This is a genomic window from Streptomyces sp. NPDC048516 (assembly GCF_043199875.1).
Lineage (GTDB): Bacteria > Actinomycetota > Actinomycetes > Streptomycetales > Streptomycetaceae > Streptomyces.
The window spans coordinates 1-56397 of record NZ_JBICWS010000016.1; the positions used below are offsets into that span (position 1 = coordinate 1).

General features: G+C 69.7%; 56 protein-coding genes, 1 pseudogene and 1 riboswitch (1 of these 58 only partly in view). Of the genes and pseudogenes, 28 read left to right on the forward strand and 29 right to left on the reverse strand.

Annotated elements, in window-relative coordinates:
• Both ACGFR7_RS27755 and ACGFR7_RS27760 read left to right on the forward strand, forming a co-directional pair.
• Positions 1 to 2054, forward strand: a 2054-nt coding sequence (locus ACGFR7_RS27755) for a KR domain-containing protein (RefSeq protein WP_393324570.1), incomplete at its 5' end; no start/stop codon positions are given.
• A gap of 49 nt (positions 2055 to 2103) precedes the next feature.
• Positions 2104 to 3612, forward strand: a complete 1509-nt coding sequence (locus tag ACGFR7_RS27760; RefSeq protein ID WP_393324573.1) for an FAD-dependent monooxygenase — start codon at positions 2104 to 2106, stop codon at positions 3610 to 3612.
• Positions 3613 to 3879: 267 nt separating this feature from the next.
• Here ACGFR7_RS27760 and ACGFR7_RS27765 read toward each other — a convergent pair.
• Positions 3880 to 3993, reverse strand: a pseudogene (locus ACGFR7_RS27765) (IS5/IS1182 family transposase); the annotation flags it as partial.
• A gap of 195 nt (positions 3994 to 4188) precedes the next feature.
• On the opposite strand from ACGFR7_RS27765, the gene ACGFR7_RS27770 reads away from it, so the two are divergent.
• Together ACGFR7_RS27770 and ACGFR7_RS27775 are read left to right on the forward strand one after the other, a co-directional pair.
• Complete coding sequence (locus tag ACGFR7_RS27770) at positions 4189 to 4980, forward strand: thioesterase II family protein (protein WP_393324576.1); 792 nt, start codon at positions 4189 to 4191, stop codon at positions 4978 to 4980.
• The gene (locus ACGFR7_RS27775; RefSeq protein WP_393324579.1) at positions 4977 to 5747 is read left to right on the forward strand and encodes a BTAD domain-containing putative transcriptional regulator; all 771 of its coding nucleotides are present in this window, start codon (positions 4977 to 4979) and stop codon (positions 5745 to 5747) included. Before ACGFR7_RS27770 ends, ACGFR7_RS27775 begins: the two co-directional genes overlap by 4 nt.
• 94 nt (positions 5748 to 5841) lie before the next feature.
• On the opposite strand, the gene ACGFR7_RS27780 is transcribed toward ACGFR7_RS27775, so the two are convergent.
• Both ACGFR7_RS27780 and ACGFR7_RS27785 read right to left on the reverse strand, forming a co-directional pair.
• Positions 5842 to 6924, reverse strand: coding sequence for an alpha/beta hydrolase (locus tag ACGFR7_RS27780; RefSeq protein ID WP_393324582.1), 1083 nt, complete (start codon positions 6922 to 6924; stop codon positions 5842 to 5844).
• Positions 6921 to 7700, reverse strand: coding sequence for a 2-oxo acid dehydrogenase subunit E2 (locus ACGFR7_RS27785; protein ID WP_393324585.1), 780 nt, complete (start codon positions 7698 to 7700; stop codon positions 6921 to 6923). Before ACGFR7_RS27785 ends, ACGFR7_RS27780 begins: the two co-directional genes overlap by 4 nt.
• Positions 7701 to 7948: 248 nt before the next feature.
• Between ACGFR7_RS27785 and ACGFR7_RS27790 the strand changes: the two genes are divergently transcribed.
• From ACGFR7_RS27790 to ACGFR7_RS27830, 9 genes are all read left to right on the forward strand, one after another.
• A complete protein-coding gene (locus tag ACGFR7_RS27790; RefSeq protein WP_393324587.1) occupies positions 7949 to 8527 on the forward strand; it encodes a hypothetical protein in 579 nt (192 codons plus the stop codon).
• A 651-nt stretch (positions 8528 to 9178) separates the two neighbouring features.
• Positions 9179 to 9871 carry a hypothetical protein gene (locus ACGFR7_RS27795; protein WP_393324590.1) on the forward strand — a complete coding sequence of 231 codons (693 nt, stop codon included), beginning with the start codon at positions 9179 to 9181 and terminating at the stop codon, positions 9869 to 9871.
• Positions 9872 to 9928: 57 nt separating this feature from the next.
• Positions 9929 to 11557, forward strand: a complete 1629-nt coding sequence (locus tag ACGFR7_RS27800) for a GH3 auxin-responsive promoter family protein (protein WP_393324593.1) — start codon at positions 9929 to 9931, stop codon at positions 11555 to 11557.
• Positions 11554 to 12411, forward strand: coding sequence for a class I SAM-dependent methyltransferase (locus ACGFR7_RS27805; RefSeq protein ID WP_393324596.1), 858 nt, complete (start codon positions 11554 to 11556; stop codon positions 12409 to 12411). The genes ACGFR7_RS27800 and ACGFR7_RS27805 overlap by 4 nt, the downstream gene beginning before the upstream one ends.
• Position 12412: 1 nt before the next feature.
• Complete coding sequence (locus tag ACGFR7_RS27810; RefSeq protein ID WP_393324599.1) at positions 12413 to 12598, forward strand: NAD(P)-binding protein; 186 nt, start codon at positions 12413 to 12415, stop codon at positions 12596 to 12598.
• On the forward strand, positions 12568 to 13857 hold the full coding sequence (locus tag ACGFR7_RS27815) for an NAD(P)/FAD-dependent oxidoreductase (protein ID WP_393324602.1): 1290 nt from the start codon (positions 12568 to 12570) through the stop codon (positions 13855 to 13857). The genes ACGFR7_RS27810 and ACGFR7_RS27815 overlap by 31 nt, the downstream gene beginning before the upstream one ends.
• An 89-nt stretch (positions 13858 to 13946) precedes the next feature.
• Positions 13947 to 15044, forward strand: coding sequence for a hypothetical protein (locus ACGFR7_RS27820; protein WP_393324605.1), 1098 nt, complete (start codon positions 13947 to 13949; stop codon positions 15042 to 15044).
• Positions 15041 to 15784: a DUF6182 family protein gene (locus ACGFR7_RS27825; protein WP_393324608.1), complete on the forward strand. Its 744-nt coding sequence runs from the start codon at positions 15041 to 15043 to the stop codon at positions 15782 to 15784. Before ACGFR7_RS27820 ends, ACGFR7_RS27825 begins: the two co-directional genes overlap by 4 nt.
• A complete protein-coding gene (locus ACGFR7_RS27830) occupies positions 15777 to 16424 on the forward strand; it encodes a LysR substrate-binding domain-containing protein (RefSeq protein WP_393324611.1) in 648 nt (215 codons plus the stop codon). Before ACGFR7_RS27825 ends, ACGFR7_RS27830 begins: the two co-directional genes overlap by 8 nt.
• Here ACGFR7_RS27830 and ACGFR7_RS27835 read toward each other — a convergent pair.
• Positions 16378 to 17448 (reverse strand): alpha/beta hydrolase, encoded by a 1071-nt coding sequence (locus ACGFR7_RS27835; protein WP_393324614.1) that lies wholly within the window; start codon positions 17446 to 17448, stop codon positions 16378 to 16380. The two genes, ACGFR7_RS27830 and ACGFR7_RS27835, sit on opposite strands and share 47 nt — an antisense overlap.
• A gap of 100 nt (positions 17449 to 17548) precedes the next feature.
• A complete protein-coding gene (locus tag ACGFR7_RS27840; protein ID WP_393324617.1) occupies positions 17549 to 17692 on the reverse strand; it encodes a hypothetical protein in 144 nt (47 codons plus the stop codon).
• A 315-nt stretch (positions 17693 to 18007) separates the two neighbouring features.
• Here ACGFR7_RS27840 and ACGFR7_RS27845 point away from each other — a divergent pair, with 315 nt between their 5' ends.
• Entirely contained in the window at positions 18008 to 18220 is a 213-nt protein-coding gene (locus ACGFR7_RS27845; RefSeq protein WP_393324619.1) for a hypothetical protein, read from the forward strand.
• A gap of 198 nt (positions 18221 to 18418) precedes the next feature.
• Here the strand turns inward: ACGFR7_RS27845 and ACGFR7_RS27850 are convergent, their stop codons facing one another.
• From ACGFR7_RS27850 to ACGFR7_RS27860, 3 genes are all read right to left on the reverse strand, one after another.
• A complete protein-coding gene (locus ACGFR7_RS27850; protein WP_393324622.1) occupies positions 18419 to 18889 on the reverse strand; it encodes a Clp protease N-terminal domain-containing protein in 471 nt (156 codons plus the stop codon).
• A gap of 7 nt (positions 18890 to 18896) precedes the next feature.
• Positions 18897 to 19100, reverse strand: coding sequence for a helix-turn-helix domain-containing protein (locus tag ACGFR7_RS27855; protein WP_393324624.1), 204 nt, complete (start codon positions 19098 to 19100; stop codon positions 18897 to 18899).
• 123 nt (positions 19101 to 19223) lie between these two features.
• Entirely contained in the window at positions 19224 to 19622 is a 399-nt protein-coding gene (locus ACGFR7_RS27860) for a hypothetical protein (protein WP_393324626.1), read from the reverse strand.
• Positions 19623 to 19870: 248 nt separating this feature from the next.
• Here ACGFR7_RS27860 and ACGFR7_RS27865 point away from each other — a divergent pair, with 248 nt between their 5' ends.
• The 7 genes from ACGFR7_RS27865 to ACGFR7_RS27895 all read left to right on the forward strand — a co-directional run bounded on the left by ACGFR7_RS27865 (position 19871) and on the right by ACGFR7_RS27895 (position 27057).
• Complete coding sequence (locus ACGFR7_RS27865; protein ID WP_393324627.1) at positions 19871 to 20677, forward strand: thiopeptide-type bacteriocin biosynthesis protein; 807 nt, start codon at positions 19871 to 19873, stop codon at positions 20675 to 20677.
• Positions 20674 to 21891 carry a lanthionine synthetase C family protein gene (locus ACGFR7_RS27870; RefSeq protein ID WP_393324628.1) on the forward strand — a complete coding sequence of 406 codons (1218 nt, stop codon included), beginning with the start codon at positions 20674 to 20676 and terminating at the stop codon, positions 21889 to 21891. The genes ACGFR7_RS27865 and ACGFR7_RS27870 overlap by 4 nt, the downstream gene beginning before the upstream one ends.
• Positions 21873 to 22520: a hypothetical protein gene (locus ACGFR7_RS27875; RefSeq protein ID WP_393324630.1), complete on the forward strand. Its 648-nt coding sequence runs from the start codon at positions 21873 to 21875 to the stop codon at positions 22518 to 22520. Before ACGFR7_RS27870 ends, ACGFR7_RS27875 begins: the two co-directional genes overlap by 19 nt.
• 223 nt (positions 22521 to 22743) lie before the next feature.
• Positions 22744 to 24678 carry an ABC transporter ATP-binding protein gene (locus ACGFR7_RS27880; protein WP_393324632.1) on the forward strand — a complete coding sequence of 645 codons (1935 nt, stop codon included), beginning with the start codon at positions 22744 to 22746 and terminating at the stop codon, positions 24676 to 24678.
• Positions 24679 to 24706: 28 nt separating this feature from the next.
• The gene (locus ACGFR7_RS27885; RefSeq protein WP_393324633.1) at positions 24707 to 25522 is read left to right on the forward strand and encodes an NUDIX domain-containing protein; all 816 of its coding nucleotides are present in this window, start codon (positions 24707 to 24709) and stop codon (positions 25520 to 25522) included.
• Between the two features lie 524 nt (positions 25523 to 26046).
• On the forward strand, positions 26047 to 26508 hold the full coding sequence (locus ACGFR7_RS27890; RefSeq protein WP_393324635.1) for a hypothetical protein: 462 nt from the start codon (positions 26047 to 26049) through the stop codon (positions 26506 to 26508).
• A gap of 18 nt (positions 26509 to 26526) precedes the next feature.
• Positions 26527 to 27057: a site-specific integrase gene (locus ACGFR7_RS27895; RefSeq protein ID WP_393324636.1), complete on the forward strand. Its 531-nt coding sequence runs from the start codon at positions 26527 to 26529 to the stop codon at positions 27055 to 27057.
• On the opposite strand, the gene ACGFR7_RS27900 is transcribed toward ACGFR7_RS27895, so the two are convergent.
• On the reverse strand, positions 27005 to 28405 hold the full coding sequence (locus ACGFR7_RS27900; RefSeq protein WP_393324638.1) for a peptidase C39 family protein: 1401 nt from the start codon (positions 28403 to 28405) through the stop codon (positions 27005 to 27007). The genes ACGFR7_RS27895 and ACGFR7_RS27900 overlap by 53 nt on opposite strands.
• Positions 28406 to 28610: 205 nt before the next feature.
• Here ACGFR7_RS27900 and ACGFR7_RS27905 point away from each other — a divergent pair, with 205 nt between their 5' ends.
• The 3 genes from ACGFR7_RS27905 to ACGFR7_RS27915 all read left to right on the forward strand — a co-directional run bounded on the left by ACGFR7_RS27905 (position 28611) and on the right by ACGFR7_RS27915 (position 32035).
• Positions 28611 to 29195 (forward strand): uridine kinase, encoded by a 585-nt coding sequence (locus ACGFR7_RS27905; protein WP_393324640.1) that lies wholly within the window; start codon positions 28611 to 28613, stop codon positions 29193 to 29195.
• Between the two features lie 476 nt (positions 29196 to 29671).
• The gene (locus tag ACGFR7_RS27910; RefSeq protein WP_393324642.1) at positions 29672 to 31567 is read left to right on the forward strand and encodes an AAA family ATPase; all 1896 of its coding nucleotides are present in this window, start codon (positions 29672 to 29674) and stop codon (positions 31565 to 31567) included.
• A gap of 180 nt (positions 31568 to 31747) precedes the next feature.
• A complete protein-coding gene (locus ACGFR7_RS27915; protein WP_393324643.1) occupies positions 31748 to 32035 on the forward strand; it encodes a hypothetical protein in 288 nt (95 codons plus the stop codon).
• A gap of 80 nt (positions 32036 to 32115) precedes the next feature.
• Here ACGFR7_RS27915 and ACGFR7_RS27920 read toward each other — a convergent pair whose 3' ends face one another.
• The 10 genes from ACGFR7_RS27920 to ribD form a co-directional block, all read right to left on the reverse strand.
• The gene (locus tag ACGFR7_RS27920) at positions 32116 to 33306 is read right to left on the reverse strand and encodes a hemolysin family protein (RefSeq protein ID WP_393324645.1); all 1191 of its coding nucleotides are present in this window, start codon (positions 33304 to 33306) and stop codon (positions 32116 to 32118) included.
• Positions 33303 to 34676, reverse strand: a complete 1374-nt coding sequence (locus ACGFR7_RS27925) for a hemolysin family protein (protein WP_393324647.1) — start codon at positions 34674 to 34676, stop codon at positions 33303 to 33305. Before ACGFR7_RS27925 ends, ACGFR7_RS27920 begins: the two co-directional genes overlap by 4 nt.
• A 174-nt stretch (positions 34677 to 34850) precedes the next feature.
• Positions 34851 to 35303, reverse strand: coding sequence for a PH domain-containing protein (locus ACGFR7_RS27930; protein ID WP_393324648.1), 453 nt, complete (start codon positions 35301 to 35303; stop codon positions 34851 to 34853).
• Between the two features lie 81 nt (positions 35304 to 35384).
• Positions 35385 to 36233 carry an ATP phosphoribosyltransferase gene (gene hisG / locus ACGFR7_RS27935; RefSeq protein WP_393324650.1) on the reverse strand — a complete coding sequence of 283 codons (849 nt, stop codon included), beginning with the start codon at positions 36231 to 36233 and terminating at the stop codon, positions 35385 to 35387.
• 51 nt (positions 36234 to 36284) lie between these two features.
• Positions 36285 to 36557 (reverse strand): phosphoribosyl-ATP diphosphatase, encoded by a 273-nt coding sequence (locus tag ACGFR7_RS27940; RefSeq protein ID WP_046929067.1) that lies wholly within the window; start codon positions 36555 to 36557, stop codon positions 36285 to 36287.
• A gap of 126 nt (positions 36558 to 36683) precedes the next feature.
• Positions 36684 to 37169 carry a 6,7-dimethyl-8-ribityllumazine synthase gene (gene ribH / locus ACGFR7_RS27945; RefSeq protein WP_086720683.1) on the reverse strand — a complete coding sequence of 162 codons (486 nt, stop codon included), beginning with the start codon at positions 37167 to 37169 and terminating at the stop codon, positions 36684 to 36686.
• Between the two features lie 113 nt (positions 37170 to 37282).
• A complete protein-coding gene (locus ACGFR7_RS27950; RefSeq protein ID WP_393324652.1) occupies positions 37283 to 38623 on the reverse strand; it encodes a bifunctional 3,4-dihydroxy-2-butanone-4-phosphate synthase/GTP cyclohydrolase II in 1341 nt (446 codons plus the stop codon).
• Positions 38620 to 39273 carry a nicotinamide riboside transporter PnuC gene (locus ACGFR7_RS27955; protein WP_393324654.1) on the reverse strand — a complete coding sequence of 218 codons (654 nt, stop codon included), beginning with the start codon at positions 39271 to 39273 and terminating at the stop codon, positions 38620 to 38622. Before ACGFR7_RS27955 ends, ACGFR7_RS27950 begins: the two co-directional genes overlap by 4 nt.
• Positions 39270 to 39905 carry a riboflavin synthase gene (locus tag ACGFR7_RS27960; RefSeq protein WP_393324656.1) on the reverse strand — a complete coding sequence of 212 codons (636 nt, stop codon included), beginning with the start codon at positions 39903 to 39905 and terminating at the stop codon, positions 39270 to 39272. Before ACGFR7_RS27960 ends, ACGFR7_RS27955 begins: the two co-directional genes overlap by 4 nt.
• A gap of 1 nt (position 39906) precedes the next feature.
• Positions 39907 to 41034 carry a bifunctional diaminohydroxyphosphoribosylaminopyrimidine deaminase/5-amino-6-(5-phosphoribosylamino)uracil reductase RibD gene (gene ribD, locus ACGFR7_RS27965; protein WP_393324658.1) on the reverse strand — a complete coding sequence of 376 codons (1128 nt, stop codon included), beginning with the start codon at positions 41032 to 41034 and terminating at the stop codon, positions 39907 to 39909.
• Positions 41035 to 41182: 148 nt separating this feature from the next.
• Positions 41183 to 41313: riboswitch (FMN riboswitch) on the reverse strand.
• Positions 41314 to 41484: 171 nt separating this feature from the next.
• Here ribD and ACGFR7_RS27970 point away from each other — a divergent pair.
• The gene (locus tag ACGFR7_RS27970) at positions 41485 to 42264 is read left to right on the forward strand and encodes an SDR family oxidoreductase (RefSeq protein ID WP_393324660.1); all 780 of its coding nucleotides are present in this window, start codon (positions 41485 to 41487) and stop codon (positions 42262 to 42264) included.
• 81 nt (positions 42265 to 42345) lie between these two features.
• Here the strand turns inward: ACGFR7_RS27970 and ACGFR7_RS27975 are convergent, their stop codons facing one another.
• On the reverse strand, positions 42346 to 43674 hold the full coding sequence (locus ACGFR7_RS27975; protein ID WP_393324661.1) for an ROK family transcriptional regulator: 1329 nt from the start codon (positions 43672 to 43674) through the stop codon (positions 42346 to 42348).
• 69 nt (positions 43675 to 43743) lie between these two features.
• Here ACGFR7_RS27975 and ACGFR7_RS27980 point away from each other — a divergent pair, with 69 nt between their 5' ends.
• Positions 43744 to 44973, forward strand: coding sequence for an MFS transporter (locus tag ACGFR7_RS27980; RefSeq protein WP_393324663.1), 1230 nt, complete (start codon positions 43744 to 43746; stop codon positions 44971 to 44973).
• A 65-nt stretch (positions 44974 to 45038) separates the two neighbouring features.
• Here ACGFR7_RS27980 and ACGFR7_RS27985 read toward each other — a convergent pair whose 3' ends face one another.
• The 3 genes from ACGFR7_RS27985 to ACGFR7_RS27995 all read right to left on the reverse strand — a co-directional run bounded on the left by ACGFR7_RS27985 (position 45039) and on the right by ACGFR7_RS27995 (position 47992).
• Positions 45039 to 45527, reverse strand: a complete 489-nt coding sequence (locus tag ACGFR7_RS27985) for an acyl-CoA thioesterase (RefSeq protein ID WP_393324834.1) — start codon at positions 45525 to 45527, stop codon at positions 45039 to 45041.
• Positions 45528 to 45774: 247 nt separating this feature from the next.
• Complete coding sequence (locus tag ACGFR7_RS27990) at positions 45775 to 46398, reverse strand: DNA polymerase ligase N-terminal domain-containing protein (protein ID WP_393324665.1); 624 nt, start codon at positions 46396 to 46398, stop codon at positions 45775 to 45777.
• A gap of 208 nt (positions 46399 to 46606) precedes the next feature.
• Positions 46607 to 47992 (reverse strand): uracil-xanthine permease family protein, encoded by a 1386-nt coding sequence (locus tag ACGFR7_RS27995; RefSeq protein ID WP_393324667.1) that lies wholly within the window; start codon positions 47990 to 47992, stop codon positions 46607 to 46609.
• A gap of 232 nt (positions 47993 to 48224) precedes the next feature.
• On the opposite strand from ACGFR7_RS27995, the gene ACGFR7_RS28000 reads away from it, so the two are divergent.
• Positions 48225 to 48983: a DUF5995 family protein gene (locus tag ACGFR7_RS28000; protein WP_393324668.1), complete on the forward strand. Its 759-nt coding sequence runs from the start codon at positions 48225 to 48227 to the stop codon at positions 48981 to 48983.
• A 218-nt stretch (positions 48984 to 49201) separates the two neighbouring features.
• Here the strand turns inward: ACGFR7_RS28000 and ACGFR7_RS28005 are convergent, their stop codons facing one another.
• From ACGFR7_RS28005 to ACGFR7_RS28020, 4 genes are all read right to left on the reverse strand, one after another.
• Entirely contained in the window at positions 49202 to 49528 is a 327-nt protein-coding gene (locus ACGFR7_RS28005) for a hypothetical protein (protein WP_393324670.1), read from the reverse strand.
• Between the two features lie 135 nt (positions 49529 to 49663).
• On the reverse strand, positions 49664 to 51364 hold the full coding sequence (locus ACGFR7_RS28010) for a flavin monoamine oxidase family protein (RefSeq protein ID WP_393324672.1): 1701 nt from the start codon (positions 51362 to 51364) through the stop codon (positions 49664 to 49666).
• A 118-nt stretch (positions 51365 to 51482) separates the two neighbouring features.
• Entirely contained in the window at positions 51483 to 52298 is an 816-nt protein-coding gene (locus tag ACGFR7_RS28015; protein ID WP_393324674.1) for a carbon-nitrogen hydrolase family protein, read from the reverse strand.
• Between the two features lie 247 nt (positions 52299 to 52545).
• Complete coding sequence (locus ACGFR7_RS28020; RefSeq protein ID WP_393324676.1) at positions 52546 to 53511, reverse strand: LysR family transcriptional regulator; 966 nt, start codon at positions 53509 to 53511, stop codon at positions 52546 to 52548.
• A 54-nt stretch (positions 53512 to 53565) separates the two neighbouring features.
• Here ACGFR7_RS28020 and ACGFR7_RS28025 point away from each other — a divergent pair, with 54 nt between their 5' ends.
• A complete protein-coding gene (locus tag ACGFR7_RS28025) occupies positions 53566 to 55050 on the forward strand; it encodes an MFS transporter (RefSeq protein ID WP_393324677.1) in 1485 nt (494 codons plus the stop codon).
• A 75-nt stretch (positions 55051 to 55125) separates the two neighbouring features.
• Here ACGFR7_RS28025 and ACGFR7_RS28030 read toward each other — a convergent pair whose 3' ends face one another.
• Both ACGFR7_RS28030 and ACGFR7_RS28035 read right to left on the reverse strand, forming a co-directional pair.
• A complete protein-coding gene (locus tag ACGFR7_RS28030; RefSeq protein ID WP_362602384.1) occupies positions 55126 to 55581 on the reverse strand; it encodes an Lrp/AsnC family transcriptional regulator in 456 nt (151 codons plus the stop codon).
• 10 nt (positions 55582 to 55591) lie between these two features.
• A protein-coding gene (locus ACGFR7_RS28035; protein ID WP_393324680.1) for an amino acid permease crosses the window boundary here: on the reverse strand, positions 55592 to 56397 show its 3' portion. Its footprint extends 658 nt past the window's final position; 806 of the gene's 1464 nt are visible here — the last part of the coding sequence; the start codon falls outside the window, past its right edge; it ends in the stop codon at positions 55592 to 55594.

Below are 56397 nucleotides of genomic sequence, written 5' to 3' on the forward strand. Positions count from 1 at the left end.
AAGACACCCTCGACACAGCAACCACCATCCCCCTCCTCCGCCAAGGACACCCAGACGCAGAAACACTCACCACCGGAGTCACCCAACTCCACACCCACGGCACCCACATCAACTGGACCGAATTCTTCAAAGGCACCAACGCCCACCACACCGAACTCCCCACCTACCCCTTCCAACACAAGCGATACTGGATCGCCACCGATGCGCCCGGTACCGGCAACGACGCGAAGGGTTCGTCGGAAGAGCGGTTCTGGGATGCCGTTGAGCGGGCGGACCTGGACGCACTGGCCACCACCTTGCGGCTGCCTGTTGACCAGCGGGAGTCATTGGCCACGCTGCTGCCGGCCATGTCCACCTGGCGGCGTCAGCGCCACTGGACGTACCACGTGATCTGGGAGCCCGTCCCGGAACCCGCGCGATCCAGCACGCCGAAAACCTGGCTCCTCGTCCGCCCGCTGGAGGGACGCGCGACGGGTCTCTCCGAGTCGCTCACTGCGCTCGGCGACCGTGTGATCGACATCGCCACGAAGGTCACCGTCCAGGACGGCTCCGGACTCGCGGACCTGCTGCGCGAAGCCCTCGCCGGCGAGCAGGCGGTGGACTGTGTCCTCTCGCTGCTGGCCCTGGACGACGGTCCGGAAGCACCGGCCGCCGGCCTGTCCGCGACGGTCGCCCTCACCCGTACTCTCGACGAGCTGGGCGTGACGGCACCGCTGTGGCTCGCGACCAGTGCGGGGCTGTCGGTGACTCCGTCGGACTCACCCGACGACCCCCGGCAGGCGGCGTTCTGGGGGCTCGGCCAGGCCCTGGCAGCCGAGCGGCCCGATTTCCCGTACGGCCTCGTCGATCTGCCGGCGGCTGTCGATGTGCCGATGGCCGGAAGGCTGAGCGGACTGCTCGCGGCGGACGGCGAGCACCAGTTGGCGCTGCGGCCCTCGGGGGCGTTCGCGCGACGGCTGGCGGCGGCGGATGTCGCGGGTGACGGAGCCGAGCCCTGGCAGCCGAGTGGCACGCTACTGCTCGCCGGGGCGGCGAACCCGCTCGGTGCGCGGCTCGTCCGCTGGGCAGCCGGACACCATGGTGCCCACGTGCTGTTCCTTCTCGGCCCGGGGGATGCCGAAAGCCCAGTCGTCGCCGAGCTGCGGTCAGACCTCGGGGAGCGGATCACGGTGGTGTCGTGCGACCTGGCCGACGCCGCGGCCCGTGCGGAGCTGCTCAGGACCGCGAGGGCCGGGCAGCGGGTCTCGGCGGTCGTGCACGTCGCCACGTATGCGGGAGCTCCGGCCGTGGAGGCGAGGGCCGGCACGTCGGTCGAATGGGCGCTGAACGAGGCGGACATCGCCGCGCAGCTCGACGTCCTGGCCAGGGAGGCCGACGCAGAGGTGTTTGTACTGCTCTCCTCGGTCACGGGAATGTTCGGCGTGCCCGGGCTCGGGGACACTGCCCTCGCCCACGCCTCGATCGACGCCACCGCCGGCGTCCGCCGTGCCGCCGGGCTGCCGGTGCTCCAACTGAGCGTGGTGCCGGAGCAGGAGGCCAATCCGGGCATCGGCCCGTTGGGCATCCGGCCGGTGCCGCCCGAGACAGTGCCGTCGCTCGTCGAACGGGCGCGAGAATTGGACGGCGAGTCGCTCGTCATAGCCGATGTCGACTGGGAGCAGCAGGCCACGAGAGTCGGCGCACTGCACCGCGGACTATTCCGCGGCATTCCGGCCACGCATACGGAGCCTGTGCCGGCGTCCGTTCCGGACCGGTCCCTCGCGGCCCAGCTGGGCGAAGTGCCCGAGGACGAGCGGTTCGAGTTCCTGCTCGCGCTGGTGCGGCGGCAGTCGGCCGCCCTGCTGGGGCATTGCACACCAGACGGGGTGGACGCCGATGCCGATTTCCTCAGCCTCGGGTTTTCGTCGATCACAGCGCTGGAACTGAGCACCCGGCTGCGCGATGCGGGCGTGGCGCTCTCCCCCACCGACCTGTACGACTATCCGACTCCCACGGAGCTCGCAGAGCACCTTCTTGCCGTACTGGGTGGCGGCGAACCGGAAACGGCACATTAGCGGTTCGGCAGATCCGTTCGAATTGACAGACACGACAGAGGAGCCCCTCTTGACGTACCCCATTGTCATCGCCGGCGGCGGCCCGGTGGGCCTGATGCTCGCCTGCGAGCTTGGTCTCGCCGGTGTGGAGACCCTTGTCCTGGAGCGGCAGCCAGAGCCGAACGAACAGTCGCGGGGCGGTGCCATCAACGCCGCGGTGGTCGAACTCCTCACGCAGCGCGGCCTGATGGAAGCCTTGAGGGGGGACGGCTTCGAGTTCACCCAGGCCCACTTCGCCCATCTTCCGCTCGACGCTCCCCGAGTCCCTGAGCGGCACGCGTTCTCCTTCGCCGTGCCGCATGCACGGCTGGAACAGCGGTTGGCGGAGCGCGCGGTCAAGCTCGGCGTCGACATACGACGCGACGCCGAGGTCGTGGGTCTCGCCCAGGATCCGGACGGCGTGGTGCTGACGGTACGGACCGGCGGCACCGACGTCACGGTCCGCGGGAGTCATCTGGTGGGCTGCGACGGCGCGCAGAGCACCGTACGTGGCTTGGCCGGGATCGGCTTCCCCGGGACCACGCCCCGGTTCTACGGCATGCTCGGGGATCTGGTGGTCGAGCCGGGCAATCCTCTCCTCGCACGGATCGGCAAGAACCAATACGAGACCGGTCTGTGCACGGTCGTCCCGACGAGTCCGACCACGCTCCGGGTGATGACCGGCGAGTTCGGCATCGAGCCGGAAGACCGCACGGCACCGGTGACGTTCGAAGAGCTGAGTGCTGCGTATACGCGGCTCACCGGTGCCGAACTGCAGGGTGTGCCACAGTGGTTGAGCCGGTGGGATGCCACGTCCCGACAGGCGGAGCGGTACCGTGTCGGCCGGGTCTTCCTCGCTGGCGACGCCGCGCATGTCCATTTCCCGCTGGGGGGACAGGCGTTGAGCACGGGCATCGAGGACGCGGTGAACCTGGGCTGGAAACTGGCCGCCGAAGTCGCCGGGTGGGCGGCGCCGGACCTCCTCGACACGTACGAGAGCGAGCGGTACCCGGTGGGCGCCCGTGCCTGTCTGACGACCCGGGCGCAGACGGCACTCATGCACGGCCTCACGGAGATCGCCCCGCTGAGGGAGGTACTCGGGGACCTGCTCGCGCTGGACGAGGTGAACACGTACCTGGTGAAGATGGTGGGCGGGATCGACATCCACTATCCCATGGGTGAAAAGAGTTCCGAATCCCACGCAGTAGCCCAGGGTTTGAAAGGTAGTCGGCTCGCCGACATCCCGCTCATCGCGTCGGGCGGCAGCACCTCCGTGGCTCAGCTCCTCGCGTCCGGTCGGGGTCTGCTCCTGGACCTCTCGGGGCAGGGCCAGGCGTCCGACCTGGCCGGATGGACGGACCGCGTCGACCACGTCCGCGCTGAGCCGACGGCGGAAATCGACGCGGCGGCCGTGCTCCTGCGGCCGGACGGCCGTGTCGCATGGGCAACGGATGTGATGTCGGGGGAGCGTGACGAGACGCTGTCCGCGGCACTCCGGAAGTGGTTCGGCGCGGCCGACACCGCCCGGTCGGCGAACTGACCGGACGAGAGGTGCAGGGGCAGCCCCCTACCCCTGCCCTCCGTCGTCCTCGGCATCCTCGTAGGGGTTGAGGACGACGGCCTCCGTCACTTCTTGTCCAGCTGCACCCAGATCTGCCGTTCCACCTCGGGCAGGGCGCGGAGTTGCGTCGCCCCCTCTGTTCACGGGCATTCCGCGCACGTGGCGCCACGCCCCTTCCCCGGCCCGCCGAAGCGGGCTCTCCCACGATGGTCAGGTACGGCGTCAAGGCGAATCTACGGATTCATTTCATTGGGCGAGTCGGCGGTAGCTGATGAGGTTCGCTGCGATGGCGGTGGAGGCCAGGAAGTGCACTGGTTGCCGCTCGTATCTGCGGGGCAGTCTGCGGCAGCCGGCGAACCAGGCGGTGAAGCGATCAACAACGCAAGGTCGCACTCTCAGGCGCAACCCCTGCCCGCCTGGACACCCCCTGTATCAGCGCCCGGTCCGGGAGATTAGGGGTACAAGGCATACCCACGTCTCCCTAGGCTCTCACCAAAGCCCACATGATTTCGATTCTCCAAGAGAGTCTTACAGCCTTCGACAGGGGACACGAGCATGCCATTGCCCACCCGCGATGAGGACGTTTGGATACGACGATTCCCTACGAATCCGCGAGGCCGAATTCCGCTGGTCTGTTTTCCGCACGCAGGAGGATCCGCAAGCTACTTCGTCCCGTTTTCCCACTCCCTGGCCGGGGACGTCGATGTGCTGGCCGTCCAATACCCGGGCAGGCAGGACCGCAGACGCGAACCCCTGATCGACAACATTCCCGAGCTGGCCGACCGGATCTTCGACATACTCAAGGACCTGCCCATAGGCCCGCTCGCGTTCTTCGGCCACAGCATGGGGGCAACCGTGGCCTTCGAGGTGGCACAGCGGTTCATGCAACGGACCGGCACCTGTCCGCTCTGGCTGTTCGTCTCGGGGAGACGGGCACCCTCCCGCCACCGTCAGGGCAGCGTCCACCTCTGTGACGACTCTGTCCTGGTCGCCGAGTTACGCAAGGTCGGCGGGACGGATCCGCGACTTCTGGCCGACGAGGAACTGCTCAGTACGTTCCTGCCGGTGACGCGCAACGACTACAAGGCGATCGAGACGTACGCCTGGACGCCGGCCCCGAAACTCGACTGCCCCATCACCGCGTTCGTCGGTGACCAGGATCCCCAGGCCACGGCCGAAGAAGCCGCCGCGTGGGCCGGGCACACGACCGGGGCGTTCGACCTACGGGTCTTCCCCGGCGGCCACTTCTATCTGGACGAGCACCGGAACTCCGTGACCGATGCGATCGCCTCCACGATCGGCGGCTCGTCCCTCATCACCAGCGCCATCGAGGAGCCTGCTCTGTGAGATACGAGATCCTGGGGCCTCTTCGCGTCGCCGACGGTGCCACCTATACCTCCATCAGCGCGCGGAAGATCGAGACCGTACTCGCCGTCCTGCTGATCCGGTCGGATCAGACCGTCACGCCGCACCAGCTCATGGATGAGATCTGGGGGGTCAACCTGCCGCTCCGGGCCACCGCCGGTCTGCACGTCTACATTTCACAGCTCCGGAAGTTCCTGCACCGTCCGGGCCGTTCGGAGAACCCCATCCTCACGCGGCCACCCGGTTACGTCCTGCTGAAGGGTACCGACGAGGTCGACTTCCACGAGTTCCTGCAGCTGATCGCCCAGGGCCGCGCCCAGATGAAGCAGCGCCGGCACGAGGAGGCATCCTCGTGCTTCGAGCAGGCACTGGGACTGTGGCGCGGGCCGGCGCTGGGGGACCTCAGCAGCGGGCCCATCGGCGACGGCTTCGTGACCCGCATGATGGAATCGCGCCTGGAGTGTCTGGAGATGCTGGCGGACGCCCATCTTGAGCTCGGTCGGCACCGCGAGCTCGTCGGCAGGCTGTACGCGCTCATCGCCGAGAACCCGCTGTGCGAAGCGTTCTACCGCCAGCTCATGCTGGCGCTGTATCGATCCGAGCGCCAGGCCGATGCCCTGAAGGTCTATCAGACCGCCCGCCGGACCCTCGACGAGGAGCTGGGGCTGGAGCCGTGCCAGGCTCTCCGTGACCTGCAGCGCGCGATCCTGGCGGCCGACAGCCAGCTCACCGCACGCGCCGCCTCGTGAAGACCGCGGGTGGGCGCGGGCCGGGTGGACCGGGCGGCCGCGACAGAGCGGTCCACCCGGTCCGTAGAGCTGCGTTCGCAGCCGTCGGTACCGTTCAGCCGCGCAGGAACGGTATGCGACGGCGGGCCCGTACGGCGCGCAGGAGAAGCCCGAGGACCATGGTCTGTGAGGTGCGGAGACCACGCGAGCGCAGCAGCTGTGCCGTGGTCCACAACTGCGTCTCCAGCACGTGGTTGGGCGATGCGTGGACGTCGTCGTGCTCGATGAGACTGAGCCGGCGCACATGGTTCTTCAGCAGGCGTATGTCATCAGCCGGAATGATCTCGTCCCGAAGGCTGGCGACGTAGGAGACGGGGATGCGCAGCGACGCCAGCTGCTCGTCGCTCAGCGCCCAGCCGCCGAGACCGCCGACGACGGTCTCGGCACCGGTCATGTGAGCCAGCGCGTCCGTGGTAATCCGGGGCAGTCCGCGCTGCCAGTCGGCGTTGGTGAAGAATTCCTGGATCGGGGCGCCCACCGTGATAACGCCCTTGATCCGCGCGTCGTCCACAGCGCAGCGCAGCGCCATCTGGCCGCTGAAACTCAGGGCCATGGCATACGTCCGCGTCACGTCCGCGCGATCGGCCACCTGGTCAAGGATTCCCGAGAGCATGCGCCAGCTTTCCGGTTCGTAGCGCAGGGTGTTCTCGCCGGTGGAGGGCATCTCCGTGACGACGGCCGCCATCCCGAGCCGCCCCGCATGAGCCAGCATGGGTGCCCACTGCTCCTTGATAGTCACGTTACCGCCCATGACGATCAAGAGGGGTTTGCGTTCGGTCATGCTCAGGCCGCTGGCCCAGCAGCCCACCTGGCCTTCCTTGAAGTCCAGGGTCAGGCGTTCGATGCCCGGATGGTCGGACCGCCAGCGGTCGAGCGCGCCGATGCACCGGCCCAGCGCCTCCTGACGGGCGGGGCCGTCGATGTAGGGGAACCGGGCCATGGCGTAGTGCCGACTCGCTTCGAGGTGCTGCCCCTGTTTCTCCAGCGTCTCACCGGCACGGCACCACTCCCTGACCCAGGACCCCCGCGCGGAGCCGTCGTCGGAGTGAATGCGGTCCAGCACGTCCCGATAGCCGCGAATCCGCTGACCCCGGGCGTGCGCCTCGATGTATCCCTTGAGTTCCGCGACGTCGTTCACACTCGCCCCTCCTTCCAGTTCTCCAGCCCGTCCTTGATTTCCGCGAGTACGTCCGCGGCCTCCGCGCCATCGATGACACGGTGGTCGAAAGTGAGGCTCAGCCGCATGAGCGGGACGACGGCCACTCTGCCGTCACGCACCGCGGGACGGTCGGCGATGCGGCCGATCCCCAAGGTGATCGTGGTCCCTCCGACGGAGTAAAAGCCGTCGACTGGACGGTGCCCCAGTGAGGTGACGGCAAAGGTTCCCATGGTCCTGGCACGACCGGCGAGCGGCCTGACACCGAGCCGGAAGGCCAGTCGCGAGAGCGGTCGGGGAAGGCGCTGCAGCGTTCGCATGGGAGCAAACTCGGGCATGGTGGCCGGGTCGCCCTCCCGGAAGTGCTCCACCCGCTCCTGGATCTCGTCAATGCTCATCCGGTGAACATCGTTCAGAACCGTCGAGACGACCACCCGGTGCCCGTTGAGGTTCTTGTCCAGCGTGACCTTCCCGTTGACCGAGTCGTACCACGCCACCTGCGGCCACAAATGGCCGCGCATGGCGGCGTTGGCATCCGGATGTACGGCCAACACGCGCGATGCCACATGGAGTACGTGGGAGACCACGGAATAGCGGAGCCCGGCACGCTCCGCAGACCGGTACGCCTGAACCGCAGTCATGTCTATGTCCGTGTCCAGGAACACCGGCTTGATGGCCCGGATTTCGTCCAGGAACAGCAGGGTATGGCCACGTTCACGCGCGACGCGCGCTCTTCTGAATCCGCCACCGCTCTTCATCGCGTCATCTCCAGGGCGTCGTCAAAGGTGCGCACGGAACAATTTCTCCCGATCTGCTGGGCCGGACGCAGAGCAGAGAGCTACCCAAACCACAAGCTCCTCCGATACCGGCCCGTAGGAGTTGCCCATTGTTGGTGCTGCGACTAAAGCCAGCCTTGACCCATATCAACTTAGAGCGCCTTTAGCCACACTCTCTACAATTCGGGTCAAGAATTAACATTAGCCACCTATTGATTTCTGGAGTTCACATGACAGCGGCCGGAAATAAATCAGGGGATCTGATCGACGAGCGGGCCCTCGAGGTCGGAACCGAGTCCCTCAAGGAAATGCACCCCGATCCGGGCCCGCTGAGCATCCCGGCACTTGCAGTGGCCGCAGCCACCGCAGCCGGCCTGCACACACCGGGCGTCCACTCCGAGGACGACGCAGTGAGCAGGTGCGTCATTCGTAGCGTGACCGAAATGGCGGAAAATCTCACGGTCAGCCACTCGAAGGAAGAGGCAGGCCCGGGAACCACCGTCGAGTACCGTGAGGCCTTGGTCGATGCCGACGGCAAGCGGGTGGGCACGATGACCGGCAATTCCGTCGTTCTGATGATGACTCCGCACATGTGGCAATTCCATCAGAGCAGGACGGAATTCGAGGACGGCGTTATCGAGCACAGTGCGGTCATCGACTGCACCGCCTTGATGCGCCGTATGTCCCAGGTCCACCGTGCCACCGGAATAAGCGGCGCCTACGAGGGAAAGTCGGGCTACATGGCATTCGAGATCAGCGACCCCACCCAGAAACCGCCCCACTTCACCACGACATTCGTGATGTGCTGACGACGACGCCCTCAACGGATAGCGCGTAAGGCCCTGGGCCGGCACGTCAGTTGGGGCCGGTGGGGTGCGTTCGGGCCCCCGGGCTACTGCCGGTTGGCCGCGCAACCACCGCACGACCAGCGCAGGCCCTTCGTGCATACATGACCCTGTGGCCCGACATGCCGTAGATAGAATCACACGCCCGACAAGAGACGTCCGCTCGGACGCCATTACCCCCGTTACTTTCGTTGGAATCGGATCCGATGGCGCATCGAATGGGGGGAATGCAGTCCACACGCGGCTGACAGGCCAAAAACGGCCCACAAATCATGTGCCCTACAAACCGCGAGACGCCTGCGGAACGATGGGACCACACTTCCCACGGGGGGAAAGAATCATGCCGACTTCGGCAGAATCGGGCTCCACAAAGTTATCGTCGACTGGACCTGTCCCGGTGAGTTCTTCGGCGCGGCGAGGGTATCGACGACCCATACACCCGCCCGCGCCACTATCAGCGCTTGAAGACCACCGCGTACGCCGCCATTTACGTGGCACGAAGGACCGTGGCATGTCGGCACCCTCGACCATGCGCCTTACGCCTCGCCCCACCGGCGGCCGCCCCATCGCTTCCCGCACGGTCGGTGGCCACCATCTCGGCAAGGGAAGCCGCCGATGAACCAGGACGTAACAGGCCCCTTATCCTGCCGCGCGGCGTCCAGCGCGCTCCGCGCCACACCCCCGTTCACCGTGCTGCTCGGCCCCGACTACGCCGGCAAGTCATCCGCCCTGCTGGAACTCGCCGACCGCGCGCCAGCCTGGCCGATCGTCTCCGTCGACGACGAGTTCCTGGGGCCCGAACACTCCTTGATCGGCCAATTACGCCGCAACCTGGTCGCCGATGTCCTGCCAGGTCTGCACCACGGTTACTCCACTGACTTCATGATCAGCCTGCTGCAGACGGCGGCGCTCCACCTGCGTGACAGCATCGAGCGCAGCCCGGGCGGGGCACCGGTCCTGGTGGACTCCTATTACTACAAGATCCTCGCCAAGTGCCGGCTGTCCGGAGTGGACAACCACCCGATGTTCGACTGGTGGCGCACCTTTCCCCAGCCACGCAGGGAGATCTTCCTGGAGGTGTCGGCAGCGACGGCTTGGCGACGTTGCCGGCAGGGAGCCGAGACCAACTCCTTGGAGTACTACGGCGAACGGCCCGAGCAGGCGTCGTTCGAGAAGTTCCAGTCCGATCTACGCAAGGTCATGTGGGAAGAGGTACGGCAACTTCCGGTCACCGTCATCGAGGAACAGGAACATATATCGCGGACTGCACAGAAGATACGAGAGGCGATAGCCCATGACCATTGGTGACACCTGGAACGTCCAGGCCGCCTGCAGCACTACCGGGACCGGGTCTTCGGCGAACGCGTGAACCTGAGGGCCGCGCTCGCAGACGCCAACGGCCACCAACACCGGGTCCTGATCGAATTACTGGAGCACAACGCCAACACCGAGTACGGCCGTGCCCACTCATTCGGTTCGATCCGTTCCATGGCCGACTTCCGCAAAGCGGTGCCGATCAACGACTATGCGGCGCTGGCACCTTGGATCGATCGGATGACGGCGGGCGAGAGCAACCTGCTGACGGCGGACGACCCGACGGTGTACTTCACCAGCAGCGGCACCACCGGCGACCACAAGAAGATCCCGGTCACCGCCCGCTTCATGCACCGGACCTTCTTCCCGTTCTACTACGCGGCCTGGGCTCCGCTGCTCGAGCACTTCCCCGATGTGCTCGACCGGCCGAACAGGGTGCTGAACCTCAAGCACGACCCGCGGCCCGTTCCCCCGACCACCGCCTCGGGCCGTCCCCATGTCGGCGCCAGCCAGGTCGACTTCGGCACTAAGTTCGGTGAGCCGCTCTCCGCCGAGCCCGGCACAGCGGCGCTGTGGGGCACCCTTCCGGTGCCCGTCGAGGAGAACGACCACCTGGAGAAGACTTACTTACGCCTGCGCCTCGCCGTCGAGAGCGATGTGCGCTGCGTCATCGGCATCAACCCAGCAATGGTCGCCGCCGTGCCCTACCAGCTGAACCTGTGGTGGCCCCGGCTGGTGAAGGAGATCCGCGACGGCACGCTCGGCGGAGTGCCGTACGGCGATCCCAACCCGGAGCGAGCCACCGCGCTGGAGCGGCTGGCCGACCACTTCGGAACGGTACGTCCGGCTCATGTCTGGCCCCATATGCGGGCACTGTTCTGCTGGACGACGGGCCTGGCTTCGCTCTACATGCGGCGGCTGCGTGCGGAGTTCGGTCCTGGCGTGGCCGGCCTGCCCGCGCCTGTCGCCGCGTCAGAGGGGCCCGTCGGCGTGGCCTTGGACCGGCACGGTTCCGCCGGCTCCCTGGTGGTCACCGCCTCGACGTACGAGTTCGTGGAGGCCGAGTCGGACCTCCGGCCCGACGCGCCGACCCTGACGCTCGACGAGCTGGAACCGGGCCGCGACTACCACGTGATCTTCAGCCACATCGGCGGTTTGTACCGCTACGCGGTGGGCGACGTAGTGCGGGTCGTCGACCGGGTCGACGGAGTGCCGAGGGTGGAATACGCGGGCCGCAGCACCCGTTCGGACGCCGCGGGCGAGCGTCTGCGCGACGCTCACGTCATCCGCGCACTCGCCTCGGCCGCCCAGGCCACAGGGCTCGACGTCCGCAACGCCTCCTGCCGGGTGAACCAAGCGGACGGTGCCGCCGCACACTACGAGTTCGCTCTCTCGGCGCCCGGCGAGTGGAGTGAGCGGGAGACAGATCGCTTCGCCACCCTGCTGGACAGCTCCATCGGCCGCGAGGCCCCGGCCTACGCGACGGCACGCTCGACCGGCCGACTGGGCCCCGTGACCCTGCAGCGCCTCGACGGTGAGGCCTTCTTGCGTGACTGGCACACCCGCGTCGCCTCCGGTATCCGGCCGACCCAGGTCAAGGACCGGCTGTTCAGACAGGATCCCGCACTCTGGGAAATGCTGACCGGCTCTGCGCGGGCCGACAAGGGAGGACAGGCATGACCGAGACATTGGATGCCGTCGAGCGCACCGCGCTGCTGACGGCGGCGCTCCGCGCGGCGGAGAGCAGCCGGCAAGACCGGCTCTACGACGACCCCTATGCAGCTCGCCTGGCCGGCGACGCGGGCCCTGAACTGCTCGCCGAGATCCGCGAGGCCACGTTCCCCAAGAACGCGGCGCGCACCCTGCCGAGCACACCGGACTACAACGCCATCCGCACCCGGTTCTTCGACGACTTCCTCCAGCAGGCGGCGCAGGATCCGGACATGCATCAGATCGTGCTGGCGCCCGCCGGGATGGACTCGCGCGCTTACCGGCTCGCCTGGCCCTCCGACATCCGCTACTTCGAGGTGGACCGGCCCGCGGTGCTGGCCTACAAGGAAGAGCGACTGCGCGGAGTACCTCCACGGGTCGACCATCACTCGGTCGCCGTCGACCTGACCTCGCCGGACTGGGAAAACAAGCTGGTGGCGGCCGGCTACGACCCCGGGCTTCCGTCCACCTGGCTGCTGGAAGGGCTGCTCTACTACATCCCCGGTGACGACGCGCACCGCATCATCGAACGCGTGGCGGCGATCACGAAGCCGGGCAGCAGGATCGCCGCGGACATCGTCAACGAGGCTGCGCTGACCCTGCCGAACATGCGCGGCTTGCTGGACGTGTTCGCCGGTTGGGGCTGCCCATGGCTGTTCGGCTCCGACAATCCGGAAGCACTGTTCGACGAGCACGGCTTCACCGTGGAGGCCGCGCAGCCGGGCGATCCGGCGGCCGCGTACGACAGGTGGCCCGACCCGGTGCCGGATCGCGCCGAGACCGGGGTGCGCCGGGTGTTCTTCGTCCACGGGAGCAAGAACTGAGATGGCGGACGCAATAGTCGTCGGCGGGAGTATCGCCGGTCTGGCCACCGCCCTCGCCCTCAGTAGCGCCGGGTACCACGTTCGGGTGCTGGAGCGCGCCGCCCCCCTCCCGACGGGCCAATTGGACAGGCTGTGCGGGACTGGCACCGGCCGACCGTGTCACAGGCAATTCACTCCCACACTCTGACCTCGCTCGGCGTGCGGGTGCTGCGCCGCCGGGCCCCGCAGCTGCTGACCGCGGCTCTGGACGCCGGCGCGGAACTGCTGGATCTCATCAAGGCGTTGCCCGCGCTGATCGAGGACCGTACCCGGGAGGTCGGCGACGATGACCTGGTAACCCTGGCCTGCCGGCGCACCGTCCTTGAGATGCTCATGTACCGGACCGTACGTGACCTGCCGCAGGTCCGGATCGACCACGGAACGGCGGTCCGCGGGCTGGTACTCGACTCGTCGTCCGAGCAAGTGCGTGGGGTGCGTACCAACACCGGCGAGGTGGTATCGGCCGCGGTCGTGATCGACGCGACTGGCCGCCGCGCCGAGTCCCGCGGTTGGTTGGCCGCGGCGGGGGTCCCGGTCGTCGAGGACCTGGTCCAGCCATGCGCCATCACCGGTTTCAGCCGCCAGTACCGGCTACGCGGCACCGGCCGTCCCGGACCGCTCAACCGCGGTGGAGCGGCTGGAGGGGTGTGGGACCACTACGCTGCAGCGCTGCACCCGGGGGACAGCCGCACCTTTGCCATCGCTGTCATGGTGCTCACCGGCGACCGAGCGACGGCCGGCCTACGCGCGACGGACGCGTTCACCGCCGCCGCCCGGGCCACCCCCGACATCGGTGCCTGGCTCGCGCCCGGTGTCAGCGAGCCGCTCACACCGGTCAATGTGATCACCTGTCCGCCTAACGTGCTGCGCGGCACGGCGACAACCCGGCAGCGGCCGGTGGCGGGCCTGTTCACGGTCGGCGACGCGGCCTGTGTCACCAATCCGCTGTACGGGCGCGGCATGTCGCTGGCTGTGGAACACGCCTTCCAACTGGCCGACCTGCTGGCCGACGCCTCGACGGACCAAGCGCTGAGCCAAGCCGCCGCCCGGCTCACCGAGCGGTTGTTCACGCCCTGGTACGAGTTCCAGGCCCAGGAGGACAGAGAGCGGACCGCCCGATGGAAAGCGGCGGCGACCGGCGGCGACCGGTCCGCGACACCGCGGCCGGAACCGCCCGGTGACCGGACGAGCACCGGACAGGTGCAGGCCGCGGCGCTGACCGACGGGCTGGTCTGGCGTTCACTCACCCGCGTATTCATGGGATTGAGTACCCCCGCCACAGCCTTCGGCGACGAGAAGTTCCTGGCCCGGGTGGCACAGGCGCCCCCGATCGATCCGGCAGGGCTGCCTCCGGTGCCCGGCCGGGACGAATTCGTCCGCGTTATCGCGGCGGCGAAAGGAGAGTAGCGGTGTTAACCCTCCAGGCGAACTCGGCGCGTGGCAGTAGCCGGCCCGGGAAGCCCGAAGTCGGGTCTCCCGGGACCTTCCGGCGGAGGGTGTTGCTGGCCCCGATCACGATCAGCCCCTCCAAACCCCTTACCCCGAGCCATCTCAAGGGACTGCTGTGGACCGATGTGATGTACCGGGCCACCTCACAGCTGGCTGACGTGACCTACCTGTACAGCCCCACCACGTACCACCTCACCGAGCAGACGCTCGGCGTTTGGGCGTACCTCGACCGCACCATCGGGGACGCCGACTACTCGGGTCTTTCCGAGGAGCAGATCGGGGAGATGTACGTCGGCTACCGGGCCGAAGGTCGAAGGGTCGGCGCCGCCGCGCTACGGCCGTACGCCGAGGCGGTCGAGCACCACGGCTGGGTCCATCCAGCGAGCGTCCGGGTACTGGGGATGTGGGCGGCGCACTATCAGCGGCTCGGTATGCACGGCCCCGGACTCCTCATCCACCAGCCGCCCGGTCTGGGCCTGGAGGAGGTCATCGACCACCTCGGCGCCGTGGGCATGTGCCTTGATCTGCGCGCCTACGGCAGCCCGGTCTTCCTGGACGCCACCCAGTACGGGTTGCCGCTACGCCAGATCGTCGACGCACAGGGCCAGCCCAACTATCTGGCCTGCATGCTCAGGGAACTGGTTCCGCTGGCACCCCAGTTCGACGAGATGGTGCTGCTCTACGACCGCGAGCTGGAGCCCGACTACCTGTTGCTGGAGCGCACCTTGTCCGCGTTCGGCGCGACCGTCCGCCGGGTCACCCTCGGCCGGGTGCCGATCGACGGGCAGATCCGCTCCGCGCGCCACGGTGACTGGCACGATCACACCGCCGACGCCCTGCTGGGCAGGGCTACGGCGGAGTACGACGATGCGGTGCTGCGGCTGGGTATGCGGCTGTACTTCATCGCTGTGCTGGGCCCCGGCCAGCAGCAATCGTTCCGCCACGAGACACTGCGGCAGAGTTTGGCTCGCGCCGCCCGGCTGATGTCTGGCGGCCGGGACACCGACCCGGCACCACTTCCGGATGTCATGGCCCGCCACCGCGGCGACCACCTGTACGTCAATCCGTACCGGCTGACGTCCAGCCTGCTCGCCAAACACCGACCGGCACCGACTCATGGCCTGCTTACGGCGGTTTACCTGTGACCATCTCCCAGGAAATGCTCCGTGAAGTGGTGGCACAGCGTATCCGCGCCGCACGGCCGGAGCTGGCCGGACGGCTCGACTTGCTTACCCCCGGCGGACTGCTGGCCGCGCAGCGGGAGATCTCCCAAGCGGCGCAGGACGCCAAAGTGCTGGCGATCTGCGTGCTGCGCGGTTTCGACCTGCCGACGTGGGTGCGTGCCACGTGCGCGTTCGCCGGCCGCGTCGAGCAGGTGGCGGCCGCTGACTGGCGCCGCGACTTCACCCGTACCGTCTTTCTGGCCGGGAACCCGGACAATCTCAGGAACCGGTTCGTCTTCGGACATGTCGCCGACGACGGGTCAGCGGCCTGGCAGGACCCGGCACCCGTCGAGAACAGCGCCACCCTGCGCCGTCTGCTCAAGCTCTTCGAGGGGGCGGCACAACTGCCGACCCGTCCCCCGGCGGTGGTGCGGGTGCTGGCTGACCAGAACCCGGGAGGACGAACCCCGGTCCGACGTGCGCTGTATGTGGCCACCGCCGAGGTGGCCATCGCCGACTGCCTGGTCCACCTCAACCACCTCCTGGTCGAAGCCGTACTGGACGGAATCATCGGCCCCGGCGACCAGCTCACCATCCGCCAGGCCCCCTGGCTGCCGGGCCTGGCCGGTCCCTTCGCAGCTCTGCGTATCGCCAACCCTCCGGGCAAGCCAGACCAGTTGCGTGCCTACGCCGCTCTCACCGAGGAAACCCACGATGCCTGACCCGACCATCCACTCCGCGGACAGCCTGATCCGGTTGGGCTACCCCAGCTCCCCCCAGTCGGCCCACGACGTCCTCACCAGCGCAGGGCTGAGCGAAGACCAGGCCGCGCTCGTCCCCTACGATCTCGCCGACCCGTTCTCGGCCCTGCGCAGCGGTGAACTCGACGTCCTCGTCGTCAAGTTCGCTTTGCGAGAGGCCGACCTTGTCACGAGCAAAGTACTGCACTTCGAATCACGGGCCGCCGTGGTGAGCTCGAGTCATCCACTCGCCGACCGTGACACAGTCTCCGTCGAGGAGGTCGCCGACTACGACGCCTTCGGACGCCCCGGTGCCTTCCCCGAGTACCTTTGGGACGAGATGGTGCCGCGCCGCACCCCCCAGGGTCGCGAAATCCGCCGCCGACACCGGGTGAACACCATCCCGGAGATGATGGCACTGGTGGTGAACTCGGACGCGCTGCACCTCTCGGTGGCATCAGTGGCCGACATGGCACCGCCGGCCATCCGGATCATCCCCATCCACGACCTTCCACCCACCCCGGTCCGCCTGGCCTGGTACCGCGGCTCGGAACTGCCGGCGCGGGTGGCGCGGTTCATCGCCGCAGCGGAGGCCGCGAGCTCGGTGGCGCACCGACGGTGACACCGGTGCCCGGGCCTCCGCAGGCTTTCCGCCAGCCGTGCAGGCCCCGGCGGATCGCGTCGATCTGGTCGCGCACCATCCGCTCCGATACCGCGACGTCGGTGATCCCTGTGCATGCGTGGAAGGTGCCGGGGTAGTGGTGCAGTTCGGTTGGCACACCTGCCTCGATGAGACGGCGGGCGAACCCGAGGTCGTCATCGCGCAACGGGTCGAACTCGCAGGACGAGATGAACGTAGCAGGGAGCCCCGTCAGATCCTCGGCTCGGCCCGGAGCCGCGTAGGGTGAGACGTCGGTGCGCTCCGACGCGTCCTTACCACCGAGATAGTGGTGCCAGCTCATCAGCGCGCTGGCCCGGTCCAGCATCGGTGTGTCGACAAAGGCGAGAGCGGACTGGGTGTCCATCCGGTCGTCCAATTCCGGGAAGCTCAAGCACTGCATCCGCAAACGTAGACCGCGGTCGCGGGCCAGCAAGGCCAGCCCGGCGGCCAGCGCGCCGCCCGCACTGTCCCCACCCACGCCGAGCCGGTCGGTGTCCACACCCAGTTCCGAGCTGTGCCCGACAACCCATTCGAGCACCGCACAGCAGTCGTGGAGGCCATCCGGGAACGGGTGTTCCGGGGCTAACCGGTAGTCCATCGAGAACACCATGACCCGGGCCTGCTCGGCAATGCGCAGCACAGCCGAATGGTTGGTGTCCAAATCGCCGCTGATCAATCCGCCCCAGTGCATGTACAGCAGGCCGGGCATCGGTTCGGTGACACCGTGCGGCCGGTAGACGCGCACGGGCACCTCGGGGGCGCCGGGCGGCCCGGCAACCATGTGGTCCGCCACCTCCACCGGCTCGTCCGGCTGATACACAGGTAACTGTGCCATTATCGCCGCCAACTCGGCCCGTGCCCCGGCCACATCGGCGTAGTCCGAGGGCTGCAACTGCGCTGCCCAGGGGACGAGTTCAGGATCGAACGAGTACGTCATCAAATTCCTCTCGCAAAGCACGGCCAAGGGCACCTTCGCTCGATCCATTCTCGCATTCTCAGTTACAGCCCAGAGGGTTTTCTGGAATTTCGGTACGCGGCGGGACAGGTTAAGCGCCATCACCCCGAGTTGACCCGAGGTCCGACGATCAGTCGGCGAGCGTTCCCGACGCCGAAAGCAGCACGCCGGCAAGCGCTTCGCGCAGCGACTGCCCGACGTCGGGAACGGAAATGCCGAATCGGAAGAGCCAGGTGACGGATTGGACCAAGGGGACGTTCAGTTCGTCCTGCACGGTCGAGGAGGTCCTGCAATGACACCTGGGCCCCCTTCGAATCGCTGAAGGATAGCCCTTCCGAAGATCGGGACAGAACGTCGGAATTTCTACTCCTGAAGGCGGCGTATGCGATTTGGAAGCAACCGCTCCGGATTACTGCGTCGAACATCAGCCGATACGGGAAAGCCCCCGGGGAATGCAGCCCGGAGTATCCCCACCCAACCGTTATCGAAGGGAGCAAGACCGCCAACTACCGTGTTGTCGGCGTAAGAAACCGGTGCTGAAACCGCCTTCCCGTCCCAGGCCACGTAAACCTGGGCCACCAGCACATGTGTGCCCGGATGCAGCATCGGCGGCTGCACCGAGGCGCAGCAACACCCGTTTGACGAGCATGTCCTGGCCTTCCACGAACAGCTCGAAGGGCAGCCAATCGGCGCCCGCACCCGCCACACCTCCGTGCACTCACTGGAGCGGTACGCCCGCCCTGGCGTCGACACCGTCGCCCAGCACTTCGCTGCCCGCGCCCCTGCCGTTCGCCGACGCTGACCGGCTTGACCGGCGGACTGCGCCCCCTGCGCAAGCCGGACACCGTGAGCAATGAGGGGGCACCGACTCACGCGGGTCTCGGAAAACGCACCGGGCGTGAGCGGGGCGGTCTCGCCGGACAGCGGGACCGGCGCCTGCGGGAGACGCCCCAATACAGCGCCTCCCGTCCCGACGCCCTGTCTGTGGCCACCGGGGATCTCAGGCGCCCGTCTGCCTGATGCGTTCACGGACGGCCGCGCGGTCGATGCCCAGCTGCTCCATCAGCTCTGCCGCGGGATCCGGCCGCTCACAGTCAAGAATCGCGAGCAGTAGGTGCTCCGACGTGATGCGCCGACCGCCGGCCTTCTTCACCTCGGCGAGGGCGCGCGGAAGGACCGAACGGGCACCGGAGGTGAAGGGGGTGTGCTTACGTGAGGCGGGGATCGGCGGCCACTCGACGCCTTGGGCGTCGATGCCGATCGCGGCCAGTGCAGTCCGGTCGAGGGCGTCGAGGGCTGTACGTGCGGCCTCCAGGTCGGTGCCGAGGGATTGGACCGCGAACGAGCCGGTCTCGTGGAGGACTCCCAGGAGGAGGTGCTCCGTACTGATGCGGCGATCGCCGCGCAGCCGGGCTTCTTCCAGAGCATGGGTGACCGCCGTGCGGGCGCCTGCTGCGAATTGTTCGAACACTGTCGTCTCACTTCCCGTGTTTGGCGTGTACGGATTGCCGTGACACGCCGAGGGCATCCCCGATCTGTTCCCAGGACCATCCCTGCTGCCTGGCGCGGGCCACCGCTGCCGTTTCGACCTGCTCAGCCAGCCGATGGAGGGCACCCACCGCCCGTAGCCCAACGGCGGGGTCGTCTGATCTGAGGCGTTCTGAGAGATCTCCGGTTTCCATGACTGTCAGTTTGGATTGACAGTCGCCGCTTGTCAACCCAAACTGACAGCCATTTACTCGTCAACCCAGACTGACAAGAGTTGCGGGCGGGAAGTGGGGGGCGATACTGGTGGACTCGCGTAATCAACTGTCGCCAGTTCCCCGAGGAGTCCAGCCCGCTGGTGACCTTCCGTGATCTCCTGGGGCGTATCGGCTCCATGTGCCGCCAGTCTCGTTGCGGAGCCGGGTGGTGGTCTTGTGGTGGTAGCCGAGCGCGTCCGCGACCACGGGGGCGGGCATGTCGAGGAGCTGCTGGCGGATGACGGCGCCGCGGGCAGCTGCGGCCGGGACCCCGATCTGGTTCAGCAGAGCGGACACGTGATCGGGGCGGAACGGCTGGCCGGCCCTGCGGCCGGGGAAGAGCCAGCGGGACGCGGTGTTGGTGGCGGTGTTCATGTTGTCGCGGTGTGCGATGTGTTCCAGCAGCAGGTCGGCGACCGGCTCGGGGATCGGTGAGGGTGACTCCCCGAGCCGTAGCAGCACGGTGTCGCCGTCGCGGATGACGTCGTCGAGGGTGAGTCGGACGATGCGGCTTACGGGCTGCGCGTAGAGGACTCGCTCTGCTGCGCGCCTGCCTGGACCGCACCCACCTTGTCGAACTGCGGGAAACCCCCACGCCGCAAGACCGTGGGTGGATCGGCCGATCCCACCAGCTCCTCATCCCCCTGGCGAACTCCGCTCCTGCCGGCGCCCTCCCGTCTCTTCCAGAGCGCACCACCATCAGCCCGCTGATGCCGGGCCGATCCACCGTTCTGCACGCCCGTCTCTACGCTCACCCCCAGCGGTACGCCGAGATCATCGCCGGTCATCTGCCCGGACTGCTCAGCCTGTTCGAAAACCCACCGCGCTGGTGGTTCCTGCGTCACCGCGACACCAGCAGCCCGGCATCCGACCAGTACCTGATGCTGCACCTGACCCTGGCCACCCCGGACGACTACGGCCCCACCGCCGCACTGCTCCACGACTGGGCTACCGCCCTGAATCACCAGGGTCTGGCCGCCCGGCTGGAGCTGGCCACCCATCTGCCACAGGCCGGGCGCTACGGACACGGTCCCGCCCTCGATGCCGCATACGACGTCTTCACCGCAGACTCTGCCGCATGCACCGCACAGCTACGCGTCACCCCCGACGGCCCGACCTCCCAAGCCCTGACCGCCGCCAGCATGTACGACCTGGCCGTTCAGTTCATCGGCGACCCGCGCCAGGCCGACACCTGGCTGACCCACAACCTGCCCCGTGAACACGGCCACCTCGACCGGGACGTGACCCGCCAGGCCATCGCCCTGTCCGCTTCCGACCGGACGCACCTGCTGTCTCTGCCCTCAGGCCGGAACGTTGCCGACGCCTGGCAGAACCGCTCAGCCGCCCTGCGCACCTACCGCAATGAACTGGCCTCCCAACGCAACCCGCACACCGTCCTGCGGTCACTACTCCACCAGCACTACAACCGTGCTCTCCCTATCGACTCCGACCACGAACGCTCCACCGGCCGACTCACACGCGCCTGCGCCTTACGCCACGCGAAGGGACCGCAGTGACCACCGCAACCGACCCGACCGCAATCGCCGACTCATTCGCCCGGTCCCTGGACTCACCCCACCAGCCACCCGAAAACCAGCCCTGGCAAACGCAGTCCCTTTCTGCGGGCGCCGCCGGTACCGCCCTGCTCCACATCGAACGCGCCCACACCGGACGCGGCACCTGGCGCCAAGCCCACACCTGGATCACGGCCGCCGTCTCCAGAGACATCAGCGCAGCCGACACGACCGGCCTGTTCCTGGGTGCCCCAGCTATCGGCTTCATGCTCCTCTGCGCTGTCACCAACGACTCGCCCCGCTACCACCAGACGCTCGACGTCATGGACAGGCACGTGGTCGATCTCGCCCACCGCCGAGCCAGCGCCGCCGACACACGCCTACGCAGCGGACGTCACTCCACCTTCCACGAGTACGACGTCTTCTACGGGCTGGCCGGCATCGGCGCCTACCTACTGCGCAGCGCCCCCACGGGCACCGCCATGGAGCGCATCCTCACCCACCTCGTTGCCCTGACCCGTCCCGCCCCCGACGACGGGCTGCCCGGCTGGTGGGTCGGCCACGCCCCCAACCTCACCAACTCCAGTGACTTCCCTGGCGGGCACGCCAACCTGGGCGCAGCCCACGGCATCACCGGACCTCTGATGCTGCTTGCCCGCTCCCACCGTCAAGGCGTGACCGTGGACGGCCAGGCCGAGGCCATCGCCACCATCCTCGACTGGTTGGACATGTGGAGGCAGGACGGCCCCTCCGGGCCTTGGTGGCCTGAGCACATCACCACCGAAGAACTGCGCGAGGGCCGCACCGTGCGGACGGGGCCGGCCCGCCCAAGCTGGTGCTACGGCACCCCCGGTATCGCCCGTGCTGGGCAACTCGCCTCAATCGCCCTCGGCGACGCCCGGCGGCAGCACCTGTTCGAGGACGCGATGGCCAGCTGCCTGACCGATCCGGCGCAACTGAGCCGGGTCACCGATGGGGGGCTGTGCCATGGCTGGGCGGGCGTCTACCAGACGGCCTGGCGTGCGGCCCACGACGCCGCCACCCCGACCCTGCGTGCCGTTCTGCCCGGACTCGCCGCCGCTCTGGCCCAGCACGCCGAGCCCAACCTCGCCCCTGGCCTCCTGCAAGGCGACGCCGGAACCGCACTCGCCCTGACCACCGCAGCCCACGACGCCGCCCCGACCTCTGGATGGGACGCATGTCTACTGATCGACTGAAGCAGCCCACCCGTCTGGAAGCGACCCTGCACGCTGTGCTGGAGGTCCTGGCCGGCGCCGGCACGGACACCGCCGCCGCCCAGGCCGGTCTTGAACCCACCGACCTGGGCGCTGCCGTCGACGTCTACCAGCAGGCGGGGCAGCGTGCGCTCGCTGAGCAGGTGGGTCCCCCGGCGTGGCGTCAGCTGTATGTCCAATTCACTGAGTGGGACAAGGCCGAGCGGATCGCCGCCGACTACATCGCCCCTTTTACCGCTGTGGCGCGCGCTGTGTGGGATGCATCGGAGCCAACCCCTCCGCACCTGCGCATGTTCCGGGTGAGGATGGTCCTGGCGGCGATCGACCTGGCAGAAGGCTGCGAAGCCCAGGCGCAACCCTTGCACGACGCGATCGTCAGCGACACCACGCAGGCAGGCGACACCTACGCTGCGCGCGAGATCCTGCGCCACCCCTCCCTTTGGGTCAGCGAGCGGTCGCGCCGCAAGCTGGACGCGATTGCCCGCGACGGCGCCCTCGATCAGGGGAATCTGCCGGAGACGGTGCTTTCCACGATGATGCATGACGTCAACGCAGCGGGAGCGAGGCTCGTTCACTGCCTCACCGAGCAAGGGGCTGCGTCTCAGGGATAGCGATCTTGGTGGTGGATCCGCCACGGCTCGCCGGCCTCTTTGGATCAGGCGAGATCGCCGCGACCATCCTCGCCCGGACGTTCGGAGTACCGGCTTAGGACCCTTGTATATCCCGGGCTGGCTCCCTCACCCGAGCCCGATAAACCTCGTGCGCACACCGCTACCAGGCAACTACGATCCGTTGCCACCTCTTCCATCGTCCTGCCGCCACAGGAGTACGCCCATGTCCAGCGACGCCGACAGCAAACCCAGCTCTACCAGCAGTGACACCGAAACCGGCGAGAAATCGCAGCCCTCTGTCCCCTCGCAGTCCGTGCCGCAAGCGGAAGAACTCGGTTTCCGACGGCTCGGCGTCCGGACGGACTTCGCGAACGTCACCACGTTAGCCATGGCCAAACGCCTACCGCGGCTCATGCGACAGGCCTTGGCGCTCGGTTGGCGCACTCACAAAGCGTCGGTGACCGGCATGATCGTGTGCGATGTCGTGGCCGGCGCCATGGATGCGTTCGGGCTGCTGGCAACGACCAACGTCATCACCTCGCTGATTACCGCAGGCGACATGGCTGCCCGACTCCGAGAGTCCGCGCCCGCCCTGGTCTTTCTGATGGCCGTTGTCGGGCTACGGACGCTCGCCCGGATCACGGCCAATTGGCTCGCCGACCGCATCGCCCCGCTGGTGGCCCGTGAAGCGGAAATCGACCTTCTCACTGCCGGTACGAAGGCGGAGCTGGTTGCCTACGACCATCCCGGATACAACGAACGCTGGGACGCCGCCGATCGCGGCGCCGACGCATCCCGCGACATCGTTTTCGAAGCGCGGCAGGCCATCTCCGCGATCATGTCGTTTCTCGGCGCCGCAGCTGTCATCACCGTAATGCACCCCCTGCTTCTGCCGCTGCTGTCGCTGGGGGCGCTGCCGCGGACGGTTTCCGCGATCCGCGCAGCGCGGGTGCAGTACATCGAGTCCCGTCACACGATGAACGAGCGGCGGCTGCTGTCGCTGCTGCGGTCCCGGATCATCGACAAGCGCTTCGCCGACCAGATTCGGTCCGCCACGATGTTCCGGTTCCTCTTCGGCCGCTACCGCACCACATCAAGCAAGGTGCAGGAGCGCTGGCAGGCGGCGGCCGGGCACTCCGCGCTCATCAACCTCGCCGGCTCGGTCATCTCCGGCCTGTCCTCCGGGGTGATCTGGGGCGCACTCGCGCTGCTGCTGGCGTCCGGCCAGATTTCCGTCGCCAAGGCAGGAACCGTCGTCCTGGCCATGCGGACCGTGTCCACCGCCATGTCTGCGCTGATCTCCGCCTGGGCCCGGCTCTTCCGCACCGGCATGTACCTCGACGACTGGTCATCGTTTCTCGAAGAGGCCGGGGGACATCAGATGCAGCGCGGGCAAAAGCTCCCGCCGCCGCGGCCGCGGGTGTTCACCGCCGACGACATCGTCTTCACCTACCCCGGCGGCCAGGCCCCGGCCGTCAACGGGGTCTCCCTCACTGTCGGCCGCGGAGAGATCGTCGCCCTGGTCGGCGAGAACGGCTCCGGGAAAACCACCCTGGCCAAGCTCATCACCGGCCTCTACCTGCCCGACAAGGGCTCCATCACTTGGGATGAGACCGACCTGGCCGACCTCGACCCGGAAGAACTGTGGCGGCAGGTCGCCCACGTCCCCCAGGAATACGCCCAGTGGCCCCTCACCGCCCGAGAGAACATCAACCTGGGCCAGCCCCGCGAGGACGACGCCGAAGCCCTCCAGGTCGCCTCGAAAGCTTCCGGCGCCGACCAGGTCATGGAAGAACTCCGGTCCGGCCCGGACACCTTGCTGGCCTCCCAATGGTGGGGAGGTCAGGAACTGTCCGGCGGCCAATGGCAGCGCATCGCCCTCGCCCGCGCCTTCTATCGGCAAGCCGACCTACTCGTCATGGACGAGCCCACCGCAGCCCTCGACGCCCGCTCCGAACACGGAGTGTTCGCCGGCCTCCGCGATCTGGCCCAAACCCGCGGCATCCTCATGATCACGCACCGCCTCACCAACGTGGCCTCCGCCGACCGCATCATCGTCCTCGACCACGGCAAAATCGTCGAACAGGGCAGCTACGACCAGCTCCTCGAAGCCGACGGCCTCTTTGCCGAACTGCACCGCCTGCAGCACGACCGCTGAAATCCCGATACGTCGACAAGGAGAACCCGTGCAGCGAAATGCCTGGAATACCGTTCGCGCCCTTGCGGACTACTACGACGACAGGTCCGACCTGCCCCGCGAGCAGAACTGGATCCTGCAAGTCCTCAAGATCGCCGAAGAAACCGGCGAAGCCGCCCAGGCCGTCGTCGGCCTGACCGGAACCAACCCCCGCAAGGGCCTCTCCCACACCTGGGACGACGTACAGGCCGAGGTCGCCGACGTCATCATCACGAGCATGGTCGCCCTCGCGCGTATGCGTCCCGACCCGGACGAGTACTTCAACAACCAACTTGCAGCCAAGGCCGGCCGCGCGCTCGAAGGAACGGGCCGACTGCCGGCCCCGCGCACCCCGAGCCGGCTCAGGAACTCCGCCAAGGCAGTGGTCATCCACGACGGAAACGTGCTGTTGACGCGGAACCTCTGGCGCGGCCGGGAATGTCACTTCCTGCCCGGTGGCGGGCAGCTTCCCGGCGAGCACCTGCCGCAGGCAGTGGAGCGCGAGGTCCTTGAGGAGACTGGACTGTCCGTCACCGCCGGCCAACTACTGTGGGTTCGGGAGTGGGCAAGCCAAGCTGGCGACTTCCCGCAGGACAACGACATCGTTCACCGCATTGAGATCGCCTTCCAATGCACTCTCACCGGGAGCCCGGAGCTGTCTGGCGGCCACCACGCGGACAACGACCAGATCGGTGTGGAGTGGGTTCCGCTGGAGAAGGTCAGCAGCCTCGACACGCTCGCGCCGCACTACCGGGCCCGCATCACCTCACTTGGGGCCGGAACCCCGCAGGCAGCGGCCTACCTACCCAGCGAGACGGGGACGTGATCGGCAATGTGCGCCGCATCACCAACCGCACGGGCCGTACAGCACCCGATGAGACGAGGTGGTGTTAGCCGAGGAGCGCGGCCGCCAAATCGCCCTTCCTTTTCCTCCTCCTGGACGGGTACGCCCAGGAGGAGGAAAAGCTCTCCATGTGCAATCCGTTGAGGTTCCTGCATAGCACGGGTGTGAGTGGCTGATGGCGCATCTCTCTCGTGCAGCAGGACACCACGATGCGGCGAGCCGCTAATTTGAGGCACCGCCACTCACACAGATCGGCAAGCGCCGGGTGAGCGTGAACGCGTTCCGCAACGAGACGCCAAGCATCGCCTGTTAGCCCCATCCGGATGACCAGGCCAGACACAGGAGCCGAACGCTGCTCTCGCCGTCAGCGCCCCGCCGTCAATGAAGCAGCTTTGAGGCCCTTGACCGAGTAGCCCCGTAGCCAGATCCTCCACCACGGCTACCGGGAGCCCGGCGGGCGTAGCGCTCGGCAGCGCGAGAAGTCATTCGACCGCAAGAAGGACGCGATGGACTTCGCGACCAAGATGGAGAACGACAAGCGGGAGAACCTCTACGTCGATCCGGACGCCGGAAAGGTCTCAGTGCAGCGTTATGCGGCTGATTGGCTCGGGCTGAAGAGCATGGCCGCCGGTACGGAGGAGTCCTACGAGCGCATCATGCGCCTGCACGTACTCCCGCAGCTGGGCAAGAAGACGATCTCTCAGGTCACCGCGACGGACGTGGAAGAGCTGTACGCCTACTGGCGCCGGCAGGGCGCGGCGCCCAACACAATCGATTCCCGCCGCATTGCCCTCTCAGGGATGTTTTCTCATGCCGTACGACACAAAAGGATTCGCGAGAACCCGGTCAAGCTGGCCGAGAAGCCCGACAACCCCATCATGCAAGTAGATGAGAGGGCACTTCCCAGCTATGAAGAGGTTTCAGCCGTGGCCAAGGAAATTGGCCCCCGCTTGGAGCCGACCTTATGACTTATGGCGTGTTGCGGATTGCGCATAGGTGAGTCGCTGGGTGTTTTCCCGGAGGACATCGTCGACGGCACCTTGCGTTGCCGACAGCAAGTCGTGCGCATCAAGAATTCTTCGGGCAAGTACGTCGCCCTATATGCGCCCCTGAAGCACCGGAAAGAGGGCGAGTGGCGCGACATGCCTGCACCCGTCACCCTGGAGCCGCTCATTGAACGACTCCCCCTACGGAATCAAGCCGGCGGAATGATCTACCCGGACCTGTTTCGAAAGTCCTGGGATCGCGCCCTCAAACGTCTCGGGCTTCCCGACTACAACCCGCACGACCTGCGGCACAAATGGGCCACCGTGACCCTGAGCAACGGTGTACCCATCCACGAGGTGTCGCGATGGATGGGCCACAGCTCGATCAAGATCACGGTGGACCGATACGGCCATCTCACTCTCGACGGCAGTGAGCGCTGTCGTCAGGTCATCGAGGCCACCTTCGGGGTGCACATGCTCAGCGGATTCCCAGCTCCGCGAGAACTCGGTGCTGAGTTGGTGCCGGCTTAGCCGGGAAGTAGAGGTAACAGACCCCTCCTGAACCACTCTTGACCTGGCCGTTTGCGTCGTGGCGCTTCGTCCGCAGCCAGATGTTCTCGAATTGGCGGCGCTTGTAGACGCGCCGGACCGCGGCGTCGTTCGGGGAGGCCGGGTCGTTGGCGATGACGTCGCCGTCCGTGGTGAAGCCGACGATGGTCATCAGGTGGCCGGCGGTGCCGTAGCCCGCGCCGTCGAGTTCGGTCTTGAGGAAGGACTGGGACGTGATGACCGGGATGCCTGCGTGGATGAGGCGTTCGGCGTCCGTGAGGGAGGAGAGGCGGGTGACGAGGGACTGCAGGTCCCGGTAGGTGGCGGCGTAGGCGGCGTTGAAGGGCCAGTTGCCGCAGCCGTCGTACTGGTAGTCGAAGGTGTAGCGGGCGGCGTGGCAGACCTGGGGGTCGGCGTAGTCGGGGTTGACCCAGGACAGCTGCTGCTGGGTGGGCTTGCGGCCCCAGTATTCGACGATCATCTGGGAGGAGGTGGGGCTGCACCAGGCCTCGCCCCCGTTGTCGTACTCCGGGTACTGGCCCTTGTGGATCTCCTGCGAGTAGCGCGGGACGGTCAGCTCGCGGCCGACGAGGCCGGGCCTGGACGCCGGCACCTCGAAGCGGTCGGGGAGGTCCGAGCCCATGGCGCCCAGCCGCCAGACGGTGGGGGCGACGCTGCCACCGGGCTTGCGGTAGAGGGTGACGCGGAGCTCGTAGGAGGTCAGGCGGAGGCCGCTCGCCGGGGTGTCGATGGCGAACGTGTCGGTCGAGATGCTGCTCTTGCCGTCCTTCTGGCCGTCGACGGAGGTACGCCGGATGTCGCTGTCGCTGTCGCCGGCGGTCCAGCGGCCCATGACGTACCAGGGGGTGCGGCCGCCGTCGGTGTAGGTGCCGCGCAGCTCGACGGCGATCCATGTGCCGGGCGGGGTGTGCGCGTTCCAGGAGGCGACGACCTCGGTGGCCGGGACCGCGAGGCGGTGGACCGGCGACGTCCAGGTGGCGTACTCCCAGGTGGCGGACCTGCCGGTGTGCGGGTCCTGGTAGTCGAAGGACCCGGTCGGGTGTGCCAGGCGGATGCCGGGCCGGGCACCGGGCGCGAGGGCGGTGCCCTTGCCGCGGCCTCTGGTCCAGTCGGCTGTGGTGGTCCAGGCGTGATAGTCCACGAGGTTCTTCGGTCGGCGGGCGGGGGCGTCCGGGGTGGGGGCCGGGGCGGCGGTACCCGTTGCGGGACTGCGCGAGGCGTCGGCGGCCTGCGCCGAGGGGGCGGCGACACCCGCCGCGGCGGCGAGCGCGGCGGCCAGGACGGTGCGCCGGGGCGCGGAGCTGGTCATGGTGGAGGTCCCCCAGTCGGATGCGTACGAATGGGTGCGGGAGGTCGGGCCGGGGCCGCGGACGGGCACGGGCGGGTCAGCAGTGGCTCAACTATTGCCGTTTCCGGCCCGCTTCGGAAGGCGCTGCGACGCGCGTCGCCCGAGGAATATTGGTGTGGACCACTGGCGTGCGAAGGGGCCGGAGCCCCGCGCGTACGCTGGCGCAATGGATCGTGATCTGGCCTCGCTCGCCGCCCGGCTGCGCGCCGTGCCCCCGTCCTGCGGGCCGGTGCGGCTGATCGCGGTGGACGGGCACGCCGGGTCGGGCAAGAGTACGTTCGCCGGCCGATTGGCCGATGCGCTGGGTGGTGCGCCGGTGGTGCACACCGACGACCTCGCCACCCATGAGGAGCTGTTCGCCTGGAGCGAGCGGTTCGCCCACCAGATCCTCCAGCCGCTTTCCCGGGGCGAGACGGCGCGCTACGGCGTCTACGACTGGGTGCGCGGGGAGTTCACCGAGGTGCGTGAGCTGGCGCCCGCGCCACTGGTGCTGGTCGAGGGCGTGGGCGCGGGCCGGCGGGAGCTGCGCCCGTACCTGGCGTCCCTGGTGTGGATGGAACTGGCGCGCGAACACTCCTGGGAAAGGGGGCGGCTCCGGGACGGACCGGGGCTCGCCGCGTTCTGGAGTGGCTGGATTCCGGCGGAGCGCGCGCACTTCGCAGCGGATCCCTCGCGTCCGTATGCCGACTTTCTGGTGCACCAGAAGCAGATGGGGTACGAGGTGCTCATGGGACCGCCCGCGACGCCCTGACCGGCCCCAGATCTCACGCTCTGTAGTGGACGGCGGCCGGCGGGCCGAAAGGCGCCGACAGGGTCCCGCCGAGTGCCCCAACTCGGCTTGACCTGGGGGGCGTACAGGACTTACGTTCTCAATGTGCGGTTCTACGGACCGCCCGCAGATGCGAAGCCCCCGGTTGTTCCCCCGTGATCGGGGGCTTCGTTCTGTGCGAAACCACCTCTTATCGCCGCTCGGCGCTGTCCCTCCCTCACCCTGGGTCACCGCATTCTTCGCGCCGCCGCGCCCCTCCCCCGCGTCCGCTCTTGCCCCGTACCGCCCTCTACGACCTGCACCGATCCCGCAGGTACGATGCGAGTCTGTGCCACCGCAGGCCAGGACCGATGTACGCGCGGCGAAGGTCAACTCCCGCTCCGCGTACGCCGGTTCGCCCGGCCGCGGCCGGGCACGCGCCCGGCGGTACTGGGGGACGTGTTGTGTGGGGGGACGGGATGGATGTCGGCGCTCAGGGTTCGCCCGCCCCGGCCGAGCTCGCCTGGCTGCGCGCGGTCGACGCCTACACCGTGGGCGCCTATCCGCAGGCGGAGGAGGAGTTCCGGGCCGCGGTACGCCTCGATCCGTCGATGGCCGACGCCTGGCTCGGCCTGCACGCACTGCGTGCCGACACCTCCATCGCGCTGCTGCGGATGCACCGCCACCGCGACCGCTTCGGTGAGATGCGGGCCCGTCACCGACGCACCCTCAATTCCTGGTACTGGCTGGGGTGGTGGGTCCAGCCGGTGCTGGAGACCGGCCGGGATCTGCTGCTCGCCCATGCCTCCCATTGGCTCGACGGCCGTCATGTCGCCGAGCTGGACCAGGCGCTGGCCGGCTGCCCGCCGGTCGACACCGACGCCCAGGTGCGCTTTCTGCACGCCTGCCGCGCCTATCTCGTCAAGGACTGGGACCAGCTCGTACGGCACACCGAGCCGCTGCTCGGCGATCCGGTGCTGGGCATCGAGGCGGGGCTGTTCGGCGGGATGGCGCGGGTGCGGCTGGAGATGTACGGACAGGCCGAGCCGCTGTTGTCGGCCGCGTTGATGCGCTGCCGCAGCGAGCAGCCGCAGCGCAAGGAGCTGCGCTACTGGCTCGCCCGCGCCCATGAGGGCACCGGCCGCAGTGCCGCGGCGCTCCCCCTCTATCGCGCGGTGCACCGCGTCGACCCGGCGTTCATGGACACCGCGGCGCGGCTCGCCGCCATCGCGGAGGGGGACGGACTGGACGAGGGCGCCGATCTCGCGGCGGTCTCCGCATCCGGCCTCGGCCAGGAAGCCGGCGGCGATCTGGCCCCGCTCGATCCGGTCGACGGCCGTGAGCTGCTGGTGACCGGCGAGACGGACGGGCCGGACGGGGAGATCGGTGGCGTCCCGGCCGGGGGCGATGCCGCGGCCCGGGTCAAGGCGGCGGCGCCGGTGCCGCGCGGCGCCGAGCGGCTGCCCGCGGGGCCGGCCGATCCGGTGCTGCTGGAGAAGGCCCTGGCGGAGCTGGAGCGGATGGTCGGCATGGAGCCGGTCAAACGGCAGGTACGGGCGCTGTCGGCCCAGCTGCGCATGGCCCGGCTGCGGGCGAGCCAGGGGCTGCCGGTGCAGCCGCCGAAACGACACTTCGTCTTCTCCGGCCCGTCCGGCACCGGCAAGACGACCGTGGCACGGATACTCGGGCGGGTCTTCTACGCCCTGGGGCTGTTGGGCGGGGACCATCTCGTGGAGGCCCAACGGTCCGATCTCGTCGGCGAATTCCTCGGCCAGACCGCCGTCAAGGCCAATGAGCTGATCGACTCGGCGCTGGGCGGGGTGCTGTTCGTCGACGAGGCGTACAGCCTGTCCAACTCCGGCTACAGCAAGGGCGACGCCTACGGCGACGAGGCGCTGCAGGTGCTGCTCAAGCGTGCCGAGGACAACCGCGACCGGCTCGTGGTCATCCTGGCCGGCTACCCGGAGGGCATGGACCGGCTGCTGGCCGCCAACCCCGGCCTGTCCTCCCGCTTCACCAGCCGCGTCGACTTCCCCAGTTACCGGCCGCTGGAGCTGACCGCGATCGGCGAGGTGCTGGCCGCCGAGAACGGCGACCGCTGGGACGAGGAGTCCCGCGACGAGTTGTGCAGCATCAGCGGCCATGTCGTCGACCAGGGCTGGATCGACGAACTGGGCAACGGACGCTTTCTGCGCACCCTTTACGAGAAGAGCTGCGCCTACCGCGACCTACGGCTCTCCACCTGGCGCGGCACCCCCACCCGCGACGACCTCGCCACCCTCCGGCTGCCCGACCTGATGCAGGCCTACGGCGAGGTCCTCTCGGGCCGCGGCCCGGACGTCCAGGGGCCGCCGCCGAAGGGGCTGGATCTCTAGGGAGACCCCTGCGGGACGTCCTGGGGCTCGGCCGGGAATGCAAGGGCGGCGGAGCGTGACGGAAAGTGCCCGTCGGAAAAGCCGCAGCCTTCCGTGCGGACACAAGGCGGTTACCGATCAGCGGAACCGCTGATTTCCCCTTCCGCTTCGCGGCTCTCCGTACGGACCGAGAGCCCCGGTGTGACGCCTGGGGAGAATCGGTCATTCCGCAGCAACGCCCCTCGCCCACCGGCCGCGCATGACGGTGCGGTCGACAGCTCCGGCGGCGACAAGGCGGCCTTGAAGGCGTGCGTCGAGAAGGCCGACGGCCCGGCTCCTGCCGCCCAATGGGCCGCCCCGGTCCAGCAGATCGATGACGTTTCCGGCGAGGAAAAGGAGACGGCACGGGCCGATTTTTCCTGCCACGATCAGAATCATGTGCAACAGACCTGGTTCGACGCCGAGGTGACCCTCCAGAAACGGCCATAAATCGGCCATCAAGAAGAATCAGAAAGCGCTGAACGAGGTGAAGAAGGCCCACGAAGCTGCTGTTGCCAGGGCTTCCGCGGTCACCGGCCGATAGCGTCCAGCTCTCCGGCCGGCAGCGGTGCCTCCTCACGGGGCTCACTGACCCGGTCGCCCGGAGCACGGTCGCCCGAAGCCCGCTCTCCCGGAGCACGGTCTCCCGCGGCCCGCTCGCCCCGGGCACGGTGGCCTCGGGCGGCGGGGGCCCGGTGGTGGGCCGGGTCGCGGACCTCGCCGACCAGCATCTCCAGCACGTCCTCCAGCGCGACCAGGCCGAGCACCCGGCCGGTCGCGTCGGCGACCGCCGCCAGGTGGGAAGCGGCCCGGCGCATCGCCGTGAGGGCGTCGTCCAGGGGCAGCTCGGCGCGTAGCGTCGTCATCGGATGCCAGATGCGCTGGGGCACCGCGCGGTCGCGTTCCTCCAGGTCAAGGACGTCCTTGACGTGCAGATAGCCCATGTAAGCGCCGCCGGGCGCACACACCGGGAAGCGGGAGTAGCCGGTCCGTACGGTCAGCCCCTCCACCTGGCGGGGCGTCACCGTCGGTTCGACGGTGACCAGTGCGGCCCGGTCGAGGAGGACGTCCGTGACGGGCCGGCTGCCCAGTTCCAGCACGTCGGAGAGCTGTTCCTGCTCGGCCGGATCGAGCAGGCCCGCCTGCACCGAGTCCTCGACGAGATGGGTCAGCTGCTCACTGGTGAAGACCGCCTCGACCTCGTCCTTCGGCTCCACGCGGAAGATCCGCAGCACCCCGTGGGCGCAGGCGCCGAGCAGCGCGGTGACCGGACGGCACAGCCGTGCGAAGGCGACCAGGCCCGGGCTGAACCACAGTGCGGTCTTCTCGGGTGCCGCCATCGCCAGGTTCTTGGGGACCATCTCGCCGATGACGAGGTGGAGGAAGACCACCAGCGCCAGGGCGATGACGTAGCCGAGCGGATGGACCAGGGCGGCGGGCAGGTGGACCGCCTCGAAGACGGGTTCCAGGAGGTGGGCGACGGTGGGCTCGGCGACCGCACCGAGCGTCAGGGAGCAGACGGTGATGCCGAACTGGGCGGCGGCCATCATCTGCGGAAGGTTCTCCAGGCCGTGCAGCACCTGCCGGGCCCGGGACGAGCCTTCGGTCGCCAGCGGTTCGATCTGGCTGCGGCGTACCGAGACCAGGGCGAACTCGGCGCCGACGAAGAAACCGTTGGTGAGGACGAGCAGCACCGCGAAGAGCAGTTGGACCAGTGTCATCGGGCCACCTCCGCGCTCATCACGACGGCCTCACGGGGTGCCTCGGAGGCGGCGGGCACCGTGACGGTGGCGGTCCGGACGATCCTTATCCGCTCGGCACGGTGGTGCGACACCAGCCGTACCCGCAGCCGCCAGCCGTCGAGTTCCGCGATGTCGCCGGGGGCCGGGATCCGGCCGAGTATGTGTGCCACCAGTCCTGCCACCGTCTCGTACGGTCCTTCCGGGGCCTCCAGGCCGATCCTCCGCAGGGTGTCCACCCGGCAGCCGCCGTCCGCGTCCCAGGCGGGGCGGCCCTCCTCGGGCGGGGCCTGGCCCAGTTCGGGCAGGTCCACCCCGTCGTGCTCGTCGCGGACCTCACCGACGAGCTCCTCGATGATGTCCTCCAGGGTGACCACGCCGGCCGTGCCGCCGTACTCGTCGACGACCACCGCTATCGGCTGTTCGCTGCGCAGCCGCTCCAGCAGCGGCTGTACCGGCAGGGTCTCGGGCACCAGCAGCGGCGGCACCGCGATCCGGCCCGCCGGAACGCGCAGCCGGTCGTGCGCCGGGACGGCCAGCGCGTCCTTGAGGTGCACCATGCCGACGACCTCGTCGAGGCGGGTGTGGTAGACGGGGAAGCGGGAGAGTCCGGTGGCGCGGGTCAGGTTCACCACGTCCTCGGCGGTCGCGGACGCCTGCAGGGCGCTCACCCGTACCCGCGGCGTCATGACGTTCTCGGCGGTCAGATCACCCAGCGAGAGGGTGCGGACGAACAGGTCCGCGGTGTCCTGCTCCAGGGCGCCCGCGCGGGCGGAGTGCCGGGCGAGCGAGACCAGTTCGCCCGGGGTACGGGCGGAGGCCAGCTCGTCGGTCGGCTCCACGCCCAGGGCGCGCACCAAACGGTTGGCGACGGTGTTCAGCAGGGTGATCACCGGGCGGAAGAAGCGGGAGAAGGCGCGCTGGGGGCCGGCGACCACCCGGGCGACGGGCAGCGGCTTGGAGACCGCCCAGTTCTTCGGCACCAGCTCGCCGACGACCATCTGGACCGCGGAGGCCAGCAGCATGCCGACGACCACGGCGGTGCCTGGCACCGCGCCCGCGGGCAGGCCCGTGGCGGCCAGCGGTCCGGACAGCAGCTCGGCCAGCGCGGGCTCGGCGAGCATGCCGACCACCAAGGAGGTGATCGTGATGCCCAGTTGGGTGCCGGACAGCTGGAAGGAGAGTTCCCGCAGGGCGGAGACGACGGTGGGGGCGCGGCGGTCGCCGTCGGCCACGGCCCGTTCGGCGTCCGCCTTCTCGACGGTGATGAGTCCGAACTCGGCAGCGACGAAGAAACCGTTGGCCAGGATCAGGACGAGAGCCGCGGCGAGCAGCAGCAAGGGGCCGGTCATGCCGCCGCCTCCGTGGTACGCGGGGGCTGGGGAGGGGCGGCGCAGGTACTACAGGACGATCCGTCCATTGCCGGAGGGAGTCACTCCTCGGGTCGGTGTTGGCCCCCTGAGGGGCAGGGCGCAGGGTGCGCCCCGGAGAACAGAGTAAACAGCGGGACCCTGATTAGGGCAGGCTCAACCGGCCGTGTGGTCGACAGCACCGTGCTTCTCGGTGAGATCGCGCAGCGCACGGGCGTCCCGGATGGCCTGGTCCCTGGCGATACCCGGCTGGATGCCCATGGCGGGCAGGCTGGTGCCGTCGGCGAGGTCGAGATGGACCCAGGGGTCGCCTTCGCGGAGGTTGACGCGCAGGATCTGGGCCCAGGCCAGGTCGCGCTTGGTGGTGAGGTTGACCACCGTGACGCCTTCCTGCCGCGCCACCACCTTGGGGCGGCTGAGCAGCAGGAGGACGGCGAGCACCAGCAGCCCGGTGACGACGAAGCTCAGCCGCTCGCCGCCGGTCAGCTTCGGCAGCAGCAGCGCGATCACGGTGAGGGCGGCGAGCTGGGCGATGCCGACGGCGTACAGGACGACCCGGGTGCGGGTCGGCCGGAACGTCACCGGGAGGCTGGGCAGGGGCGCGGACACGTCGTCGGGTCTTCCGTCGGGGAGGCAGCGGTGCGTACGGGGATCAGGAGGCGCGGGGGCCGGAGCCGGCCCGGCCGCGGGTCAGAGCCGGCAGGCGTGGATACCGGTGGTCAGGATCGCGCGGGCGCCGAGGTCATAGAGCTCGTCCATGATGCGCTGGGCGTCCTGGGACGGGACCATCGAGCGGACCGCGACCCAGCCCTCGTGGTGCAGCGGGGAGACGGTCGGCGACTCCAGGCCCGGGGTGAGGCCGACGGCCTTCTCCACGTGCTCGACCCGGATGTCGTAGTCCATCATCACGTACCGGCGGGCCACCAGGACGCCCTGCATCCGGCGCAGGAACTGGCGCACCTTCGGGTCGTCGTCCGGCGCGCCGGTGCCGCGGATGACCACGGCCTCGGACTTCAGGATCGGCTCACCGATGATCTCCAGCCCGGCGTTGCGCAGGGTGGTGCCGGTCTCCACGACGTCCGCGATGATTTCGGCGACGCCGAGCTGGATGGCGGTCTCCACAGCGCCGTCGAGGTGGACGACGGAGGCGTCCACGCCGTTGTCGACGAGGTGCTGGCGGACCAGGCCGGAGAACGAGGTGGCGATCGTCATGCCGCCGAACTCGCTGACGTCCTTGGCGGTACCCGGACGGGTGGCGTAGCGGAACGTCGAGCCGGCGAAGCCGAGCTGGAGGATCTCCTCGGCCGGCGAGCCGGAGTCCAGCAGCAGGTCACGGCCGGTGATGCCGATGTCGAGCTTGCCGGAGCCGACGTAGACCGCGATGTCGCGCGGGCGCAGGAAGAAGAACTCGACCTCGTTCTCGACGTCGACCAGGACCAGTTCCCTGCGGTCCTTGCGCTGGCGGTATCCGGCCTCATGGAGCATCGCCGACGCAGGCTCGGACAGTGAACCCTTGTTGGGGACAGCGATGCGCAGCATGAGAGCGAATTCCTTTGCACTGAGGGGTGTTGCGGCGGGTACGGGGGTGGATCAGAGGTGGGCGTAGACGTCGTCGAGGGAGATGCCCTTGGCGACCATCATGACCTGGAGGTGGTAGAGGAGCTGGGAGATTTCCTCGGCGGCGGCCTCGTCGGACTCGTACTCGGCGGCCATCCACACCTCGGCGGCCTCCTCGACGACCTTCTTGCCGATCGTATGGACACCGGCCTGTACCAGCTCGGCGGTGCGGGAGGTGGCGGGGTCGCCCGTGGCGGCCTTCTGCTGGAGCTCGGCGAAGAGCTCCTCGAACGTCTTCTTGGACATGATGGTGACCACCCTACGCGGTGAAGTTGCGGCGGCGTGCAACGCCTCGGCCGATGGGTGGTGGCCGGCGACGGGTGGGCGTGCAACGCCTCGGCCGAAGGGTGGTGGCCGGCGACGGGCGGGCGTTCAGCGCCAGGGCTCGGACACGGTCCGCAGCGTCGCGGCGGTGGCGACGGCGGCGGTGACGGCCTCGTGGCCCTTGTCCTCGGTCGATCCTTCGAGACCGGCACGGTCGAGCGCCTGCTGCTCGGTGTCGCAGGTCAGCACGCCGAAGCCGACCGGTACGCCGGTGTCCACCGACACCTGGGTCAGGCCCTGGGTGACGCCCTGGCAGACGTAGTCGAAGTGCGGGGTGCCGCCCTTGATGACCACGCCGAGAGCGACCACCGCGTCATAGCCGCGGCCGGCCAGCACCTTGGCGACGACCGGCAACTCGAAGGCGCCGGGGACCCGCAGCAGGGTGGGCTCGTCGATGCCGAGCTCGGTCAGGGCGCGCAGCGCGCCGTCCACCAGGCCGTTCATGACCTGCTCGTGCCATTGCGCCGCGATGACGGCCACCCGCAGGTCGCCACAGTTCTTCACGGTCAGTTCGGGTGCGCCCTTGCCGCTCACGGTTCTCCTCTTACGGGTGGTGGTGCTGGTGCCGGTCTTACGGGTGGTGGTGCTGTCTTAAGGGGTGGTGCTGTCTTAAGGGGTGGTGCTGTCTTAAGGGGTGGTGCCGGTCGCTACTGGTTGTCGCAGGTGGTGGCGGCGGTGGGTGCCGCGTCCGCCGCTCCGGCCGCCCCCGTGGTGACACCGGGGTCCAGCCAGGGCAGGTCGTGCCCCATCCGGTCCCGCTTGGTCCGCAGATACCGCAGATTGTGCTCACCGGCCTTGACGGGCATCGGCTCCCGGCCGCTGACCTGCAGGCCGTACCGCACCAGGGCGGCGGTCTTCTCCGGGTTGTTCGTCATCAGGCGCAGGGAGCGCACCCCGAGGTCCTGGAGCATCTGCGCGCCCGCGGCGTAGTCGCGGGAATCGGCGGGCAGGCCCAGTTCGAGGTTGGCGTCCAGGGTGTCGCGGCCGCGCTCCTGGAGCTCGTAGGCACGGAGCTTGGACAGCAGCCCGATGCCGCGTCCCTCATGGCCGCGGAGGTAGATCACCACGCCCCGGCCGGCTTCGGTGATCCGCTGCAGCGAGGCCGCCAGCTGGGGGCCGCAGTCGCAGCGCAGCGAGTGGAAGATATCCCCGGTCAGGCACTCGGAGTGCACCCTGACCAGGACGTCTTCGCCGTCGCCGAGCTCGCCCGCGACCAGCGCGATGTGCTCGACGCCGTCGACGGTGGAGCGGTAGCCGTACGCGGTGAACTCGCCGTGGGCGGTGGGCAGCCGGGTCTCGGCCTCGCGGCGGACGGTGGGCTCGGACGACTGCCGGTAGGCGATCAGGTCCTCGATGGAGATGATCGACAGGCCGTGCTTACGGGCGAACGGCACCAGCTCCGGCAGCCGCAGCATCGTGCCGTCCTCACCCGCGATCTCCACGATGGCCGCGGCCGGGCGCAGTCCGGCCAGCCGGGCGAGGTCGACGCCGGCCTCGGTGTGGCCGTTGCGGACCAGCACGCCGCCGGGCCGGGCGCGCAGCGGGAAGATGTGGCCGGGCCGGACGAAGTCTCCGGCGACCGACTCGCCGGAGGCCAGCAGCCGCAGGGTGGTGGCGCGGTCGGCGGCGGAGATGCCGGTGCTCACGCCGTGCGCGGCGGTGGCGTCGACGGAGACGGTGAAGGCGGTCCGCATCGACTCGGTGTTGTGCTCGACCATCTGCGGGAGTTCCAGCCGGTCCAGCTCCGGGCCCTCCATGGGGGCGCAGATCAGTCCGCGGCACTCGCTCATCATGAAGGCGACGATCTCGGGGGTGGCCTTCTCCGCGGCGAGCACGAGGTCGCCCTCGTTCTCGCGGTCCTCGTCGTCCACGACGACCACGGGACGGCCGGCGGCGATATCGGCGATGGCCTGCTCGACGGGGTCGAGGTCCAGGGACGCCTCGTCGTCGGCGTTCTCGGTGTCATACCAGCTCTTGAGGGCGGTCATGCCGCTGCTCCTTCCAGGACGGTGCGGCCGGCGGCGCGCGAGCGCAGCCACCAGTCGCGCATGCCCCACACGACGAGGGCGAGATAGACGACGTAGACGAGGCCGGAGAAGGCGAGGCCGCTGCTGAACGCGAGCGGGACGCCGACGATGTCGACCAGCAGCCAGGCGCACCAGAACTCGACCAGTCCGCGGGCCTGGGCGACCATCGCGGCGAGCGTGCCGACGAAGATGTAGGCGTCCGGCCAGGGGTTCCAGGACAGCTGCGGGACCAGGGTGAACAGGGTGCCGACGGCCGCGGTGCCCACGGCGGTGCCGCCCAGCAGCAGGCCGCGCTCGCGCCAGCCGGCGAAGCGTACGGCGATCGAGCCGTCCTGCGCCTGCCGGCGGCCGCGCTGCCACTGCCGCCATCCCCACAACGCCACGCCGATGACCAGGAGTTGCTTGCCGACGCCGCCGCTGAGGTGGGCGGAGGAATAGGCGGCGACGAGGATCACGCCGGAGAGGAACTGGGCGGGCCAGGTCCAGATGGAGCGCCGCCAGCCGAGCGCCAGGGCGGCCAGACCGATGGTGTTGCCGATCATGTCCGACCAGATGACGTGCTGTCCGAAGGCGGTGAAGGCCGCGCCGTTCAGCGAGTCGAGGGCACTCACCGGTCCATCTCCTTGAGCTCGTCGAGATCCTTGAGGTCGCCGGTGCCCCGGCCGAGCAGCCGCTCGACGTACTTGGCGAGGACGTCGACCTCAAGGTTGACCGGGTCGCCGGCCTTCTTGATACCCAGGGTGGTCAGGGCGAGTGTGGTGGGGATGAGGCTGATGGTGAAGAAGTCGTCCCCGGCCTCCACCACGGTCAGGCTGACGCCGTCGACGGTGATGGAGCCCTTCTCGACGACATAGCGGGACAGCGCGGCCGGCAACGCGATCTTGACGATCTCCCAGTGCTCCGCGGGAGTGCGCTCGACGAGGGTGCCGGTGCCGTCGACATGGCCCTGGACGAGGTGTCCGCCCAGCCGTCCGCCCAGCGCCATCGGGCGCTCCAGGTTGACCCGCGAACCGGCGGCCAGCGCGCCGAGGCTGGAGCGGTTCAGGGTCTCGGCCATCACATCCGCGGTGAACTCACCGTCGGCGGTGTCCACGACGGTCAGACAGACGCCGTTGACGGCGATCGAGTCGCCGTGCTTGGCGTCCTCGGTGACGACGGGGCCGCGCAGTCGGAAGCGGGAGGCGTCACCGAGGTCGTCGACGGCGACGACCTCACCCAGCTCTTCGACGATTCCGGTGAACACTTCAGTTCTCCTCGGGGAGGGCGTGGCGGATGGGGCTGGCGGTGATGCGCAGGTCGGGTCCGAGCCGTTCGGTGTCGGTCACGTCGAGCCGCAACGCCTGGGCGATGGTGGTGATTCCGGCGTCGCCGACGGCGGCCGGTCCGGCGCCGAGCAGCACCGGGGCGAGATAGCCGACGACCTTGTCGACGGCCTGGGCGGCGAGGAAGGCCCCGGCGAGCGTGGGGCCGCCTTCGAGCAGGACGGAGCGCACCTCGCGCTCGTACAGGGCCTGGAGCAGTGCGGGGATGGACAGCCCGCGCCCCCCGGCGCCGCGCGGAAGCCGGAGGATCGGGGCGAGGCCTTCGAGGTGGCCGGCGTCGGCGTCCTCGGCGACCGCGATGAGGGTGGGGGCCGTGCCGTCCAGGACGCGGGCGCCGGCCTTGACGGCGGTGGCGCCGGAGTCGACGACGACCCGCAGCGGCTGGCTGATCTCGTCGTCGGCGAGTCCGCTGATCCGGGCGCCGAGCTGCGGGTCGTCGGCGCGGGCGGTGCCGGAGCCGACGATGACGGCGTCCGCGGCGGCCCGCAGCCGGTGCACATCGGCGCGCGACCGGGGCGAGGTGATCCAGCGGCTGGTGCCGTCGGCGGCGGCGATCCGGCCGTCGAGGGTGGCGGCGTACTTCCACAGGACGAACGGGCGGCGGCGCAGGACCGAGGTCAGCCAGGCCTCATTGCCGGCGGCGGCCTCGTCGGCGAGCAGTCCGCCTTCGACGTCGATCCCGGCGTCGGCCAGGGTGACCGCGCCGCCGGTGGCCGTCGGATCGGGGTCGGAGACGGCGTAGACGACGCGGGCGATCCCGGCGTCGATCAGCGCCTGGGCGCAGGGACCGGTGCGGCCGGTGTGGTTGCAGGGTTCGAGGGTGACCAGTGCGGTGCCACCCCGTGCCCGCTCGCCCGCGGCACGCAGGGCATGGACCTCGGCGTGCGGCCCGCCGGCCCGCTGGTGCCAGCCCTCGCCCACCGTGCGGCCCGCGGCGTCCAGGACGACACAGCCCACCACGGGGTTGGGGCTGGTGTGCCCGAGGCCGCGCGCGGCGAGCTCGATGGCTCGGCGCATCGCCGCGGTCTCGACGGGGGCTGCGGTGGCCACCGGGTCCTCCTGCCTCTCAGGGCACGGACTCCGGGGCTGTCTGGACGACAGAAAGCGGAACAACGCCACGGGAACACCGCGCCGGAAAGGAGAACCCGTCCGGAAAATCCGGACGCGCCGCCGACGGCGGTCTACCGAAGCTGGCCCGCCGCGCACTGCCTCCCATCCGGACTTTCACCGTCGGTGCAGGAATTTCACCTGCTCAACCGGCCGCTGGCTGCGGACGGGTCGCGGACTGTTACCGCCGGTTCGGAATTACACCGACCCCGGAGTGCGCTGCTGCTTCTTATGTCAGTACAGGTTCAGTCTGCCACGCCCGGTAGTCGCCCATGCGGGCGAAGCGCTGTGGGCTGCCTCACAACACCCGGCGCGCCGCCTGTCACAGACGGCGCAGGTGATTCGTCATAGCGGAGAAGCACGTGTCCCTTCTCCCCCAAGGACTGATCCGCAATGGCGACAATTCTGGTGACCGGCGGCACGGGCACACTCGGGCGGGCCCTGGTCGGCCGGCTGCTCGACGAGGGCCATGACGTCCGGTCGCTGAGCCGGCGGCCGCACACCGGCACGGCCCGACCGCGCCCGCTTTCGTACGCGGTCGACCTGCGGGACGGCACGGGCCTGCCCGAGGCGGTGACGGGCGTGGACGCGATCGTGCACTGCGCCTCGTCACCGACGGGCGGGGACACGGAGGCGGCCGGGCGGCTCGTCGCGGCGGCGAGGGCGGCGGGCGTGGCGCACCTGGTGTACATCTCGATCGTCGGCGTGGACCGGGTCCCGATCGGCTACTACCGCACCAAGCTCGCCGTGGAGCGCCTGATCGAGGACTCCGGTATCGGCTGGACGGTGCTGCGGACGACACAGTTCCACAACCTCGTGCTCGACGTGATCAAGGCGGGCGCCCGGTCGCCGGTGCTCCCGGTGCCGACGGGCGTACGGGTGCAGCCGGTCGAGGTACAGGAAGTCGCCGCCCGGCTGGCCGAGTTGGCGGTCGGCGAACCGGCCGGGCGGGTCACCGACATGGGTGGTCCCGAGGTGCTGGACGCCGGGGATCTCGTACGGGCCACGCTGGAAGCGGGCGGGCGGCGCCGGCTGCTGATGCCGCTGTGGCTGCCGGGCGCGTCCGCCGCGGCACTGCGCCGCGGCGGCAACCTCACCCCGGAGCACGCCGACGGTCTGCGGACCTACGCCGCATTCCTCGCGGAGCGTACGGGGGGCGGAGCGCGTCGATGAGGCACCACCAGGGAGCGCCCGGAGCCGCGCGGCGCGGCCGGCGGCGGCGGGGCACACCCGGCCCGCGGTCGCCCCGCCGGCTCACCCCGCGGACGTGAACAGCTCCCTCTGAGCGGCCTCGCGCGCGGCGAGGACGGCACCGCGCAGCACCGCCCGCCCCCCGACCGTCCCCGCGCGGACGTCGGTGCGCAGCGGGGAGAGCCGGGCCAGCTGCCCGGCGACCCGCCCGGCGAGCTCCTCGCCGCCGCCCCGGCCGATCTCCCCGCCGAGGACGACACACCCGGGGTCGAGCACGGCGCACACCGCCGCCACGCCGAGGGCGATCCGCGCGGCCAGTGCGTCCAGGAAGGCCGCACCGGCGTCGTCGGCGGACACGGCGGACACGGCGGACACGGCAGAAACAGCGGACGCGGCGGCGCGTACGACGGCTTCGGCGGGCGGAGCATCCGCGTCGCCGGCATCGGCATCGGCATCGGCGGGTGGGGCGTCGGCGGCATCGGGCGGGGGTGTGTGCGCCGTCTTGGGCCCGGTGCCGGCCGCGGCCGGCAAGAAGCCGTGCTCCACGGCGAGGGCACAGATCGCGGCGGAGCCCGCCAGGGAGTGGAAGCCGCCGTCGCAGCCGCTCGCCGAGGGCAGCGCGGCGGTGCCGGGGACCGGTAGAAAGCCGATCTCGCCGGTGCCGCCCGAGGCGCCGCGCCGCAGCGTGCCGTCCAGGACGACCGCGGCGCCGGTGCCATGGCCGAGCCAGAGCAGGACGAAGGTGTCGCGGTCGCGGGCCGCGCCGTCCCGCTGCTCGGCGATGGCGGCGAGATTGACCTCGTTCTCCAGCAGGACGGAGACGCCACACCGTGCCCGCAGCGCGGCGGTCAGGGCGACATGCCAGGACGGGATCCAGTCGGTGCCGCCGAGCCGCCCGGTGGCGGGGTCGACCAGGCCGGGAGCGCCGACGGCGATGGTGTGGGCGTGGTGTGCGCCCGCCGCGGCAAGCGCCTTGTCCACGGCGGCGAGAGCGGTGGCCACGGCCGCCTCGGGCGTGTCGTCGGCGCCGATGGATACGGTGCGCTCGTCGCGTACCTCGCCGAGGAGGTCCGCGACCGCGACGGTGACGCCGTGCGTCCGCAGATCGAGGCCGACGAGATGCGCCCGGTCGGCGACGATTCCGTAGAGCCGGGCATTGGGGCCGCGCCGCTGTGCGCCGCTCTCGCCGACCACGGCGATCAGCCCGGCCGCCTGGAGGCGTTCGACGAGATCCGCCACGGTCGGCCGGGACAAACCCGTCAGCACGGTGAGCTGACCTGCCGTCAAGGCGCCTTCGGACTGCAGGAGTTGCAGAGCCAGACGGTCGTTGATCAGCCGTGCGGTGGCCGGGGAGGCGGTGCGGCCGGCCGCGGCCGCGCGCGGTGCATACATGGCGTGAGTCTTCCCTCCGGTGGGGTCAACACCCTTATTATCAGGCAGGGTTCCTGATAATTTACGCGCATGGCTGGCAACGGTGTCCCCCACAACGTCACCCCGCTCCCCCGCGAGGAGCTGCGTCGCGCCCGCCGCTCCGTGGCCCTGGTGTTCCTCATTCACGGCTCGGTCACCGGCAACTTCGCGACCCGTATCCCCTGGATCCAGGACCACACCGGCATGTCGCCGGGCCAGCTCGGCCTGGCCCTCGCCTTCCCCGCGATCGGCGCGTCCCTGGCGATGCCGCTGGCCGGCCGGATCAGCCACCGCTTCGGCGCCCGCACCGCGCTGCGCGGCCTGCTCGCCCTGTGGACCCTGTCGCTGCTCCTGCCCGCCCTCTCCCCCGGCCTGTACACCCTCTGCGCGGCGCTGCTGCTGTACGGCGCGGCCGCCGGGACGTCGGACGTCGCGATGAATGCGCTGGGGGTGGAGACCGAGGACCGGCTCGGCAAACCGATCATGTCGGGACTGCACGGTATGTGGAGTGCGGGCGCCCTGCTGGGCTCGGCGGCCGGCACGGTGGCCGCACACGCCGGGTGGGATGCCCGGATCCATCTGACCGGTGCGGCGCTCGTCCTGAGCGTCCTCGGTGCGCTCGCCTGCCAGGGCGTACTGGATCTGCGCAGCGCCCCCGAGGAGCATCCGCCGCCGCGCTTCGCGCTGCCGCCGAGGTCGGCGCTGCTCATCGGCGCCATAGGGTTCTGCGCGGTCTTCGCGGAGGGCGCCGGCCTGGACTGGTCGGCGGTCTACCTCCGCGACGCACTGGGCACCGATGCGGGCCTGGCGGCCGCTTCGACCACCGCCTTCGCCTGCACCATGGCCGCCGCCCGGCTGGCCGGGGACAAGGTGGTGGCCCGCTTCGGCGCGGTGCACACGGTGCGGGCCGGCGGGGTGCTGGCCGCCGCGGGCGGCCTGCTGATCATCGCGGCCCGGCATCCGGCCATGGCCATGGGCGGGTTCGGCCTGATGGGCCTCGGGATCGCGGTCGTGGTCCCGCTGGCCTTCGCGGCCGCCGGGCGCAGCGGTCCCGCGCCCAGCCAGGCGATCGCGGGTGTCGCCACGATCACCTACGCCTCCGGGCTGATCGCCCCGTCCGCGATCGGCGGTATCGCCCAGGCGACCTCGCTGACGGCGTCGTTCATGCTGGTGACGGCACTGGCGTGCGGGCTGGTGCTGGGCGCGCGGGTTCTGCGGGTACCGAGCCGTACGACATCCGGCAGCGCCCCCGCGATGACCGGCGACCTGGAACGGTCATGAGCCCGGCCGCTCCGGATCGCATACGGCCGCGGACGTGATCCCGGCAGCTCAAGGTCGCCGACGGGTCAGGCCGCGTCCGCCTCGGCGCCCGCGGCCGCCTCCTCCGGCCGGAGCAGCTGCGTCGCGACGCTCCGGGCCCGGTCGGACCAGGGAGTGGGGCGCAGCGTCTGCGCATCGACGCGGACCAGCACCCGGTGGCCGTGGGCGTAGGTCTCGCTGCCGTCGGCCGAGCAGATCCGGAAGCCGTAGGTGAGGCCGGTGCGACCGAGGCGGGCGACCCAGAGGTGTGCCGCATAGCGGCCGGGGCGGGTGACGGGACGCTCATAGGAGACGCGCATCTCCTTGATGACGTTGCACATATCGCCCGCGGCGGCCCAGTCGCCGTCGAAGCCGAAGCCATGGCCGTGCCAGTACTCCGCCCAGGCGCGCTCGGCCAGCAGCGGGTAGCGGGAGTTGTGGAGCATGCCGAGCGCGTCGAGGTCGTCGAAGTGGACGGTGACGGGGACCAGTTCGCCGTACGGGACGGTGGTGGTCTGCAGGGCTTCGACGCTCACGGGTGGTGCTCCTGGGGTCTGGATGTACCGTCCGGCGCTGTTGATGCGGATGCTGCCGCTGATGCGGATGGCGCCGACGGTACGGGTGGCATTCATATGACGAACCGAGACCATCGTAAGCGGCCGCTTAGAATGCTCCGTCCGCCGGCATGTCGATCACGATGAGTGCGGTGTCGGACATGGCGCGGCCCCGGTCAGCCCCGGGCCGGACGTGCGATCACGCCCTCGGGCCACGTGTCGTCGCTCCTCACGGGCTCCCCTGCTCCCCGGCCTCCTCCTGGGTGACGCGCTTGAGGGTCCGGCCGCTGCGCACGGACCGGGCCCGGCGCGCATCGGGGGTGCCACGACGTCCGGCCCGCTCGTCGCTCTCCTTGACCAGCAGCCAGGCCTCCCGCTCCCCGGGACCGCCGCCGCGGAACCGGGTGAGTGCATAGCCGCCGTGCAGCTTGCTGCCGTCGAGCCAGAACGAGGCATGGCCCTGCTCGAGCGCCTCGCCGAAGGTGCGGCCGCGGCGGCCCTTCTTCCCCGGGAGAGGCCGGTAGCTGCCCTCGTCCCAGACGATCACGGTGCCTGCGCCGTACTCCCCTTCCGCGATGACTCCTTCAAAATCCCGGTACTCCAGCGGGTGGTCCTCGGTGGGCATGGCCAGCCGCTTGTCCTGCGGGTCGGCGGACGGACCCTTCGGTACGGACCACGACTTCAGTACGCCATCGACCTCCAGCCGGAAGTCGAAGTGCAGGGTGCGGGCGTCATGGATCTGCACCACGAAGCAGGGCGCGTCACCGGAGGGGGCCCGCCCGCCCTGCGGCTCGCCGGTCCGGTCGAAGTGCCGCTTGCCACGGTACGTAGTCAGCTTGTTCCTGCTGTTCACGGGTCAGCTCGCCTTTCTCCGGAGGCCGCACCTTTCACTGTGGCGCGCGGCGGACGGCGGCGCATGTGTACCCACGGGGGTCGCGCCGCGGCCGGGACCCGGTTGGCGGGGCGGGGGCGGGGCCGGGAGCGGAAGGCGCTCAAGTGCCGCAGACGCGTCCCACAATCAGGCGGCGCGGCGGACCGGGGGCGGCGGTGCCCGCGCCGCGTCAGCCCTCCCCGTCCCCGGGCTCGGTGTACTCGCTGGTCCCGGCGTCGAGGAGGGGCGTGCGCGGCCGGCCTGCCGCCCTGGAGAGCCAGCGCAGGGAATGGTAGCCAGTGAGCACGGTGAGCGTCCCCAGGGCGATGCCGCTCAGTTCGAAGTGCTCGGTGAACTTCAACGAGACACCTCCGATGGCAATGATGATTCCGGCCGCGGCCGGAATGAGGTTCAGCGGGACCGAGAAATCCACCTTGTTCCGCACCCAGATCTGGGCTCCCAGCAGGCCGATCATGCCGTAAAGGATGACGGTGATACCGCCCAGCACCCCGCCGGGAATCGCCGCCACCACCGCGCCGAACTTCGGGCACAGGCCGAAGAGCAAGGCGAAGCCGGCCGCCGCCCAGTAAGCCGCGGTGGAGTAGACCCTGGTGGCCGCCATCACGCCGATGTTCTCGGCGTAGGTCGTGGTGGCGGGGCCACCCACCGCGGTCGACAGGACCGTTGCCGTGCCGTCGGCGATGATGGCCACCCCCATCTTGTCCTCCAGTGGATCACCGGTCATGGCACCGACCGCCTTGATGTGTCCGGCATTCTCGGCAATCAGCGCGATGAGGACCGGCAGCGCGACGAGGATCGCGGAGGCGGAGAAATTCGGCGCGTGGAATGCGGGAAGGCCGATCCAGTCAGCCTTGGCGACGCCGGAGAAGTCGATGCGCCAGTGATCCGTGAGCTTGCCCGCACCATTGACCGAGTGAATCTTTCCCGCGGTGCGGTCGAGAATCCAGGACAGCGCATAGCCGAAGACCAGGCCCAGGAAGATGGCGATCCGCGACCAGAAGCCGCGCAGCACGACGAGGGCGAGTCCGGTGAACAGCATCGTCGCCAGGGCCGTCCACTGGTCCTGGGGCCAGTACGTGGACGCCGTGACGGGGGCGAGGTTGAAGCCGATCAGCATCACGACCGCGCCGGTCACCACCGGTGGGAGCACGGCGTGGATCACCCGCGCCCCGACGGCATGGATGACGACGCCACAGCCGGCCAGAGCCGCACCGACCACGAGCATCGCCCCCGTCAGCGTGCCGGCGTCGCCCCCCTGGCCCGCGATCACGGCGGACACGCCCACGAAGGAAAGCGAGGAGCCCAGGTAGCTGGGGATGCGTCCGCGGGTCATCACCAGGAACAGTGCGGTGGCCACACCCGACGCCATCAGGGCGAGACTGGGGTCCAGGCCCATGAGCACGGGGGCGACAAAACATGCCCCGATCATCGATACGACATGCTGGGCGCCGAGCGCGATCGTCCGCCCCCACGTCAGGCGCTCCCCGGGCCTGACCACCTCGCCGGGCTTGAGATGCCGCCCGTCTCCATGCACTGTCCACCCGAGGCCGGCCATGTTCACTCTCCACTCCGCGACGCCCTGCACGTCACAGAGCCGAGGTGATTCATAGTCGAACGACTGCGTCCGGACAAACTGAAGCCGCTGGGTATCCGGGGAGCCCTCGGCCCGGCGGCGGCGACCCGCGTCCGCTCCCGCGCCACAACGAGGCGCGCCGTTCGGTACCTCGTTCCGGTCAACGAGCGGGAGCCGACCTCCCTATCCGTAATCGGAGTGTCACGCTGAGTGGATGACGACGACTCAGCGCCATGACATCCGTGGCAGGCCGGCCCCGGTCGCGGGGGCCGCCGCCCGGCCACCCGCCGGACCGGAGCCCACGGCCGCGACGGAGGTGGCGGACGTACTGGCGCGGATGCGGGCGCTGGCCGAGGCGCTGCCCGCCGAGGACGGGGTGGCCGTCTTCAACGGGGTCTACCTGGCGGTCACCGAGGCCGTGGCGCGGCAGATCGGGGACGGCGCGTTCCAGGACCCGGCGGCCGCGGGCGAACTGGACGTGCGCTTCGCGCGGCGGTACTTCGACGCGGTGGACGCGACAGCCGCCGGGCTGCGGCCACCGGCCTGCTGGCGTCCGCTCTTCCAGCTCCGCCGCCACCCGGGAGTGCATCCGCTGCAGTTCGCGATGGCCGGGATCAATGCCCACATCGGCCACGATCTGGCGCTGGCGGTGCTGGACACCTGCCGGGCTCTGGCGTGCGAACCGGCCGCGCTGGAAAGCGACTTCGACCGGGTCGGCGGGGTACTGACGGGCCTGGAGGAGCGGATCCGCGAGCGGCTGATGCCCGGCCCCGATGTGCTGGACGTGGCCGATCCGCTGACGCATCTGATCGGCTCGTGGAGCCTGGACAAGGCCAGGGACGGCGCCTGGGTGGCGGCGAGGGCGCTGTGGAGCGTGCGCCGGCTGCCGGAGGTGGCCGAAGAACTCACCGAGCGGCTCGACGCCGGGGTGGGCCTGGTCGGGCGGATGCTGCTGACTCCACTCCCTGGCTGATCCGCCCGGCACCCCGGCCACCGTGTCGCGGCGTGCCCCGGAACTCCCCTACGCCCGCGATACGTTGATCGGGGCGGCTGGCACGAAGGCTGCTGCGAAGGGGTGCGGGCCCCAGGCTGAAGCAGCCGATCCCTATCCTGCTGCCCGCCAACAGCCCGCACGCCGCGCCGACCGCGCGGCCGGCGTCCAGGGGTGCCAGGGGCAGCCCTTGGCCGTCCTCAGCCGTCCGCCCGGCCGGGAAGCGCCGCCCCCTGGAGAAATGCCCGGTAGGCGTCGGCGGCGGCCTCCTCCACGGTCGGTCCTTCGGGTCCGTACCGTGTGTCGCTCCGGTCGCGTTTGGGTCCGGAGATCCAGAAATCCTCTCCGGATCCGACGTCGTAGAAGTTTGCGTCGCACAAGCCGAGACCCGTGGCACGCCGCAGGGTCCGTCCTTGGAAGTAGGCCGTTTTCCAGGTCTTGGAGAAGTCCACCCACCCGATCCACGAGGGTCCGCGGTCGATGTCGTGGCCCGTTTTGAGCTGCACGAACATGATTCTGCGAGGCATGGCCCCAGCTTGGCCGATCGCGGTGCTCAGGCAAACCGAATTGATGGAATGAGCCAGTGATCCGCGCGAAACTTCCCTGAGGAGGAGAGGCCCGGGGGCGGGGCCCGAGCGCGCCGGGTCCCGCCCCCCCGGTGCCTAGTCCTCGGGCAGTTCGACCGGTGCGATCTCGTCGTAGACGTCGCCCGGGCCCGGGTTCGTGGCATCGGTCGCACCGCCGAAGTGGTGCATCACGCCCCACACCGCGTTCAGCGCGGTCTGCACGGCGCCCTCGGCCCAGCCCGCGGTCCAGGAGATGTCATCGCCCGCGAGGAACAGACCCCGCTTGTCCTCGGGGAGCCGGTCCTGCATGAAGTGGGTGAACAGGCGGCGCTGGTAGCGGTAGTGGCCGGGCAGGTTCGCCTTGAAGGCGCCCATGAAGTAGGGCTCGTTCTCCCAGGACACGGTGACCGGGTTGCCGATGATGTGCTTGCGGATGTCGACCTTCGGATAGATCTCCGACAGCGACTTCAGCATGACCTCCATCCGCTCGTTCGCGTCCAGCGGCAGCCACTTGAGGCTGTCGTCGCACCAGGTGTAGGAGAGGCAGATGACGGCGGGCTCGTCGGGGCCGTTGTCGAGCAGGTAGGTGCCGCGGGTCATCCGGTCCGTCAGCGTCATCGACATGACGTCCCGGCCGGTGTCCTCGTCCTTGTCGAGCCAGAACGGCCGGTCGACGGGCACGAAGAGCTTGCTGGACTCCATGTAGTGGGTGCGCTCCATCGCCGTCCAGTGGTCGATGGGGAACAGCGCGTCGTCACAGTCGATCTTGCTCAGCAGCATCCAGGACTGCGCGGTGAAGACGGCGGCCTCGTAGGTGCGGATGTCGCCGTCGGCGTCGGTCACCGTGATGCGGTTGCCTGCGGTGCGGTTCAGGCGGGTGACCGCGGGCCGCGGCGTCCCGTCGTGCAGCGACGACAGCGAGGTGCCCGGCGCCCAGTGCACGATCTTCTGCGGCTCGCGCTCCCACAGGCGCAGCGGCAGCTGCTGGCTGCCGCCGACGATGCCGCGGTGGTGGTCGTCGGCCTCGGTGTAGACGACCCGCAGGATCTCCAGGATGGAGTTGGGGAAGTCGGTGTCCCAGCCGCCGGTGCCGAAGCCGACCTGGCCGAAGATCTCCCGGTGGCGGAAGGACTTGAAGGCCGTCGAGTCGCAGAGGTAGCCGTAGAAGGTCTGGTTGTCGAGCTTTTCGACGAGCCGGGACCAGATCTCGCGGATGCGCGGGACGTCGCGCTCGCGGATCGCCTGGTTCATGTCGGAGAAGTCCGCGCCCTCTTCCAGGCAGGCGTTCCAGGCGTCCATCACCTGGTGGTAGACCTCGGGGAGGTCCTCGACGGTACGGGCGTAGTGCGACTCGCCCTTGAGGTCGACAACGGTCGACGGGGTGTCCGCCGCCAGCGGGTTGGGGAACGGCGTGGTCTTCAGGTCCACCAGGTCGATGTAGTGCTGGAGCGCCGTCGAGGACGGCGGAAAGCGCATCGCGCCCATCTCGGCGGTCAGGCCCGCGGCGTCGGACGGGGTGCCCTCGAAGCCGATGGTGCGCAGCCGGCCGCCTATCCGGTCCGCCTCGTAGAGGACGGGCTTGAGGCCCATCTTCATCAGCTCGTAGGCGGTGACGATGCCGGAGAGGCCGCCGCCGATGACCGCGACCTCCTTGCCGTGCTCGGTCGCGGGGATCTGTCCGAGGCCCGCCGGGTGGGCGAGGAAGTCGTCGTAGGCGTACGGGAAGTCCGGGCCGAACATGGTGATCGGCGGCTGGGCATCCGCGTGGTGGGCGGCGGTGGGCACCGTGGACGTCATCGGGGGCGGACTCCTTGCAGACAGGGCACAGCAGGCAGGGCAGCGCGGGCCGGGTGGTCCGGCCTGCGGCGGATCAGGGGGCGAGCGGGTTCGGATCAGGGGGGCGGGCGAGGTCGGTTCAGGTCAGCGGGCCGTACAGCTCCGGCCGGCGGTCGTGCAGATAGGGGTTGTCCGCCCGGGATTCCTTCAGGAAGGCGGGGTCGACCTCGGCCCGTACCAGCTGCTCGGTGCGGCCGGCGCGGGTACGGACGACACCGTCCGGGCCGGCCAGGCAGCTGAGGCCGACGAACTCGAACTCGCCTTCCGCGCCGACCCGGTTGACGTACGCGACGTACATCTGGTTCTCGAAGGCGCGGACCGGGACGACGGACTCGGCGACGAACTGGAAGGGGTGCATCTGCGCGGTGGGCACCAGCAGCAGATCGGTGCCGGCCAGCGCGTGGGCCCGGACGTTCTCGGGGAACTCCACGTCGTAGCAGATCAGCAGGCCGATCCGGAGGCCGGACAGCTCGGCCTGGACGACGGCCCGCTCCCCCGGGGTGAACCATTCGTGCTCGAAGCAGCCGAAGAGATGCGTCTTGCGGTAGTTCGCGAGGCGCATGCCGTCCGGCCCGATGAGCTGCGCCGAGTTGTACACCGCGGCGCCGTCGGTCTCGTCCTGCGCGGCGCGCTCGGGGTAGCCGTAGAGCACCGCGATGCCGTGCTCGGCGGCGATCTTCCCGATGGCCCGGGCGCTGTCGCCGTCGGCGGTCTCGGCGAGGCGGTGGACGTCGGCGCCGATGGCATAGCCGGTGAGGAACAGCTCGGGGCAGGCGAGCAGCCCGGCGCCGGTCGCCGCCGCGGCGCGGGCCGCGTCGTCGAGGACCCGCAGATTGTGCGCGACATCGCCGGGCCGGCCCGAACTCTGGAGCAGGGCGGTGTGCAGCGACGTCATGGGACCCCTCGGCGAGGACGGTACGGGTGGACGCATTGACGGTACGGGCCGCCGACGATTTCGGACAAGGAGCCACCGTTGCGCGCCGAGGGACGATTCATTGCGCATTCAAGGGAATGTGCGGTGATTCGTTGCGCGCCCGCGCCGCGAGATCAGCGGGTCCGTGCGCACCCGGCCCCCCGGGGCCCGGCGACCGGCGGCACGGCGGCGGCCACGGCGGCCACGGCGGCCACGGCAGCCACGGCGTTCAGCTCTCGCCGGGCGGCAGGTCCAGGCCCAGGTCCAGGTCCAGGTCCAGGTCCCCCAGGATGTCCCGCACCATCGTCCGCACCGTCGCGCGCAGCCAGCGGTGCCCCGCGTCCGCCTCGTGACGCGGATGCCACGCCATCTCCATGGTCATCGGCGGCAGCGCGAACGGGATCGGCAGGGTGCGCAGCCCCAGCCCCCGGACCATCGAGGCCGCGGCCCGGGCATTGGCCAGGCCGACCGCGTCGGTGTCCCGGACCATCATCAGCGACGCGGCGACGGTCGGGACGGTGGCGATCACCCTGCGCCGCAGCCCGCGTTCGGCGAGCGCCGCGTCGACGGGGCCGGTCAGCCGGCCGCGCCGGGAGAAGTTGAGATGCGGGGCGTCGGCGAACCGCCGGGCGGTGAGCTTCCCCGTCGTCAGCGGGTGCCCCTCACGCACCACCGCGACGTTGTGGTCGACGAACAGCTCCTCCCTGCGGATCTCCGGCTCGGGGCTGTCGATGACGCCGAGCTCCAGGTCCGCCACGCCGTCCCGCAGCAGCGGTACATCGACATGGCTCTCGCCGAGGAAGCGCAGCACGACCTGCGGAGCCTCCTCCGCGACGCGGGCGACCAGCCGCGGGCCGAGGGCGGTGACGAAGAGGTCATTGGCGTAGAGGGTGAACACCCGGGCCAGTTGGGCCGGGTCGGCCGGCGCGGAGGGAGCCAGTACACCGTGTGCCGCCTCCACCAGCCGGCGCACCTCGGCCCTGATCTCCAGGGCGCGCGGGGTGGGCACCATGTGGCGGCCTGCCCGTACCAGGACGGGGTCGCCGATGGTGCGGCGGATACGGCCGAGCGCGCGGCTCATGGCCGGTCCGGAGAGTCCGAGCCGGTCGGCGGCCGCGGTCACGCTCTGCTCTTCGAGCAGGGCATCCAGTGCCGTCAGCAGGTTGAGGTCGATGTTTGCGTCTCGTGCAATCATGCAGTGCATACCTTGCATTTGAGGTCAACTCACCAGGACTCTAGCGTGCCTGCCATGACCTCGACCGTGTCCCCTCCCGGCTCCTCTCCCGACTCTCCTCCCCACTCCGCCTCCGCCTCCGCCTCCGCCGACACCCCTGCCCGGCGGCGCTCGGTGACGGCCGCGATGTGCGCCTGTGTGCTGGTCGCGCAGTCGCTGGTGGCCGCGATGAACCTCGCGATACCCAAGATCGCCGCAAGCGGGCTGCACCCCTCCCCCGCCCAGCTCCTGTGGATCGTCGACACCTACGTCCTGGTCTTCGCGGGGCTGCTGATCCCGGCCGGTGCACTCGGCGACCGGGCCGGCCGCAAGGGCGTGCTGCTCACCGGGCTCGGCGTGTTCGCCGCGGGTGCGCTGCTGAGCGCGTCGGCGGCCGGGCTGCCGGTGCTGCTGACCGGCCGGGCCCTCTCGGGCGCGGGGGCCGCGCTCCTGGTGCCGGCGACCATGTCCGTACTGCTGCACTCCGCCCCGCCCGACCGCAAGGCCGGGGCGGTGGCCGCCTGGAGCACGGCGATCGGCGTCGGCGGGATGGCGGGCAACGCGGGCGGCGCGCTGATCCTGCAATACCTGCCCTGGCAGGGGCTGTTCTGGGGGTATGTGCCCCTCGCCCTGGCCCTGCTGCTCTGGGTCGCGACCGCCGCACCCCGGGTTCCCCGGCAGACCGCGGCGCTCGATCTGCCGGGCTCGGCACTGCTGGTCCTCGGGGCGACGGCGCTGCTCTTCGGCATCATCGAAGGCCCGGGCCTGGGCTGGGTATCCGTCCCGGTGACCGGTGCCTTCGCCCTCGCGGTGCTGGTGTTCGCGATGTTCGTCCGGCACGCGCTGCGGGCGGCGCACCCGGTGCTGGACCCCCGGCTGTTCCGGCTGCCGCGGCTGCGCGCCGGCAGCGTCGGCATCGCCGTCACCTTCTTCGGGATGTTCGCGCTCTTCTACGTCAACGCGCAGTTCCTGCAGTACGTGAAGGGGTACTCACCGCTGCAGACGGGCTGCGCGATCGTGCCGCTGGCCGTCGGGATGATGGCGGTGACGAAGTACGGGATGCGCGGGGCGCAGCGGGCCGGTGAGGCCAGGACGGCGGGCGCGGGGCTGGCACTGATCGCGGCCGGTCTGCTGCTGCTCTCCACCGCGGACGCCCACACTCCGTACGTCCTCTACCTGGTATTTCTCCTGGTGATGTCGGCCGGAGCAGGGCTGGCGATGCCGACGCTGTCGCATGCGATCGTGGCGTCCGTCCCTGCCGGGCGCTCCGGCATGGGGTCCGGACTCCAGGGCGCCGCACGGGAGTTGGGGGCGGCGCTGGGGATCGCGGTGGTGGGCACCGTACTGTCCGTGCGCTTCGCCTCGGGTACCGGGGACGGCGCCGCCGTGGCCACCGCTTTCACGGCGGCCACGGCGCTGGGTTACCGGCTCGCGGCGGGCGTGGTGCTGGTGGTGGGCATCGCCGTGGTGCGCGGCCTGGGCACCGGGGCGCGGGCCGAACGGGGCCGGATCCCGGCCTGATGGGGCAGCGTGCGCGCCAGGCGCCGCGGGCCGATCCGCACCGGCTCAAAAGACGCCCCCTGGCCCGGCGCCTCCCTAGCCCGGCGCCCCCGAGCTGTAGCGCCGCAGCAGCGGCGAGAGCACCAGGACGGATTTCGTCCGCTCCACGAACGGTTCGCCCGCGATGCGCTCCAGCACCCGCTCGAAGTGCCGCATGTCGGAGGCGAAGACCTGGACGACGGCGTCCGCCTCGCCGGTGACGGTGGAGGCGGACGCCACTTCCGGGTAGCGCGACAGGCCGCGGTGGATCGCCTCGGGCGAGGTGTTGCGGCGGCAGTAGATCTCGATGAACCCCTCGGTCTCCCAGCCCAGCGCGGCCGGGTCGACCCGTACGGTGAAGCCGGTGATCGCGCCGTCGGCCCGCAGCCGGTCCACCCGGCGTTTGACGGCCGGCGCGGACAGCCCGACCTCCTGGCCGATATCGGCGTAGCTGCGGCGGGCGTCCGCGGCGAGGGCGTGGACGATGCGTTCGTCGAGGTCGTTCAGTCGCACTGCGGGTGGATCACTTCTCTGCGGTGGCCAATCGGGAGCGGCGCAAGCCGTAACCGAAGTAGACCACAAGGCCCACGACCATCCAGACACCGAAGACCACCCAGGTCACGGCGCCGAGGCTGCCCATCATGTAGAGGCACAGCAGAAAGCCGATCGCCGGGAAGAGCGGCGAGAGCGGGGTCCGGAAGCTGCGCGGCATATCGGGGCGGGTGCGGCGCAGGACGATCACCGCGATATTGACCAGCGCGAAGGCGAACAGCGTGCCGATGCTGGTGGCGTCGGCCAGCTGGCCCAGCGGCACCGCGGCGGCGAGGATCCCGCAGAACAGCGAGACGATCACGGTGTTGGCGCGCGGCGCACCGCTCTTCGGGTGCACCTTGGCGAACACCTTGGGCACCAGCCCGTCCCGGGACATCGCGAAGAGGATGCGGGTCTGGCCGTAGAGCACGGTCAGCACGACGCTGGCGATGGCGATGACCGCGCCGAAGGCGAGCAGCACGGCCCAGAAGCTCTGGCCGGAGACGTCCTTCATGATCCCGGCGAGCGCGGCCTCCGAGCCCTTGAACTTCTGCCAGGGCATCGCGCCCACGGCGATGGCCGCGACCAAGCAGTACAGCGCGGTGACGATCACCAGCGAGAGCATGATCGCGCGCGGCATGTCGCGCTGCGGGTTCTTGGCCTCCTCACCGGCGGTGGAGGCGGCATCGAAGCCGATGTACGAGAAGAACAGGGTGGCGCCGGCCGCGCTGACACCCGCCATGCCCATCGGCATGAAGTTCGCGTAGTTGCCGGACTTCACGCCCTGCACGGCGACGC

Bases quoted from the DNA above. Each gene is read 5' to 3' on its own strand.
- ACGFR7_RS27920 (WP_393324645.1), bottom strand. From the start codon at position 33,306: ATGACACTGGTCCAACTGCTCTTCGCGGTGCTGCTCGTCCTCACCAAC.
- ACGFR7_RS27835 (WP_393324614.1), bottom strand. From the start codon at position 17,448: ATGGATCGAGCGAAGGTGCCCTTGGCCGTGCTTTGCGAGAGGAATTTG.
- ACGFR7_RS27810 (WP_393324599.1), top strand. From the start codon at position 12,413: ATGGCGGACGCAATAGTCGTCGGCGGGAGTATCGCCGGTCTGGCCACC.
- ACGFR7_RS27805 (WP_393324596.1), top strand. From the start codon at position 11,554: ATGACCGAGACATTGGATGCCGTCGAGCGCACCGCGCTGCTGACGGCG.
- ACGFR7_RS28010 (WP_393324672.1), bottom strand. From the start codon at position 51,364: ATGACGTCCACGGTGCCCACCGCCGCCCACCACGCGGATGCCCAGCCG.
- ACGFR7_RS27865 (WP_393324627.1), top strand. From the start codon at position 19,871: ATGCCGGGCCGATCCACCGTTCTGCACGCCCGTCTCTACGCTCACCCC.
- hisG (WP_393324650.1), bottom strand. From the start codon at position 36,233: ATGCTGCGCATCGCTGTCCCCAACAAGGGTTCACTGTCCGAGCCTGCG.
- ACGFR7_RS28000 (WP_393324668.1), top strand. From the start codon at position 48,225: ATGACGACGACTCAGCGCCATGACATCCGTGGCAGGCCGGCCCCGGTC.
- ACGFR7_RS28025 (WP_393324677.1), top strand. From the start codon at position 53,566: ATGACCTCGACCGTGTCCCCTCCCGGCTCCTCTCCCGACTCTCCTCCC.
- ACGFR7_RS28020 (WP_393324676.1), bottom strand. From the start codon at position 53,511: ATGATTGCACGAGACGCAAACATCGACCTCAACCTGCTGACGGCACTG.
- ACGFR7_RS27950 (WP_393324652.1), bottom strand. From the start codon at position 38,623: ATGACCGCCCTCAAGAGCTGGTATGACACCGAGAACGCCGACGACGAG.
- ACGFR7_RS27975 (WP_393324661.1), bottom strand. From the start codon at position 43,674: ATGTATGCACCGCGCGCGGCCGCGGCCGGCCGCACCGCCTCCCCGGCC.
- ACGFR7_RS27890 (WP_393324635.1), top strand. From the start codon at position 26,047: ATGGACTTCGCGACCAAGATGGAGAACGACAAGCGGGAGAACCTCTAC.
- ACGFR7_RS27785 (WP_393324585.1), bottom strand. From the start codon at position 7,700: ATGAAGAGCGGTGGCGGATTCAGAAGAGCGCGCGTCGCGCGTGAACGT.
- ACGFR7_RS27880 (WP_393324632.1), top strand. From the start codon at position 22,744: ATGTCCAGCGACGCCGACAGCAAACCCAGCTCTACCAGCAGTGACACC.
- ACGFR7_RS27940 (WP_046929067.1), bottom strand. From the start codon at position 36,557: ATGTCCAAGAAGACGTTCGAGGAGCTCTTCGCCGAGCTCCAGCAGAAG.
- ACGFR7_RS27830 (WP_393324611.1), top strand. From the start codon at position 15,777: ATGCCTGACCCGACCATCCACTCCGCGGACAGCCTGATCCGGTTGGGC.
- ACGFR7_RS28015 (WP_393324674.1), bottom strand. From the start codon at position 52,298: ATGACGTCGCTGCACACCGCCCTGCTCCAGAGTTCGGGCCGGCCCGGC.
- ACGFR7_RS27875 (WP_393324630.1), top strand. From the start codon at position 21,873: ATGTCTACTGATCGACTGAAGCAGCCCACCCGTCTGGAAGCGACCCTG.
- ACGFR7_RS27905 (WP_393324640.1), top strand. From the start codon at position 28,611: ATGGATCGTGATCTGGCCTCGCTCGCCGCCCGGCTGCGCGCCGTGCCC.
- ACGFR7_RS28005 (WP_393324670.1), bottom strand. From the start codon at position 49,528: ATGCCTCGCAGAATCATGTTCGTGCAGCTCAAAACGGGCCACGACATC.
- ACGFR7_RS27970 (WP_393324660.1), top strand. From the start codon at position 41,485: ATGGCGACAATTCTGGTGACCGGCGGCACGGGCACACTCGGGCGGGCC.
- ACGFR7_RS27925 (WP_393324647.1), bottom strand. From the start codon at position 34,676: ATGACCGGCCCCTTGCTGCTGCTCGCCGCGGCTCTCGTCCTGATCCTG.
- ACGFR7_RS27900 (WP_393324638.1), bottom strand. From the start codon at position 28,405: ATGACCAGCTCCGCGCCCCGGCGCACCGTCCTGGCCGCCGCGCTCGCC.
- ACGFR7_RS27770 (WP_393324576.1), top strand. From the start codon at position 4,189: ATGCCATTGCCCACCCGCGATGAGGACGTTTGGATACGACGATTCCCT.
- ACGFR7_RS27910 (WP_393324642.1), top strand. From the start codon at position 29,672: ATGGATGTCGGCGCTCAGGGTTCGCCCGCCCCGGCCGAGCTCGCCTGG.
- ACGFR7_RS27995 (WP_393324667.1), bottom strand. From the start codon at position 47,992: ATGGCCGGCCTCGGGTGGACAGTGCATGGAGACGGGCGGCATCTCAAG.
- ACGFR7_RS27795 (WP_393324590.1), top strand. From the start codon at position 9,179: ATGAACCAGGACGTAACAGGCCCCTTATCCTGCCGCGCGGCGTCCAGC.
- ACGFR7_RS27980 (WP_393324663.1), top strand. From the start codon at position 43,744: ATGGCTGGCAACGGTGTCCCCCACAACGTCACCCCGCTCCCCCGCGAG.
- ACGFR7_RS27790 (WP_393324587.1), top strand. From the start codon at position 7,949: ATGACAGCGGCCGGAAATAAATCAGGGGATCTGATCGACGAGCGGGCC.
- ACGFR7_RS27855 (WP_393324624.1), bottom strand. From the start codon at position 19,100: ATGGAAACCGGAGATCTCTCAGAACGCCTCAGATCAGACGACCCCGCC.